The sequence below is a fragment of the Pseudoalteromonas sp. BZK2 genome (assembly GCF_014349195.1).
Lineage (GTDB): Bacteria > Pseudomonadota > Gammaproteobacteria > Enterobacterales > Alteromonadaceae > Pseudoalteromonas > Pseudoalteromonas simplex.
The window spans coordinates 1-51,011 of sequence record NZ_JACSOG010000033.1 but is presented as its reverse complement, the minus strand read 5'-3'; the positions used below and the strand labels follow the sequence as shown (position 1 = coordinate 51,011).

Genomic DNA, 51,011 nt, shown 5'->3' with positions numbered 1-51,011 from the left:
TATGAGCCCGCATATAAGCACGCAGTCTGACAAAATTAACGAAGGGTATTGTGCAATAGGAGGAGTCCATATAAGGCACTTCAGTGCCGAATCTAGACCATAACAAACACATTCATGGCTAAAGCCATTCCTACATGTACACTTTGCCTAGAACCTAGAACCTAGAACCTAGAACCTAGAACCTAGAACCTAGAACCTAGAACCTAGAGCCACAGGAAGACACAGCACCAAACACCCACACCGGTTTCGCTCAGCTCTACCCAACCTACGCCAGGCCTTTAAACTTTTCCCCTTGCTAACTAGCAATTCACGACCCAATTTACCCTTTGTTGCAATTTTAATCTTGGTTTAGTACCTGAGCTATGTAAAACTATTTGCGTTTTTAAACCACAATCAGGTGACATGAATGTCTCAAATAAAAGCTTGGAAACTTATTAGCCTGTTTTGTTTGGTAAGCTTGCTTATGGGCTGTGAGTCGAAAGAAGAGCAGCTGAAACAAACAATACAACAATCCATAGAAAAAGCTGAAGTTGAATTAAATCAACTTGGTACAGCACTTGATAATGGCTCTTTGCGTAAGGCGACGATACTTAAACAATACGGCAAGGTGCTTGCTGAGCAGCAGCCGCAACTTTCTGAGATCGCGCGAGTAATTAGTCTTGATGCGACTCGTGAAGGGGCTATTTATTCAGGTCTTACACAACGCTTAGCTGAGGTTAAGTCTACTTATCTAATACCCCCTTATGAAGATACCCTTCATCAACTTGATCTTATTCGTGATGCTGCCAAACCATCTTTATTTCAGGATGCGCTTACCGATCCTATCAATATGCTTGCCGATATGTCGCAAGGCTCACTAGCGCGGGTTGGTGCAATTAGTGAAGCTGCTGAAGGTGAAAGTGTTGGTAACCAGTTAGTTGGTAACCCTAACTATGGGCAATGGCAAACAAATAGCAGCGGTTCCAGTTTTTGGGTTTGGTACGGTATGTATCGCATGTTGGGTGATGTATTCGACCGAGTTGAATATGGTCGCTGGAGCCGTCACAGAAAGTACAGCTATTACAATGACTATGGCCGTTATCGTTATTCGAGCCCAAAACAGATTAAAGCACAACAAACGGTAGAGACACGTACACGTCAGTCTTATCAACGCCAAGGTAAACAATTCACTAGTCCGTATGCCACTAAACGCAATGGTGCATCTGGATTAAGCCGTAGCAGCTATACGCCGCCACGCACACGTAGTAGCTATGCTTCTAGCAGTAGTTACAGTAAAAGCTCTGGGTCATTACGTAACAGCTCGAGCAGAACATCACGTGGCATTAGCCGCGGTAAGTAGTGAAAAGAATAACCACCGGAGTTACAACACATGTATGAATTTAATGGAATAACAACTTGGTCGTTGCAAGCTTTAGCAATCGACTTTGCAATCATTATCGCTTTATTTGTCAGCCTAAAATTTATTAAGGGTTGGGTATCTAACTTACACGCTAATGATGAAATAACTGAGCGTGACAATTTTGCTTTTGGTATTAGCTTTGCGGCAGGACTTGTGGCACTGGCTATTGTTCTAAGTGGCGTGAGCAGCGGCTCATTTGCACCAACCTTGCAACAAGAAGCATTACAAATGCTTGGATATGGTGTGATGGCGATTGTACTTATTAAGCTAGGTCATTTCTTCCAAGACAAGGTAGCGCTTCGTAAAGTGAGTCTGCACGACGAAATCGTAAAAGGTAATGCTACTGCTGCACTCATTGATTTTGGTCATGTAGTAAGTGTGGCTATTGTTATTCGCTCAGCTTTATTTTGGGTTGCGACCGAAGGCTGGCATGGTATTCCAATTGTGATCGCAGCTTTTGCCATTGGCAGCATTGCGATGCTACTGATCAGTCAATATCGCGTGCAGTTATTCAAACGTACTAATCGCAGTGGCGATTGCTTACAACAAGCGGTTATTGACGGCAACTTAGCTGTGGGTATTCGTTACGCTGGCTTTTTAGTGGGCAGTGCATTGGCATTAACTGCTGCATCAGGTATTGCTCCTTATGCGGCTGACAACATTGTAGCTAGTTTAGGTTACTGGGCATTAAGTGCAGCTGTGAGTTTAGTGGCTTTCATTTTACTACACCTAGTGACTATCAAAATCATCCTATCTGGTTGTGATATTTCAGACGAAGTGAACCGCCAGAAGAACGTGGGTGTAGCTGCTATCTCTGCAGCAATCTCATTTGCGATTGGGTCGACTATGGCAACCTTGTTAGGTGCCTAATTAAGTGTCTACTACAACAAGCGCCCCAAGTAGAGCTCATCTACTTGGGCATGATTTCCTATTAATAACTGTTATGGCCGTACTCGCTGGGTGCGGCCTTATTTATGAATACCTGCTATCTCATTATGCTGGTCGTGTCTTAGGTTCGGTCGAGAGTGCCATTTATGCCATGATCGGCACTATGATTGTCGCTATGGGTATCGGTGCATTTTTAGCGCGATGGTTTAAAGATGCGTTTACTGCCTTTGCTTGGCTTGAGAGCATAATTGCTTTGGTTGGCATGGGCTGTATTTTAGCGATAGCAAGTGTTATCGCTGTCAGTTATTCATTGCCGCATATCTTCTCCGAAATATTTAACCTGCCTGCAGATACCGTACTTAATGGTTATGTATTTGAAAAGCTACAAGAGTGGTCACGTTTCTTACCTTATGTGTTTGGTCTATTACTTGGGCTATTAATTGGTATGGAGATCCCGCTAATTGCGCGTATTCGCCAGCAAGTCTATGGGCGCTTTTTAGAGAACAATGCGGGTACCATTTACGGGGCTGATTATATCGGTGCCGGTGTCGGTGCTGCTATTTGGGTGAGCATTATGCTTGCGATGCCAATTATGCAAGCAGCAGCTTGGACGGCGTTGTTTAATATTATTGCTGGTCTCGTGTTTTTATGGCGCTATCATCAACATGTTCGCTTCGCTAAGCTACTGTTAGTTTGTCATGTACTGTTGTTGGTGTTTTTTGCGTTTGTGCTCGTGCTTGGCACTAACTGGATGAAAAATCTAAGCAATGTTTTATACAAAGATAAAGTCATCTACTCGCAAGCAACTAAGTATCAGCATTTGGTGTTAACTGAGCGTTTGAGTCGCAATCAGCCTAATGCAATTACCGATCTTTACCTCAATGGTCGTTTACAGTTCTCAAGTGTGGATGAGCAAATTTATCATTCCATGCTTGTCTATCCTGCTATGTTGGCCTCAAATCGCCATGACCGCGTGTTGATCATCGGTGGCGGTGACGGGCTTGCATTGCGTGATGTTTTGAAGTGGCCAGTAGAGCATGTCACCTTGGTTGACTTAGATGGTCAGTTGTTAAACTTATTTGGTAATGATGTCGGCGACTATGATGCGCCAGAGAAAATCAGAACACGTTTAACAGCGCTAAATAAACACTCTATGAGCGATCCTCGTGCTGATATTCGCATTGCAGATGCCTTTTTAGAGGTCGAAGCAATGCTTGCTAAAGGCGAGCGCTTTGACACTATTTTAATTGACCTACCAGACCCTAATCACCCAGATCTTAATAAGATGTACAGTGACTATTTTTACAATCATGTGCGTCAGTTATTGGCGCCTGACGGGGCTGTGGCCGTGCAATCAACATCGCCTTATCATGCGAAGAAAGCATTTTTGAGTATTGCTAAAACAATGAAAGCTGCGGGTTTTGGTTATGTTGAGCAATACCAACAAAATATTCCTTCGTTTGGTCAATGGGGTTGGACAATCGCGACTACCGCTGGCAAATCAGCAAGTCAGCGAATTCGTGAAACTAACGAATTACCGGTGCCATCGCGTTGGGTAAGCAAAGAATATTTATTGGCTTCTTTTGTGTTTCCGAATCATTTTTTTGAACAAGTAAACACGATTGAAGTCAATAGATTAGGTTCAGGAACCTTATATGATTATTACCGCCAAGCGTGGCAAGTTGAAACCGAATTGTACAAAAATTGATATTTTATAGTTGACATAATATGTCGGCTATGCAAATCTTAACTCAGACATAATATGTCAAAACGTAAAAAGGTGAGACATGGAATTAAATGAACTATCAATCAAACTGGCTTCTTTTGAAACAGAGGGTGTGAGCTTTGAGTCTTTCTTGATTGCCAACGAAGGTGAGCAAGATGTGTTACAAGTTATCGTCGATGGGAATGATGAGTTACCTATCTTTGTTACTCAAACAGAAGAGCAATTACTGTGTATTAGCTACCTGTTTGCTGAAGACGAAGTACAAGCAGATATGCGTAATGAGTTAAACGAAACGTTACTACGTTTAAATGTACCAATCCCATTAAGCGCATTTGCAAAAATTGATGATAAATACGCTATTTTTGGCGCGTTATCGGTTAATTCATCGTTTGATGATATTACCCATGAGTTGGTAACACTGGCAGACAATGCGATTGATGCACTTGAAGCCGTGACCATTTATTTAAACGATTAATTAGCAATTTCTGGAGTTAAGATTATGAGTATTTTAAAGAAACTATTTACAGCTGTACGTGGTGGCGCTCGTGAAGCAGGACAAGCAATTGTTGATGCAAACGGTATCCGTATCTTTGAACAAGAAATTGCTGATGCACAAAATGCCTTACAACGCGCTAAGAAAAGCCTGACCGAAGTAATGGCAAAAGAGATGCAAACGAAGCGTAAAATTAGCGCACTAGATGCATCAATTGCTGAACATGAAGCGTATGCAGGCCAAGCACTTGAAAAAGGTAACGAAGCTCTTGCATTAGAAATCGCTGAAAAAATCGGTGATTTTGAAGCTGAAAAAGCAGAGCACGAAGAAGTGTTAGCTGGTTTTAGTAACCACATTGTGCAACTAAAGCAGCAAGTTAAAGAAGCTGAAAAGTCGATTAAAGAAAACCAACGTCAATTAACAATGGTTAAAACGACTGAAAGTGTGCAGCAAGCAACAATGGCTGTAAACAGCACGCTAAATACGAACAGCTCATCAATGACATCAGCACGTGAGTCTCTAGAGCGTATTAAACAACGCCAGCAAGACCGCCAAGATCAGTTAGGTGCGGCTAAGCAATTAGAAGCAGATACTAATGGCGATGATTTAAAAGCGAAAATGGCTGAAGCGGGTATTGGTGATACCAACCCGAAAAGCGCAGATATTTTGGCGCGTATTAAAGCAAAACAAAATAGCTAATCAGTTAACGGAAAGACAAAAGGTAACCCACGCACTGGGTTACCTTTTTTGCTTCAACAAGGAGTCAGCCAATGTTTAACTTTTTCAAATCTAAAAAAGCCCCAGAGCGTCAGCTTACTGATCCAAGCCAATTACTCGTTGGTGATATGCTGACGGTGATTGATTCGTTCGCTTACCCAAGCTGGTTAAAAGGACAGACACTGCGTGTTATTGATGTGCAAACGTATCAGTACCAACGTAGTGCAGAGTATGAGTTGGTACTCGAGAGTGAATCTGGCCAAGTGGTGTTTTTGCAAATTGAATCAGATGACGGTGAGCAATGGGCAAACTTTGCGATCAAAATTCAACGCGACGATGTTGATGAGATTTTTACCCTTGATGAGTTCGCTCGTATTTTTGATGAAGACGAATTAACGGCAATTAATGTACAAAATAGCCCGGAGCGTTTTAGTCACTTTTTAGCATCGAGCTACAAACAATCAGAAGCACCTTATGTGTGTTATTTCCATAATAAGGACTACCGTAATAAGCCTTTACCTCGTTATGAAGACGAAGGTGGTGAGCCGTGTGAAATGATCTGTTTAAGCTCAGATGATGAATCGCATAGTTTAAATATTGAGATTTGGGAAGGCGGTGAAACAGAGGTATCACTGACGTTAACCAGACCAATTAGCGATATTGTTGACTTATTTCCTGGGGATGCCAAGTGAGTGATGCAAAAGCCAAATGGCAGCGTCAGGAGCAAGCCGTTAGAGCCACGCAAATGGCGTTTGATTTAAGCTCTGAAGTGCAAAAATCAATTAAGAAGCAAGCCATTGACCAAGAGCTTACGCCATCAGATATGATCCGTAAGATTTTGGAGCTCGACGTTAAGTCGAAAAAAACCAGACAACGCTTATCGTTTAACTTAAATGATGAAGAGATTGCTTTATTGGCTGAGCGTTTTGGCGTTGCAGCCGATGATAAGCGTGCTGTGAAGCAGCGCGTGGCTGAATTACTCATTGAACACAGTAAAAAAAGCTAAGGTTTTGCCTTTACTTCTTTAAGCCCTTACACTGAGACTAGATGTTTTAAAGAAGTGGCATGACTGTGGATATTATTTTACTTGCGTATTTAGTTATTTTTGCATTATTTGGCACTGCAGCAAGTTACTTTGTTCGCTACATTTATGCTTACTGGGTGCATAATACAATGCAGGTTAAATACATATATAAGGCCGGGATTTGTATCATCAGCGTGGTGATAGTATCCGGCCTTATTGCATTATTTACTTAATCTCGATTGCTTGGCACTGCTGTGAAATACACAGCGATTGTACAGGCAGAACTGGTGAGCAATCGTTAACAGTTAATGCTTGATCAGATGACTTCTCAGCCGCTGTAATTCGCTCTGCAAGTTGCTCTGCTTGCTCTTGTGTGTTGTTTAACGTTGAATAAACCACATAGCGACTTGGGCCACCACATGCCCGCTCACCAACTTCTAACACTTTACATTGAAAGCTCGCAGTACAGCTATTATTACTAACGATATCGTTCAGCTGATCATTTAAATCACCTAGATCAACGCGTGCAGAGCTACCCGACGTTGTTGTTTCGCAACCGCTTAAAGCAATGCTTGCTAACACAGTTGTGGTGATGAAAAGTTTCTTGAAAGTCGATGAACGAACCATTATTGCTTATTCCTTAGTATACACTTGCCGCTGAGCCTTCGATTCTAACACAAGTATTCTCAGAACACTGCGCACCTGGTGCGGTTAGATGCTGACAAATACTCATCATGTCGTTTGCTGCGTTAAATTGCTTTTCAAGGGCGGTGATATCTTTTGCAAGTTTTTCAACCTCAGCAGTGTCAGCTGTTTTGGTTGAATAAACAATGAAACTACTTGGGCCGCCACAAGCACGACTACCAACTGGTAATACTTTACATTGGCTGCTGCTATCACAGCTTGGATCATCGATTAATTGTTTAAGTTGCTCATGGGCTGAGCTAATAGTGGCTTTATCTGGGGCTGCTTTGGTCACTTTTTCAGTGTTTTTTATTTCAACGGCTTTTGGTGCCTCGACAAGTTTATTGCTTGTAGCCGTCGATTCGGCTTGCTCATTAGTTGCAGCGTCCGAGCACGCAGTTAATAACACAGGAAATAAAATTGCCAATAGTGGATAGCGCATAACATACCTAAAAATCGTTGAATAAGTACTCACTATCATACACATTGCTCAAAGCGGAGCAATAAAAACGTTTGCTTTCAGTAAGTAGCTCTGTATTCACAGAGCTACAGAAAGATAAAAGTTTATACCACTTTACAATAAGCGGGTATTACAAACCACCTTGGGTTAGTTTGGCGGGGTTCAGTAACTCGCTCAGTTCTTCGCGCGAAATATCCGTATGCTCTGCAGCAACATCAATAATAGGACGACCTTCTTGATAAGCTAATTTGGCAATTTTTGCTGCTTTGCTATAGCCGATCACCGGATTAAGCGCGGTAACTAGAATTGGGTTTTTAGCGAGCGCTTTATCAACATTGCTTTGGTTTACTTTAAAGCTGGCAATCGCTTTATCTGCCAGTGCTTCACTGCTATTCGCCAGCAGTTCGATACTTTGCAAAATGTTTAAGGCAATCACAGGCAGCATTACATTGAGCTCAAAGTTACCCGCTTGACCAGCTACTGTAATGGTAGCGTCATTGCCAATGACTTGTGCGCTGACCATAGCGGCAGCTTCAGGGATCACGGGGTTTACTTTACCCGGCATAATTGATGAGCCCGGTTGTAAAGCCTCAAGCTCAATTTCACCAAGACCTGCAAGAGGGCCAGAGTTCATCCAGCGTAAGTCATTGGCTATTTTCATTTGTGCTACAGCAAGTACCTTTAGCTGGCCTGAAAGCGCAACAATGGCGTCTTGTGAGCCGATGTTATAAAAGAAGTTTTTACTTGGGCTAAAGCGAATACCTACATTCTCACTCAAGTGTTGGCAAAACTCACCAGCAAACGCTGGATCGGCATTAATACCAGTACCAACCGCTGTGCCACCTTGTGCAAGTTCACAAACTCGCTCGAGTGCTTGGCGAATACCAGTCATTGCATGATCCACTTGTAACTGCCATGCAGCCAGTGTTTGTGCAAAACTCACAGGCATTGCATCCATTAAATGAGTGCGACCGGTTTTAACAATATGGCCTACTTCGGCTTGTTTGCTTTGTAGGCTTTGACTGAGTTTATCGAGTTTAGGAAACAGCTCATAAATGATGTTAATAGCGCTACTTACAGCAATCGCAGTGGGGATCACATCATTTGAGCTTTGTCCCATGTTCACATCATCGTTGGGGTGAATGGTTTCGCCTGCAAATTGGCTCGCCAGCGTTGCAATGACTTCATTGGCATTCATATTTGAGCTAGTGCCAGAGCCTGTCTGAAATACATCAACAGGAAACTCTGAAAAATGTTTACCGTCAATGACCTCTTGGCATGCTTGCTCAATGGCTTTGGCTTTACCTTGGCTCAAATGGCCTAAAGCAGCATTACTTTGAGCGGCAGCTTGCTTAATGTAGGCGAGGGCGGTGATAAATTGCTTAGGCATGGCTAAGCCACTAATTTGAAAATTGTTGATAGCGCGTTGCGTTTGAGCTTGATACAACGCATTGGCAGGGACTTGTAGCTCACCCATGCTATCTGATTCGGTTCTAAATTGGCTCATAAACACTCCTAAATCGGGTTAAATTCTTGGCTGAGAAGGCACGCTTCTCGCTCCAAACTGAAATACTTTTCAATACAGTTATGAGTTTTGTAGTAACGCTTTAGCGCAAGTTGCGGTTTATAAAGCTGAGCCAAACATTGTTTACGAATTGCATTATGCACTAATGAATCACACATCTTTTCAAGTAGTTCATGAAAGGTGCGTCTTAGATACAGCTCTTGCAAAATAAAGTTGTGATGCTTTTCGTAATAGCGTGCAATGTTTAAACCCGCTTCAACATAGTTAGCAACAAGCGCAGGGGCATGTAACCCAGGTCTTTGGCAAACACATTTCATTTGCCGCTGATAATGGAGCATAGCATTGTGAGAGTGCATAGAAAAACCGATTAACTGTAATGATAATTGTTATCATTACAGTTAATCGGTTTTAGTGCAAGTCTTATATAATGAAGCTAAGACTGAATGGATTAACTGTGTGTGATTAATTGTAGCCGAGAATAAAAATCTGGTCTGTTTCATGTTTTTTCGGCGCCTGTACATTTTCTTTGTTACATTGAGAAAGAAGATCGATCACGGTTGCTCTGTCGTCACAACTTGTTAAGGCGGCTTTTTCGCTTTCAGCTCGTTCGCTGGCTGCAAGTGCTGCATCTACAGCGGTGTAGGGTGAGATATACATAATATTGCTCCTATTGATTAATTCACTTAAGAAATAGCATAAGCTGTACCAATATTGATCAATAAATTTAACTAGTTGAAAATAATGGTTTTATATTTTTAACTAATAAATTCACCGCGACTTTATTATTTATTTTTGCTTTACTGTTGTGCACTAATTACCAAACATGGTGCACTAATTTGTATGGATAAACCCTTCTCTCAAGCCTGTGAAAACAACAAATTACCTATTTTAAACGTATTAGAAGCGTTCTTTTCTGATGTGACGGACGTATTAGAAGTCGGCTCAGGTACTGGGCAACATAGTGTGCATTTTGCAACGCATTTAGCACATTTGCAGTGGCATTGTAGCGATCGCGAGGTTAATCACCCGGGGATTTTACAATGGCATCAAGAAGCTGATTTAACTAACTTGCATGCGCCACTCATACTCGACCTTAATGATCCTTGGCCGATTGAAACAGTGAATGCCATTTTCACTGCGAATACAATGCACATTATTAGCTGGTCACTGGTGGAGCGCTTTTTCCAAGGTGTAGCAAAACACTTAGCGCCTAAAGGTAAATTGTGTATTTATGGACCATTCAAGTACCAAGGTAAGTATACCAGTGCCAGTAATGCTGAATTCGATGCGTTTTTAAAACAGCAAGATGCACATAGTGCAATCCGTGATTTTGAAGCGATTTGCCAACTTGCAGAGCAAGCTGGCTTAACCTTTGTTGAAGATGTGCAAATGCCAGCGAATAACCAATTATTGCTGTTTAAAAGGCAGTAAGCTTTCGCATTGGTCTTTATAGAGCGCCATATGTTGGCGTTCTCTAGTAATAAAATCACTAATGGCAGCTGCAAACTCAGTGTGTTGAATATGATGCAGTGAATAGGTATTTACGGGCTTAAAACCGCGACTTATTTTATGCTCACCTTGCGCGCCAGAATGGAACTGCTTAAGTTTGTTGGTAATACAATACTCAATACCTTGGTAATAGCAAAGCTCAAAGTGCAAACTATCAAGCTCATAGTTCGTTCCCCAGTATCGACCATATAAACAATTCTGATCTTTAAAACTGAGTGTGGCGGCAATCACCTCTCCTTGATACTTAGCGAACATTAACACCAGTTTGTCGGCCATGCTTTGCTGTAATAGCTCAAAAAAGGCGGTATTCAAATAACCATTGTGGCCTGAGCGCTTCAAATAGGTTTGGCGGTAAAAATGACTAAATTGCTGCATGTGCTGTTTGCTGATGTCAGCACCTTCGAGCCATTCTACGGTTATCTGTTGTTCAGTTATTTTTGCGCGTTCTTTTTTGAGCGATTTACGCTTTCTTGCGGTGAGTGAAGCTAAAAAGTCCTCAAAGTCATTATAGCCTTCATTAAACCACTGAAACTGCACGCCATGACGTTGCATTACGGTGTTGCTAGTTAATGCAGTCGCTTGTTGCTGGTGGCAAAAATTTATATGCCAACCTGACCAGTCTAATTGCGCTGCTGTTGCTGTGAGTATGTGCTGAATGTACGCATAGACTTCAGCGGGCTTATTGTGATTTATACTAATTCGTTGCCCTGCAATAGGTGTGAATGGTACGCCACACAGCCATTTGGGGTAATACTCTAAGCCATGTTGTTGATAGGCTTCAGCCCAAGCCCAGTCAAATACATATTCACCATAAGAGTGGTGTTTTAGATACCCGGGTAGTAAGGCTATAACCTGTTCTTGCTGGTAAATTGCTAGGTGCATGGGTTGCCAGCCCGACGCTTCACTCACACAGCCTGTTTGCTCTAAAGCCGTTAAAAAAGCGTGATCAGTAAAGGGTGTATCATCGAAAAATGACTGCCATAGAGTGGCATCAATCTCGCTTATTTGATTAAACCAGCGGTGGCTAAACTTACTCATTGTGCAGCCGATTCAATATCTTTGATAAAATCGTTGATATGCATAGCAAGCTTATCGAAATAAGGGTTAAACGTGAGTCGTGCAAAGGGCTTGTGCGCTTGTAAATTTTCGGCTGTGCGTTCACCCATCACAACGTCTTTTTGGTATTTGCAGGCTGTATAAAGCGTGTCGTCATCTAAGTAGCTGCCGCAATTGCGATACAATGCTGTGCGACCGTAGTAAGGGTTGCTGGGTTTATTAACAATACCAATATGTGACATTCCTTTGATTTTTTTACAGTCATCGGTGTTGCAGTCATCACGAATTATTTGGTAATCAACTGGAAAGCTAGCTGGGATGTTATTGTCATCACCATAGTATACAAGCCGATCAAGCTGGTTATTCTTGCGCGTTTTTGGGTCGTGCAGCTTAGTTAAAATTTTAAAGGTCGCTTGGTTATCTATTGTGGTGTCAACATCACTAAAGGTGCTAAATATCGCTACATTAGGCAGTTGGCGATGACGTAGTTCATCAAGGCTAATACGGCTCATTGCTTCGTGACTAGCTGAGGCTGCACTAAATGGAAACGACTCATACTTGGCAAAATCAAGGTCCGCGTCTTTATCAATCCAATTCACAAATGGAATCGCATCGACCCATTTCGCTAGCCAACCGTTTTTATTGTGTGGCTCGCTTGCGGGTGAAAACAACATAGCAGCCGTAATTTTATTATCGACTGGGCCTTGAGTTAAGTAATCAATAACCAGTGCAGCACCGGTTGAGTAGCCCCCTAATATCACCTGATCAAAGTCTTTTAATGTGCGCTCAATGGCATACACGCTAGCCTTTTGCCAATCATCGGCATCGATGTCTCTAAGTGCTGCAGGAGCGGTACCATGCCCAGGGAGTAAAATTGTGCGTACCGTATACCCTTGTTGATAATACACTTGTGCAAGGTCGTGATAGGTAAAGGGTGAGTCGGTTAAACCGTGGATCAAGAGCACCGCTTTACGGCTATCGGCCTGTTTGAGTTCAAATGGGCTTATTAAATCAGCAACAGTTGCGTTAGCTGGTCGAGCGCCTTGTGCAACAAGTTGCTGATAGGTGTCTGTGTAAACAGGGCATGGCAAATTAGCACGCGGGTTTTCGCTACTAATTTGCAGGTAAGCAGCGGTTAAATAGTCATTAAATGCTTGCTCGATATTATAGCTAAAGGTGCTATGAGTGCGTGGCAATGGCTCTCTAAACAGCCCTTCTCGCTTACTTTTCATCATCAGTTCTTGGTCTTCAAGTTGAGTAAGGCAGGTTTGTTGCTGCGCCATTAATGAGCTGCTAAATAGCCCACTGATGGCCCAAGAGATAGCAACTAAGTTGATGAATTTCATATTTTAAGCATCCTTTTAAAGCCTGTTTTTAGCTTATCGAGTTATGTTTTATTTGCAAGCAAGGTGCGTCAAGCGAGTGGTAAATGACGCTTAGTGAACGCTTGTTTTAAGACCACAGTCGATTCGATGTTAGCAATACAATCAATACTACCTAATTTATGTTTCACAAAGCTTTCATAGCTTTCTAAATCAGCGGCAACGATCTTCAGCAGGTAATCATAACTGCCTGAAATAACAGAACACTCAAGTACATGGTCAAGCTTCTCAACCTGCTGTTCAAATTGCTCAGCAGCGGCAACAGAGTTTTGGTTTAAGCGAACAAAGGCATACACAGACACATTTAAATCAACGGCTTTAGGATTGATGGCAGCATGGTAACCACTGATCACATTTGCTGATTCGAGCTTTTTAATGCGGCGAAGGCAAGGGGTATCTGACAGGCTAACAGACTGGGCCAGCTCCGAGACAGAAGTTCTTGCATTGTCTTGTAGAGCATTAAGTAGTTGTTGGTCTTTTTTGTCTAATTTCATTTTAATTTGAGTGATTTTCACTAATCTAGGTGGATTCTAGTCTATATTTTGGCGATTAGCACTCATTGAACTCTGTTAACATTATCGCAATATAATTATTTTGGAGTGAGCCTGTGACTGAGAACACTAAGGCATTTGATAGCTGGCTTCGCACCCGTTTTGTTGAGATCAACAGCGAATTAGAAAAACTATATTGGCAACAAGACGATAAAGCGAATGTAGAGGGTGTCGGTGAGCACCTTAAACGTCAATTAGAGCAAGAAGGTAATGAGCATATTCGTGCTTTACTGGCAGAAGGCAATACCGATGAAGGCTTTGATAATGCCTTTGACTTATTAGGTAATGTTGGCTTGTATATGGCGGCATGCCGTCGCCATGAGATAACAGAGCCTTCTCGTGAAACAAGTTCACCTCTTGTTGAAGCTTCTGCGTTGGCAATGCACATTGGTGCATCTATTGGTGTTACCCCGCGTTTTGCAACGGCGCATTTAACAACCCACAATAAAGCGGTTGATGGTTTGTATAAGCGCTTTACTGACCTTGAAGATGAGAAAATCTTTATTGATTACAATACCAAGGGCATTTTAGCGTATAAGCGCGCGGCAGATGCTTTATTAAAAATTCAGCCGTTAGGGATATCGCACCCTATCGCGGCAGATTTACTCGCAGTGGCAAAACAAGCATTGCTTGATGTGATTGAGTCGAATAATACGTTATACAACAAGCTCGATACAGACCGCTTTTTCTATTGTGTACGCCCTTATTACAAGCCGTATCGAGTAGGTAAAGAGGTATATCGTGGCGCGAATGCTGGTGATTTTGCGGGCATTAATGTCATCGATTTATTGCTTGGTCTTTGTTTTGCTAATGAACCTAGTTACTCGCAAATGTTGGTGGATAAATTCTTGTATATGATGCCTGAAGATCAGCAGATCTTGCGTGAAAGCATGCGTATGACAAGCATTATGGATGACTTTTTAGCGGCAGAAGCTGAGCGCGATAGCGAATGGTTACAAACTAACTTAAAGCTGTTCATTCAAGTGTGTAAACTGCATGGTGATACTGCCATTGGCCACCATAATCAGTTGGTCAGTAAATACATAGCGCAGCCTTCACAGCAAATGCAGCAACAACATATGGATAAAGTCACAGCCAGTGGGCCGCCTTTGCATGTGTTACTAAACTCACTAGAGCAGTTGCGTGATCGCCGTGCGGCAGCAAAGCGGGATGATATTCGCACCCGTTTCGATGACTTAACTAAGTTAAAACAGTGGATTAAGTAATGAACAAAAACGATTTTGTAATTCCACAAGGCAGCTATTTGCTTAACCACTCTGTTGGGCGACCATTAAAATCTGCTGAGCAGCATTTTCATCAGCAGTTTTTTGCCGCTTGGCAAAATGAAAATAAAGAGCCATGGCAACAGTGGTTGCAAGGTGTTGAGGCATTTACGAGTAGTCTCGCTAAATTATTTAACTCGCACAGTGAGTTGTTTTGTCCACAAGTTAACTTATCGAGTGGTTTAACCAAGCTTTTGATGTCGCACCCGCGACTTCAACAAGAAAATTGCAAAGTGTTGATGGCAGAAAGTGACTTTCCAAGCATGGGTTTTGCAATGCAAAAAGCCCTACCTGAAAGTGCTGAAATCGTGTTTATTGGTAAGCATGAAGACCTAACCGATGTTCAGGTTTGGCAGTCATATTTAGCAAATAATAATATTGATTTAGTCTTTATTAGCCATGTTTATTCAAACACGGGTCAGCAAGCGCCTATTCATGAAATTATAAATATCGCGAAACAACACAACACATTGAGCTTACTAGATGTTGCGCAGTCTGCGGGTATTTTAGAGGTCGACTTAACTAAGCTAGATGCCGATTTTATGTTGGGCTCCAGTGTCAAATGGCTATGTGGTGGGCCTGGTGCTGCTTATTTATGGGTTAGCAGCAAACAGCTTTCACTTTGTCGGCCACAAGATGTTGGTTGGTTTTCTCATCAAAATCCGTTTGAATTTGATATTAAGCACTTTGCTTATCATCAAACCGCATTGCGCTTTTGGGGTGGTACCCCTTCAGTTGCACCTTATATTCTGGCTTCGCATAGTATTAATTACTTTGCTGATCTTGGTATTGAGAAAGTACGTGCTCATAACTTAGCAATGCTCGCTCAGTTTCATGATCAATTAGCTGATTATATGCGCTCACCCATACAGGCTGACAAATGCTCTGGTACGGCTATTATGCATTTTGGCGAGCAACAAGCGGCTGTTAAAGCTGCGCTTATTGCAGCGAATATTGCGGTTGATGAACGTCACTTAGGCTTAAGAGTCTCTGCTCATATTTATAATGATCAGCAGGATATTGATACTTTTATCACAACTGTGAAAAGGGCCTTATACCAACGCGCTTAATTAAGTGAGCTCTTTTGAGGCAATAAAACCTTGTTGATAACAAGGCAAAAATTTCGTAGTTAAGTTGTTCTTAATGAAAAATTTTTAACGCAGGTAGCGACAGGTTTTATCCCTCAAAATGATTAAGTATTATTGCGAGTTGGTATTACGTTAAGAGCTTGTCGAGCCTTTGCTTTGACGGAACGCCAGTGCGTCATTGGTTTTTCGGGGACCAGCGCTAAAATTTGCTCAAAGTCGATGTCATCAATACTAACTTCGTTACTGTGGGCAAACATAATTCGTTTTGGTTGCAGCGCTTTTAGCATCAACAAAGAGTTTAAATACAGCTTTGGGTAAAAAACAGGAAAGGGTGGCACAAGCTGCCCTTTTACTTTTACTAATAAATCAGCAATGTAAATTCGCTCGCTAGGAATATGATACAGACTAATATCTCGGTCGGTATGACCTGGGCTATGCAGTGCTTGCCAATCGTCAAAGCCGGGTAGGGTTGCATCAGTGGCAAGGTAATAGTCAGCATCTAAATGGCGGCTGTACCAAAGATTGTGGCGTTTTTTATTTAACCTACCGGCGACCCACCAAGCCAAAGCAATATCGGTTAAATGCATTAAGAAACCATCAATGCCTCTATACCATTGCCCTGGGGCGTTCGACGTCGCTATTTTTCCACCGCTTAACTTTCTTAATGCATGCGCTCCACCGGCATGATCTGGGTGCATATGGGTGACTACTATTAGTTTTAAGTCTGTGATGGGGCGCTTGAGTTGTTCGGTAATATAGTCAAATACAGTATCAACATCAGCACGGCAACAACCATCAAGTAGCATCAATTTATCTGGGTATTCAACCAAATAGATATTTTGGATATAACCTTCGAGCGTATGAATTTGCAAAACGATTGATCCCTAAACTTAATCAGCAAATCTTGTTATATCATGTCTGACCAGTTTTGGTAAGCTAGACTAATTGGATTGCGTGCCTCGTTCTTTGAGCTGTTTTTTGGTTTCTTCTAGCTGTGATACTTGCTTTTCGAGGAGGGCGATTTGGCTTTTATAATAAGCATTAATACGTTCGCTTTGTTTGCTAATAGCATCATCAATAGACGCTGCGCCTAACCTGTTTGCGGCATCTTGTGTCATATTGCTGAGTTTACCAATGCGCTCACTCTGCTGTTTTTGTAGTTCTTTGATCTCTAACTGAAGGCGGTCTATTTCGCGATCGGCTTTCTGGATTTTTAAATAATCTTCAACACTTAAGTCTGCAGGCTTTTGCGGATTTGGCAGCTGCTCTGTGGCTGGGGGTTGGTTACTTGCGGGTGGTGGTGCAATTTTTACTATTGCTGCATCTTTACCACAAGGCTGCTCTGTAAAGGTGGCAACCCCGTCAATCATGCACTTATAAATAGTGGCTTGACTGTTGGCGCTGGCAAATAGAGCAAGCGTAAAAAATGCAAAACGAAACATAGCATCACTTTGTGTAGCAAATAGATACTTAGCATGCATGAAATATAATGAGGAGTGCAAGTTTTCGGACATAAAAAAACCGCTAAAAAGCGGTTTTTAATAATAAAATGGTGGAGAAGGAGGGATTCGAACCCTCGATAGAGCTACAAACCCTATACTCCCTTAGCAGGGGAGCGCCTTCGGCCACTCGGCCACCTCTCCAGCGCATAATTCTGATTGTAATTTGCTGAAATAAATCAACAAATAAAAATAAGTGGTGGAGAGATAGGGATTTGAACCCTAGAGGGGCTACAAACCCCTGCCGGTTTTCAAGACCGGTGCATTCGACCACTCTGCCATCTCTCCACATCGTGATGCGAGAATAATACTTAGCTGAATCGGCTGTGTAAATAGGAAAAAGTTTGTTTGCTTGTTTTTTGAGCGTAAAGAGGGTGTTTTTTGTAAAAAGGTTTAATTATTTGCTGTTTTTAACTTAAAAGAAGGGGGTTGGGGCAGTAAACGGAGGAGCTAAAGAAGGATCTTCGTTAGTGGTTGGGTGTTTACTGCACCGATAAAGTAACCATGGTTGGGGATTACTTGTGTTGTACTGCGCCGCCAAGAGCTAACTTTTTGCCGTAGCGATTTAGTTTTGCCAACATTTTTGCTTTGCGGTTTGTTGGTTTTACGGCAACATGAGTTGCAGCGTTTTGGTTTAATGTATTAATTGGGTTCATTACTTTGCTCCGGGTTGTGTTTGGTTGAAAACGTGAGTATTTTGCAATCAAACTGAACAAAAATAAAACGATAAAAATTGAGTCTGCCGGATAACTTTTTCTAATCCGAAAGTCTTTTATTAACATGGGTTAAGTTTTTAAATACACATTGCGCTGCATGCTTATGCAATTGTGTTTGCGTTGAAGTATAAGTAAATAAAGGTTTTTAGCTTTTGGTGTTTTTATTTATGCGTTTTTAGAGTGAGAAAGTGACTAATTATTCAGATTAATATAATTTGAACGAGCGTGGTGTTTTTGCCATGTAAGAAAAGAAGTAACCGTTGATGTTGATAATAATAAAGCCAAGTGACAAAAAAAATCATAAAAACAGTGTTGATTGGCTACTAAAAGAATGTAAAAAAAGACAGATTGAGCCTGAATTGTATTTAACCACAGGCAAGTTTGAGAATGATTGCGCTGATATTACGCATTTGGCTAAAAACCAGAGTCAAGTTGTGGTGATTGGTGGTGATGGGACGCTGCATTTAGCTGTTAATGCATTAATTACGAGTCGCTGTTCTATCGCGTTAATTCCAGCAGGCACAGGAAATGATTTTGCGCGTGGCTTTACGTGTAAAAAACAGGCTTGGTATGAGGCTGTTTTTAATAGCCGTACAGAATTAATCGATGTTGGACAAATCAATCAGCGCTATTTTATTAATGTGGCGGGAATAGGGTTTGACGCTGAAGTCGTGAAGCAACTAAATAAAGCCGGAAGTTTCAGCTCGTTTGGCTACACTTGGCAGGGCATCAAACAGCTATTTTCATTTCGGGCACGCTCACTTAAGGGGGAGTTTAATGGTAAAGCACTCAACTACAGTAATTTAGCGACGATTTTTGCTAATCATCATTACTTTGGTGGTGGCTTAAAAATTGCCCCTCGGGCAAAGTTAAATGATGGTCAGCTTGATTGCTACTGCATGCCAGCTGGCGGTTTATTGAAAAACCTGATCAGCTTTTTGTATTTACTGCTCGTAAAGCATCATAGTTTGCACGCGCTGGAATATACCCAGTTAACGACTGCCGAGATCACCACGAAAGGACTGGCTATAGAAGCCGATGGTGAGCTCGTTGGTTTTACTCCGGCTAAAGTTAAGATTCACAAACAAGCACTTCGTTTTCATGTGCCATAAAAAAGCGCCGGCAAAATTTGCCAGCGCTTGGTGTTAGAGGCGACATAGTCACTTCTAACTGGGGACGGAGCTTTTTTGCTGCAGATTACGTGCAGCAAAAAATGCTTTAATTTGTCGAGTTGGAGTCAGCACGATAGCATTACCGAATAACACTAGGCTAAAACCCATAAAGGTATTTGCTTGCCATTCAAATCCTTCAAATAAAGTACTTAAGACCACTGCAACCAGTGGGAATAATACGATTACATAGCTTGCTCGCTCAGGGCCGATATTTTTAAGTAGCGCGAAGTAACAAGCAAATGCGATTACGGTACCAAATACTGCTAAATAGAAGAGCGATACCCAATAGCTGGTTGGGGCATTCAATGTCAGCTCAACGTTGCTTACTAAAACATAAGCTGCTAGCCCTAAAGCGCTGTATAACATACCCCAGGCATTGCCTTGAAGTACGCCAATATTACGCTGAGAGTTTCGAACACTGACCATATTCCCCAATGAAGCCACAAAGGTCCCAGACAGCGCAAGTAGTAACCCGACCAGCGCACCATTACTCAAGTCGAATTGCTGAATTTGTGGCCAAAACAAGCTGGCAATACCCATTACACCGAGTAAAGCACCAAAGTAAATTCGTTTCGCAATTGGTTTTGCGAAGAACAAGCGGGTGTTAATAATGTTCATTAATAGCAACATCGAAAAGGCAATTGAGGCCATTGCTGAGGTGAGATAGTTCTGCGCCCAATACAGCACTAAATAATTTAAACCAAAGTTAAATAAAGCCAATAATGCAAAAAATCCGTGATCGCGCAGTGAATATTGCATAGGGAGTTTTTTTACCAGCACAAAGGCCCACATTAAAATGGCTGCAATGGCAAAGCGATAAAATAAAGAGACCTCAACAGCAACATCACCCAGTTGAAACTCAATAGCTAGCCAAGTCGATCCCCAGATCAGTACTGTAGCAAGGTAGAGAGCGGCGCTTTTCATAGTTAGTACCCAAAAATTGAAAGTATGTTCATTTTAATCCTCTTCTGTATACTTAACATATACAGAAAACTAGAAATGCAACCTATACAGTTTGGTGGGCTATGTCACAAGTTATCAGTCGTAGTAACAGTGAGTTCTTATATCAACAAGTTATTCAGCTAGTTAGAGATCTTTGCTTGCAAGGTTCATTATTACCGGGTGAAAAGTTACCTTCGCTCAGAAAAATGGCAGACAAGCTCAACATCAGTATTCCTACTGTAAAGCAAGCGTATCAATTACTTGAAGGGCAAGGGCTGATCGAAGCCAGAGAAAAGTCAGGGTACTTTTTAAAGTCATCACAGTTAAATCAGTCTCGACCAAAGCGAGTTAGGCTCAGTCGAGAGCCTACCACAGTCAATAAGCAAGGCTTGATTGAACAAGTCTACAGCGCTATCCACAAAGCTAATGTGGTGCCATTTGGTATCGCCAACCCTGTAGCCGCTGCACCTACAGATAAAGCACTGGCACGAACAATGCGCCGAGTAATGACATTAGCGGGCGCATCGGCAATTAATTACGGCCCGATGGATGGCTTTGCACCACTTAAAAAACAACTCATTCATCGCTATTTGGATTTTGGCATTGGGGTTGATAGCGATGAATTAGTGATCACCAATGGTGCTCAAGAGGCACTGGCGATTGCCCTTAAGTGTATCGCTAAACCCGGTGATGTTATTGCTATCGAGTCGCCTTGTTATTTTGGCATTATCGAATTAATTGAAAGCTTAGGCTTAAAGGCTCTGGAAATACCGCTGTGCCCCGATGAAGGAATATGGCTAGATGATTTGGCTCAAGCACTCGATGAGCATGATATAAAAGCCTGTGTGTTTTCAACCTCATTAAATAACCCAGTTGGCAGTTTTATGCCTGATGCCAAGCGTGAGCAATTAGTGGCACTTTTAGAGCAGCGTGACGTGGTGCTTATTGAGGATGATGTCTATGGCGACTTACATTTTACAGCTAAGCGCGCCACGCCTGCACAAGCTTATTCAAAAAAGGGCTTAGTGATCACCTGCGCGTCGTTTTCAAAAACAGCCGCACCTAGTTACCGCATTGGTTGGATCATTGCCGGTAAGTTTGCAGAACAAGCAAGGCGACACAAACGCGCGCTTAGTTGCTCTGCGCCACTTATAAACCAGTGGACCTTGTATGAGTTTATAGCTAGCGGTGAGTACGACCGTAACATTCGTTTGCTTAGACAGCGCTTAAGTACCAATAAAGAACGTATGATTTGGTGCCTGCAGCAATATATGCCAAGTTGTGCGCGTATAAGTAACCCGCAAGGGGGCTGTGTTATCTGGGTTGACCTTGGTAGCCAATATGATGCGGTAAAGTTATTTCATCTGGCACTAGAGGCGGGGATCAGTATTACTCCGGGGTTGATATTCTCAGCGGGTAAAAAGTACCGTAGCTGTTTTCGTTTAAGTTATGGCTTGCCTTGGTCTGAGAGTTTAGAGCAGGCGATTAAAACGTTATCGCAGCTGACTGTGCTGGCCAAAAAATAAAAAAGCGCAGAGCAAGCTCTGCGCGAAAGGACCAAGTGTTTTGGTTCAGGGATGTTAATTAGTCAATTACTCTGCATTCTGTTTGAAAGTAAATAGTTGATACTCTTTTAGCTCTGGTACTAGCACCACTAACTCTTGCTCTTTATGAGCGATATCAGCAAAGCTGCCGCATAATGCATCTGCACGTTCTTCAAGTTGAGCTGCCTGTGTTTCTACGCGTGCTTCTATTTGTGCGCCCATGTTTTCCATACGTTGCTCAAACTCATCCATGTCGCCACCTGAACCTAAAAGCTCAGAACCTAGCGCAATTAAAATACTGCCCATCGATTGCATCATGGCTGACTCTACAGCCGATTCAATTTGCTCATCGAATTGGTCTTCAAAGTTTTGGCCAAATTTTTCGAAATTTTGCTGACCCATGGTAAACGCACCTTGCTGATAGAAGGCGTTTTGCACTTCTACACTGATATCGTCCATTAATTCTGAAATGTCGTTTAGGCCATCAATATTGAAAGCATTTGATACTTCTTCAATTGCTACGCCTGCTATTTTTACGCCATCAAGTGCGATATTGGCGACTTCAGGAAGTTGGCTGCGTAAGCTGTCTGAGTAATCTACAATTGCTTGCTGTTGTGAAGCATCAAGCGACACGCTTTGACCATCGATATATAAAGTGTGTTGATCGATGATTTTCATAGTGCGATTATCGGCTGTGTATACTTCTAACTCGCTTGGTGTAATGCGTACATCATTTATAAATTCAACATCACACTGCTCACCGCTGAATGAAATATTTGTATCATTATCGTTATGAGCCATTGCGCCGGTAGCGATAAATAAAGAACTTACTAACAATAACTTTTTCATTTTTTTCTTTCCTGTTTGAAATGACACAAATACATAATCAAATTGAATGCCAAAATTTATAAATTCAATTAATTCAAAAGTTTGTAGTGTTTTAAGGCTTTTTCAAAAATAGCGGGGAATAATTTTTTAACCATTTTTTAGTCAAATTAACTAAAAAATACACATGCATAAATGACTCTTATCGAAACGATAAAAAACTCTCACTTTTCAGAAATCAAATTTAGCGCTATTTATTCACAATATTGACATATGACCTATTTAGCATGGGTGTATGGCTTTATTTTGGTGGTTTTTTAGATACTAAATTACTACTGAGCTTTTTAATCTTTGCCAATTCATCGAGCAAATTTTAATCTCAAGAATTGGTCTCAAACACTTTATGGAGTGGGTTGTGGGTAAGACATTTAGTTATGACGCGCTAGATGACGATTTTGTTGAAGACGAGTACGAAATGGTCGGGCGTAATCAACACGACAAGAAAAAGCAACGCGTTAAGAAGAAGTTGGAAGACTATCTTGAACAAAAACGCTTGCGCAGAAACTTAGGCGATGACGACTTTGACGAGTACTTGAACGACTAAGCATAAATTTAGATAAAGAGGCAATTTGCCTCTTTATTGCTTTTAGACTTTGTTATTTGCCCAGTGCAGCTGCGATGTCTGATTCGAGCTGTTCAGGCTTTGTGAGTGGCGCATATCGCTTAATTGCTTTGCCATCTTTACCAATTAAAAATTTGGTGAAGTTCCATTTTATTTTGCGGGTGATAAACCCCGGTAACTCTGATTTTAGGTATCTAAAAACAGGGTGAGCATGTTCGCCATTCACATCGACTTTGCTCATCATTAAAAAGCTAACGCCGTAGTTAATGAGGCAGCCTTCTTTAATTTCCTTCGCGTCCCCAGGCTCTTGTTTACCAAATTGGTTACAAGGAAAACCAATTATTACTAAGCCTTGCTCATGATACTTTTCATGCAGTGCTTGTAAGCCTTCATATTGTGGAGTGAAGCCACATTTACTTGCAGTGTTTACAACAAGTACGACCTTGTTTTCAAAATCAGAAAAGTCAACGGATTGGCCTTGTAGGCTGGTAGCTGAGAGTTGGTGAAATTCGCTCATAGTGATAACTTTTTATTATTGTTGCATTGATTCTAACTTGCTTGGCATTTTTCTAAAAGGGTAAATTTTAATCAGCGGCTTTTCTTACTTGGGGATAAGCATCGCAGCTAACTTAAAATTATAAATAATCCCATTCCTGCCAGTGTTGTGTAGTATATGTTATGTGTTTTATAGGCCACGATAACAGACACAACAGCAGCACTTAGGTAAGGATTTTGCCAATCTAGATTTATCCCTTCGTCATTAATAAACACAATGGGCACCCAAATTGCGGTGAGTACGGCAGGGGCGCTAAAACTTAAAAATTGCTGCATTTTCGGGCCAACTTTAAATGGTAATGCGCGGTGTAAAAATAAGTAACGTGTGAAGAAGGTGATACACGCCATTAATAAAATGGTGATCATCATTGTGTATGCTCCTCTTTTGCTTGCCAGCGACTAATTAGATAACCCACTGTCATAGCGATAAGAGCCGCGGTGACAAGCCAAAGTTGAAAGCCCTGACTTTTTAATAGCGTTGCAACAACGCCTGCGGTGATCACAGTAGCCAGTGTTGCAAAGTTCTTTACACCCGGAATAACTAAAGCAATAAACGTGGCAGCGATGGCAAAATCAAGACCTAGGTGTGTTAAATCGGGAAGGAGGCTTCCTGCGACAATACCTAGCAAGGTCCAGATATTCCATGCAATATAAAAACTAAAACCGGCACTGAGTGCATAAATAAGGCGTACTTTCGTTCGGTACGCTTTGCGATGGTGCGAAAAAGCAAATAATTCATCGGTTAGTACAAAACTCACTGGCAGTCGCCAACGAAAGGGTTGATCTATGACTTTGTGGCGAATAGCTAAACCATATAAAAAGTGCCGTGAGCTAATAATGAGTGTGGTAAATAAAATAGTTAAAAGCGGCGTATTGCCTGCCATTAATTCAATCGCAACGAGCTGTGCTGAACCTGCAAATACCAACAACGACATAGCTTGTGTTTCTAGGGCACTGAAGCCATTTTGAACAGCTAACGAGCCACATAAAATTCCCCAAGGTAACACCGCAAGGCATAAGGGGAGCATGTCGAAAAATCCTTTTAGCAAGGCTCTTATTGTTGATTTATGCATCTTATCGCTCATGTTTGTTGTTATGGCTCAGATCAAAACAGCTGAAATAGAGGTGTGTCAAAATAACTGAAGTTTGCAATAATGTATAGCCGAGCCTGTTGCTGAAATCATTAGCATCTTTTAAAGGGAAAGTTACAATGTCAAAAGTTAAAGTATGGGATGGCTTTATAAGAAGCTTCCATTGGTTATTAGTTGCCGCCATCGCAACACTCTATTTTAGTGCTGAAGAAGGTATGTTGGAGCTGCATTTTACTGCAGGCTACTTCACTCTAGCGCTTATTATTACACGTCTTGTTTGGGGCATTATTGGTAGTAAAACGGCAAAGCTCTCTGCACTTATTCACTCTCCTGTTGCTGCAATTAAGTCATTTACAAGCAATGAACATAAAGCGGGTCATGGCGCAGCGGGTAGTTATATGGTGATAGCCTTTTTTGCGCTACTCATCGTACAGTTAACCTCTGGCTTAATGACCAGTGACGATATTTTAACGGATGGCCCGCTGGTGGCGCATGTATCCTCAGATACCGTAGAGTTTGCCGGTTGGCTCCATCATTTAAACTTTGACATCTTGTTGTATGCCATTGTGTTGCATGTATTAGCGATTGTGATTTACCGCATTAAGGGAAAAAACTTAGTGAAACCTATGCTAACGGGTAATAGTGAGCAAGTTGCGGTTACTGAGCCTGTTACTAAATCACCGTTGATAGCTTTTGTTATTTTTGCAGTGTGCTTAGTGGTGCTATTTACGACTTGGGGTGCAGAGCCGCTCAGCTATTTGCTTGGCTAGGTAATCTAATACCAATCCGCAATAATACTTAATCATTTTGAGGGATAAAACCTGTCGCTACCTGCGTTAAAAATTTCTGATTTAGAACAAACTAAATAACGAAATTTTTGCCTTGCTATCAACGAGGTTCTATTGCCTCAAAATAGACCACTTAATTAAGCGAATTGGTATAAGACATTAAAAAAGGCGCTAATAAGCGCCTTTTTAGTTTAAGTTTTTAACTAGTCTTTGAAAGACTTATGGCAATCTTTACAACCTTTAGCCCAAGCGCCAAATGCTTTGCCGATTACTTTCTTATCGCCACTTTGCGCTGCAACTGCTAGCTCATCAGCATATTGTTGGAAAGCAACGGCTTTTTTCATAAAGGTTTCGTTGTCGCTCCATACAGCTGCAAGTGCAGATGTATCACCCTTGTCAGAACCCGCTACGAAAGCTTCCCAAGGCATTTTAGATAATGCCGCTGCATTGTCGGCACGCTTTTGAAAACGTTCTGCATCAAAAGGTACTTTTCCTTTTAGCATATCGCCCATGTCACCAATTTGTACGCGGATCATTGAAAATGCTGCTTGACGATACTCGATTGCATCGCTTGGCTCTTCAAATACAGAATTTGCTGAAGCGCCTAGTGCCATTGTTGAAAGCATTGCACCCACTACTAATTGTTTTAATTTCATTCCTTTTGCCCCTTAAGATGTCATAAAAGTAAACTAACTGAGTTTTATCTTAGCTCAATATAATATTCAAGTGTATCGCGGTTAATCTTAACTTAAGTTTAATTTAATCATTTATATCAATATCAGCGAAGATCATGCCGCGGCGCATGCTTCTTGTTGCTAAGAAAACCTCGCATAGTAAAGATAAAAATCCACATATCAAAAGCGCCATAGCAGCCACAAAGCAGCTAGCAATTGTCACGCTCAAGTTGATAGATTGAATATGCGATAAAAATAGACACATAACCACAGCACATACTAATAAGGCACTGAGTACACTTAGACTAAATGCAATATGGATGCAGCGAGAGCGTTTCAACAGTGCCCTTAGCTCCGTTGTTAATGACTTATTGAAGTCTTCATCGGTACTGACTTTAAGCTTGCGTTCTAACTGCCGAGCTCGATCGGTAATACGCGCCAAGCGGTTGGAAAGCACGCCTAATGTTGCTGCAATACCGGTAATTAAAAAGACGGGTGCAACAGCCGTTTGAATTACTTTTGCCATGGTAAGAATGTTGATAACTTCTGAATTCATTGAAAGTACTCTATTTAATAAAACTCAACATAATGTTCATTTACAAATGTTTACAACTCTAGCTTGCATCTTTAAAGCATTTTAAAACAATGTATTACGCAAGAACGGTGTTCTTTGTTTTGGCTGAATGTAATTCTTATGTAACAGAAATGTTGTTCTTGCTAGGGTTTCCGTTTTATATTGGTTCTGAAACTTTGTTTCAATCACTATTTAGACGATAACATAACATATCCCAGGGGAACCCATGTCTAAAAATCTAATAAAAAGAACTGCAGTTGCTTTGGCTGTAACCAGTGCAATGTGCGCTAGTGCACAAGCCAATGACTTTTCTAAATATAATCTTGCAGGCAAAAAATTAATTCAATCGAGCGCGGTAACTAAAAAAGAACAAAAAGCTCATCGCGAAGCTACAAGCTGGTTAATTAAGTTAAATGCTCCAGCATCAGTTAATGCTAAAACAATGGGCGCGGATGTAGCGTCAATTCAAGCGCAAGCAAAAGTAGCGCAAGCAAGCGTAGAGCAAGCAATCAACAGTATGGACTTGCCTGTACAAGTTGTCGCTAAAACATCAACACTAGTAAGCTCAATCGTAGTCAATGGTAATAAGCAAGATGTTGCTAAGTTACTATCGAACTCTCAAGTAGAAGGTATTTACCCAGTATACGATTATGAATTGCATGTTGCTGACAGCGCTGACTATATTGAAGCAACTCCTTTAGTATCTAATGGTTTAGCAACAGGTGAAGGTGTTCGCGTTGCTGTGCTTGATACAGGTATTGACTACACTCATACCGCTTTTGGTGGTGCGGGGACTGATGAAGCCTATGCGGCAGCTATTGCTGATCCTGCGTCAGTTGATTGGCCACAAGGTAAAGTATTAGGTGGTTATGATTACATTAATGATGATGCCGATCCTATTGATGTAGATACAAACCACGGTACACACGTTTCTCACTCTGTTAACGGTATTGCACCAAACGTAGATTTATTTGTTTACTCTGTATGTAATAGTGGCTGTCCAGGCCTTGCACAACTTTTAGCTCTTGAAAGTGCAATGGATCCGAATGGTGACGGTGATATGAGCGACCGTGTTGATGTTGTAAATATGTCTCTTGGTGGCGATTACGGTGATATTGCAAACGATGCAGTTGGCCTATTCATCAACCAAGCAGTTAAACTTGGTACAAACGTTGTTATCTCTGCTGGTAATGATGGTGCTTATCCATTCATCGTTGGTGGCCCAAGTACAACTGAAAACGCTCTTTCAGTGGGGGCGATGACTCACCCTACCGGTGAAGAATCAGTTGGTAGTGGTACAGTTAATGGTGAAGAAGCTGTTGTGCAGCCAGCCAGCTTTGGTCCACAGATGGCATTTAGCTACACTAATGAAAACTTGGAACTTGTGTACCCAGATGCAAATCAAACGGCTTGTGAAGCGTTTGCTGACGACGTAGATTTTACAGGTAAAGGCGTTATCATCGACCGTGGTGCATGTGCATTTACAGTTAAAGTATTAGCAGCACAAGCTAAAGGCGCAGAGTTTGTTATTATTGCAAACAATAATGACGATGGCACGCCAGCACCTATGGGCGGTTCAGATCCAACTGTTACTATCCCTTCTGTAGGCGTAACGTTTGCAGCTGGTACAGCTCTAAAAGCGGGCGGTACGTTTAACCTAACAGTTGAGCGTCTTGTTATGTCTGGCGCGATTGCTGATTTCACATCGCGTGGTCCTTCAATGGGCGGGCTGTTAAAACCAGAGATTACAGCACCAGGTGTAAACATCATGACTGCTCATCCTGGTCTTGGTGATGGTCTTACTGGCGCAACAGGTACTTCATTCTCGGGCCCAATTACTGCTGGTGCGGTGAGCTTATTAAAAGAAGCGCTGCCAGAGCGTAACGCGTTTGAAATTAAAGCGACGTTAATGAACACGGCAAACCTAAATGTAACTATGGAGCCGTTAGCGATTAACCCAGACGCTGAGCTTGCACCAATTAGTTATATCGGTGCGGGTCTTGTTGATGTAAACAAAGCGGCTAACTTACCAGTTGCTGCATGGGCTGCAGATACTAAACAAGCTGCTCTTTCGTTTGGTTTAGTAAACGCATCAGAAACCGTTGAGCTTACTAAAACAGTTCAAGTTAAGAACTTCTCTAACGAAGATCAAGTGTATACACTTTCTCTTGAGCAGCGTTATGCAGATGATGTTGAGCGTGGTTCATTCTCACTTGACTACCCAGAGTCAATTACAGTGCCAGCAGGTCAAACAATGTCATTTGACGTGACAGCGACGATTGATCCTGCAACTTTACCTGAGTGGACTTTAACTGAGGAAAATATTGGTTCTCAAGATGCTACGGCTGACTTAACTAACCTAGAGCTTGATGGTGCGCTAATTTTCTCTGATGGCAGCGATGAAGCATTCCACCTTGTTTATCACGTATTACCAAAAGCAAATGCGGCAATGAGCTTCATGCCAGTTGTGACTGATAACGGCGTTGCACATGAAGTAACAAACACAGGTGCGGTAGCACTTGATCCTGTATTTGCTCCTACAGTAATGACTGATGATATTGATGAAGACCAACGTTTTGACTTAGTAGGCGCATCAATCGAAACATTTGCTGTATCAGCTGAAATTTGTGAAAGCGGTTATGTAACACTTACTACATTAGTGCTAAACGAGGGAATTACTCACTCTTACGTGGGTGGTTTCATGGCTGACTTCGATATGGACCAAGATGGTGTTTACGATGTTACAGTACAAAATGGTAAGTTAGAGTGGTTCTACGATGTTGAGCCGGGCACTGCAATTACCTTTACTCACGGCTATGGTAGTGCTTCTGGTTTCTTAGATAATTATTACCAAATTATCGGTAACAACCACCTCACAATGCAAAGCTGTATTGAAGCATTTGGCCTAACAGCCGATGACATTGGTCGAGCAACTGTAGATGTTCGTTTCCGTACAGAAGAAGAAACATGGACACCAATTGCAACTGAAGAAGGTGATGTTGCAATGGGTACTTACACATTCACAGATGCATCAAGTGATGTATATGCAATGTTTGTAGATGAAGCTGGTGAAGCTGTTAGCTCAATTGAACCAGGTGCTTCAGCTACTTTATACAATGCAGGTGAAGACTTCATGATTCTTTCAGACTCGGGTTCTAAAGCGTATGCTGCAACACCTGAATCAGACTCGAATACTCCACCAGTTGTTGTTGATACTGAGTTCTCTGTTGATGAAAACACTGAAAACGGTACGGTAATTGGTACGCTAGAAGCAACTTATGGTGCTGATTTAGCAAGTCCTGTTACAGAGTTCATTGTAATTAGCTCAAGTTCAACAGCTATTTCAGTAACATCTTCAGGTGATGTTGTAGTTATGAATCAAGACGTACTTGATTATGACGCTGGTTTAACATCAATTGAACTAGAAGTTGTTGCAACTGACAGATCAGGTAATGTTTCAGAGTCTGCGATGGTAACTGTTACAGTTAACAACCTAGCAGATGAAGCGTCTGAGCAACCAGTTGTAGTTGAAGAACCGAAGAAAAAATCTTCTTCAGGTTCACTAGCGTGGTTAACATTACTTGCTGCACCGTTCGCATTCATGCGTCGTCGTAAGCAAAAGTAATTATTTGAAAAATAAGTGATAAAAGGGAGCTTCGGCTCCCTTTTTACATTGCTTCACAAAGGCTACTTATAAATTCACGGTTAATTACTTATATTAGGGACTTAATAATAAAAATTAATTTAGGATCCCTATGAAAGTTGGCCACTCACTTTGTCTCGCGGCACTCTCTTTAGCTATTTTAACTGCCTGTAATAAAGCTCCTGATGACTCAAATGAAAAAGATACAATAAAACAATCGGGTGCAACTGAGTCGATTCAAATAGCAGCTCCCGTTGCTAAAAAAATACCTCATGAAATGACCATTCATGGTGACACACGTATCGATAACTACTACTGGATGCGTGATGATGAGCGCAAAGATGCCGCTGTTATTGCTCATTTAAATGCTGAAAATGCGTATGTTGAAAGCAAATTGGCACATACTCAAACGCTACAAAACACCCTTTTCGAAGAGCTTAAAGGACGTATTGAAAAGGATGACGATACCGTACCGACAAAAAAAGGGGATTATTATTATTTCTCACAAACGCGTGGTGATGATGAATATCCGGTTTATGTGCGTAGCCAAGATAGTCAAGGAGAGGGTAAGCAAGTTATTTTAAATGTAAATGAGCTTGCTAAAAATCATGATTACTTTGCTGTCACCGGTTTAGCTGTGAGTCCAAATGGCAATTTACTTGCTTACGGTGAAGATACAGTTAGCCGTCGCATTTACACAATTAAAGTTAAAGATTTAACCACAGGTAAAATGCTCACAGAGAGCCTTGAAGGCACGGAAGGTGATGTCGTGTGGGCTAATGACAACAAAACCTTTTACTACATCAAAAAAGACCTACAAACGCTGTTAGGCTACCAAGTATATCGCCATACGCTAGGCACCCCGCAAGCCGACGACGAACTCGTTTACGAAGAGAAAAACACCAGTTACTACACCGGTATTTACAAGAGTAAAGATCAACAAGAAATCTATATTAGTCATGGCAGCACTAGTGCGTCGGGTGTCTCGGTTATTGATGCTAATGATGTCAAAGCAATGCCAAAACGTTTTATTGAACGTGAAGCTGGGCTTGAATATGATATTCAAAAATTAGGTGATTGGTATTACATCGTTACCAATTTAAATGCGGTTAACTTCCAACTGATGAAAGTGCACCGCGATAAGGCTCATGATAAAACCAATTGGCAAACGGTTATTGCTGGTCGCGATAAGGTTAAATTTGAGGGTATTGAGTTATTTAACAATCACTTGGTTTATGAAGAACGTGAAATGGGGCAAACCCGTATCACTATTCGTGACCTTCGCAACCAACAAGAGCAAATAGTTGCGTTTAATGATCCAACGTATATGGTTTTTAGCTATGGTAATAGTGAGTTAGATAACCCTAATTTACGTGTTTACTATTCAAGTATGACAACCCCAGGCAGTAGCTACGATATCAACCTCGAAAGTGGCGAAAAAACACTGCTTAAACAGCGTACAGTATTGGGTGATTTCAACCCGAGCAATTACACATCTGAACGCATATATGTAACTGCGCGAGATGGTGTTGATGTTCCAGTGAGCCTTGTTTATCGAAAAGATAAGTTTAAAAAAGATGGCTCTAATCCGCTTATGCAATATGGCTATGGTTCGTATGGTGCGACCATGGATCCAAGCTTTTCTAGTTCACGATTAAGCTTACTCGATCGTGGTTTTGTATTTGCAATTGCACATATCCGTGGCTCGCAGATGTTGGGTCGCCCTTGGTACGAAGACGGCAAGTTACTTCATAAACAAAACACCTTTAATGACTTTGTTGATGTGACTAAATCATTGGCAGCTCAAAAATATGCAGATAAAGATAATATTTTTGCCATGGGTGGCAGTGCGGGTGGCTTACTAATGGGGGCTGTTGTAAATCAAGCGCCTGAACTTTATAAAGGAGTGATTGCGGCAGTGCCTTTTGTTGATGTGGTCACGACTATGCTAGATGCCAGCTTACCACTAACAACGAATGAGTATGACGAATGGGGTAACCCGAACGATAAAGTCTATTACGATTATATGCTGTCGTATTCGCCGTACGACAAAGTTAAGAAGCAGGCTTACCCAAATATGTTAGTCACCACCGGCTTGCATGACTCTCAAGTTCAGTATTTTGAGCCAGCAAAATGGGTTGCTAAGCTGCGTGAATATAAAACCGATGATAACCTATTGCTTTTTAAAACTGACATGGAAGCAGGTCATGGCGGTGCTTCTGGGCGCTTTAAGAGCTTACAAGACACCGCTTTATATTATGCATTTATGCTAGATTTAGCGGGTATCGAAAAATAATAACAACGCAGGCATCCGTGATTAAGCGGGTGCCTGCATTGCTAAATTAAAACGAAACTCACTGCCTTTTCCCAAGGTACTGCTGACGTTTATTTCACTATCCATTAGGGTGAGCAATTGCTTGCAAATAGCCAGTCCTAAGCCTGTTGAGCCTCGTTTTATGCTATTACGGGCCTGATAATGAGGTTCAAAAATAGCATTGAGTTCATCCTCATGAATACCAACCCCAGTATCAGATACTGCCACGTATAACTGATCACTTTGTTGGCTAACCTTGACGGCAATTTCACCGCCACTTGGGGTGTGTCGAATAGCATTCTCAATTAAGTTTGTTAGTACCCGCTCTAATTTTGCAATGTCTGTCGTCACGGTAAAGTCGCAAATTTCTGGGATAACCCTGAGTGAAATTCCTGCGGATTGTGCTGTGAGTGCAAGCTTTGCCACGCAATCATAAATCAACTCGCCTAAATTAAAGGTCTCTGATTGAATTTTTACTTGGCCGCACTCTAAATTAGCAAGTTCAAAAATTTGTTCGATCAGATGTTTTAATTGCTGGCAGTTATCCATTGCAAGGTTGAGGTAATGACGTTGCTCAGGTTCGTTTAAGTGGCTATCCGGTTTATTGATCACCTCAAGAAAGCCGTGCAGTGAAGATAGCGGCGTACGTAAATCATGTGATAAATGCGTAAGTAACTCACGGCGTTGTTTATCGGCTTGCTGTAATGACTGAAACTGCTCATCAATACGTGCGAGCATGGCATTGACGCCTTTGCTTAAATTGCCAATTTCATCATCAGCAGTGTAGCTAGAGTCCAATGACATTTTGGTTAGGCTGTAGTTAGCCGCTTCTATTTTATTAAGCTCTTTATTGAGTTTTTTGAGCGGTAAGGTGAAAAAACGAAATAACAGCAACATCGCAATAAATAGCGCAACTAAGGCGGCTATAAACCACATTGCGGCAAGCCAAAGGTTATCATTGGCTTTAATGTTTTTAAGGGTTGTATCGTAAGCTTGCCCGCCAATTATCACGTACAAATAGCCTTGCAGTTGTTGCTGATTATAAACTGGCGCGGTCGAAAATATTTTTACGCCATCGTTGCTACGCGGGTCGTCACCATAAATTGGCGTGGCAGTGGGGTTGTCGAGTAGCTGCTGTATTGGGCTTAAGTTTATTTGTTGCCTTACGACTTGCCCCGGTTTGGCTGAATATGTCAGTAAATGACCTTCTGGGTCTACAAAATAAAACTCAAAAGCCGGACCAAGTATCATCAGCGTGTGAAATAAGTTTTCTAGTGCCTTATAGTCATACACACCTTGCTGGATCAGTGGGTTATCATGCACTAAATGTTCGGCTAATTGAAGGTGCAAGTTTTGCTGAGCATGGTGTACAGAGCTTTGCTCTAGCTGCTTACTCCAATTTAAAACCAGTGCACACAACAGGCTAAAAATAAGCACCAATGACCAAGCCAATTTTTGATAAAGCGTCATTGATTTCATTAGTTTACACTCAATTGGCTAGGGTTTAATTTATAGCCTACGCCCCAGACTGTTTCGATAAAGGTTGTAGGGTGATGCTGCTCAAATTTACTGCGTAAACGGTTTATATGGGAATTAACCGTATGCTCGTAGCCGCTGTGTTGGTAACCCCACACTTGGTCTAGTAACTGTTGGCGGCTAAAAACATGGTTTGGGTGTTTAGCAAAATAGACTAGTAAATCGAATTCGGTGGCGGTTAAGTTAATTGCTTGGTCAGCTAAAAATGCTTGGTGGCTGGCAAATTCAATATGGAGTTCACCGAGTTGAATGACTGCTTGAGCGCTATCTTCATGATGTGATTGGGCTGCCATAAGTTGCGACCTATGCCGTAATTGTGTTTTTATTCGTGCTTGTAACTCTCTGGCGAAGAACGGCTTGCAAATGTAATCATCAGCGCCCATTTCCAGACCGATCACTCTGTCCATATCGCTACTGAGTGCAGTTAGTAAAATAACGGCAATGCTTGGGTAGTGCTCTTTAATTTTGCGGCATAAGCTCAAGCCATCCATTTGTGGTAGATTGATATCGAGTAGCACCAAGCCGTAACTTGAGCTGGCAAGCTTCTTTATTGCAGCTTCAGCGCTCGAAGCTTCATCAATATGTAGGTTTAGGCAGTGTAATTGTGTGCTGATAAGTTGGCGTATTGCTCTATCATCTTCGACGATTAATAACTTTTCTTGGCGCATTGCTCACTCCAAATCACAGAGGCACATCCTTATAACCTCGGTGTAAGGAGTGCGATTATTATTGCGTCCGCGTTATGGTGAACCGAGCAACTGGGTTATCAAACTTATGCTGACTGGTGAGCACTGAGTTTGTCAGGCCATCATTTTGGCTGACCACACCTGGGTGCATTGCAACACGGTTAATATCGTCACGCATTTCGTTGTAACCTTCGCCAGAATCAGCAGGGCCGGGGATTGTCCCAGCTGCTTCAGAGTTAGCTTCGGTGCCTGCATCATAGGCAAAACTAGTACGTGACAGTGACTCATTTACCGCTAACGAAGACACGTCTATAGCATTAAGACCGGTAAACGCGTCATTTGTATTCACCAACATGGTCGCTAAGCTGATTTTTAATTCATCAAGCTGCTCAGTACTCAGCATTAAAGTGACTTGCTCACCAGGAAGAAGTGGGCTTTCAGCTGAGCTTGAATTCATATTAAAATCAGCCGCTAATAATTCACTGTTATCTCCTCCTTCAGCCATTAATTCGAGGGCAGCTGAGGCTGGTTCGCCTATTTGCCAAAGCATACCCTCAGTGTGAGCAATGGCTGCAATCGGTGATAAAGGTTGGGCATTGGTTAAGTTTGTAACATGTACGGTAAATTCATAGCTCATAGCGGGCGTTACAGGATCTGTTACTTCCACCTCGTTATTATCTGAATCCCCACAGGCCGCAAGGCCGGCACTTAATGCGAGGATAATTAAGCTTTTTGAAAAGCGCATGATAACCTCCTATTTAACCGTAACTGTTAGCAACGCAACTGGGTTTAGCCATCTGTGCACGGTGTTATCAAGGTCACTCATACCTGCCTCTAAATCGTCGTCACCTAAATTACCCGGATGAATATGCACCATCATATTTGTTTCGCTGCTGGTGACGCCGCTGCCATTCATTCCTGCATTGCCACCCGGTGCGGCTGGAATACCTGGCGTGCCCGGCATGCCTGAACCCTCAACAACAAGCTCATCATTAGCTTCGGTGCCTGCATCATAGGCATTGAGATAAACAGTGTAGGTGCCAGCTTCTGTTGGGATCATCCAACTATCTAAACCCACAAAGCCATCATTGGTAGGCAGCAGCATGGCTGTGAGCGATAAGTAATTATTGCCATCGCTGGTAGATAAGCTCGCCATCGTTGAGCTTGCTGGCGCCAATAGGCCTTCAGCTGGGTTGGCAACCATGTCACTGTTTGTAGCTGTGGCTTCACTCATTAATGGCTCGAGATTACCACCCTCAGCCATTGTCTGTAGTGCTGTAGAAGCAGGCATAGCAACGCTAAAGAGTTTACTGTCACTGTTGTGAGCCGTAATGAGAATAGGGGTAAAGTGTAAACCTTGCGTGAGGTTAGTCAGTTTTATATCAAGCTCAGCTGCTTGGCTTGCAAGGCTAGTTACTGCGCATGCAGCGAACAAAGTTAATGGTAAAGCTTTCATGTGAGATTCCTGTTTTTGATGATTCAAAATCAGTATCGAATAGCAATATCCAAAAACCTTCACGAAGTTATCACATTTTTATCACAGCATTGATTATAGCCTTTTTTGCTGGTTGAGAGTTTTAATTTTAATCAATTTAGCTAGGGTAAAATGCTATTAAGGTTTATAGTAAAGAGACAAATAGACCCATAACAAGGAATTTAAAATGGATGATAATCAAAAAGTTGAAATAATTGTGGCAGATAAAGACCAGCGCACTTGGGCAATGTTTTGTCACTTAAGTGCCTTAGCTGGTTTACTTTTTCCGTTTGGATCAGTGATTGGGCCTTTGATTGTTTGGCTTGTAAAAAAAGAAGAAATGCCGCTCGTTGCTGAGCATGGTCGCAAGTCATTAAACTTTCAATTAACCATGATGATTGCTTACATTGTCTGCTTTATGCTGATGTTTGTTGTCGTTGGTGTCATTTTGCTGCCATTGGTTGCGCTATTCTCATTGATTATGGTGGTAGTATCGGCGATTAAAGCCAACGATGGTAAAGAAGTTAAATATCCAATGGCAATAGAATTTATAAAGTAAACTAATTGCCATATACTAAAAGCTCAGCCATTTGCTGAGCTTTTTTATGTGATGTTTATGGCCTACTTATCGTTATTTTTCAGCGCATTTATTGCAGCTACCCTATTACCTAGCTCTTCAGAATTAGTTATGACCGCTATGATAGCCAGTGGTGACTATTTAATTTGGCTATTATGGTTAAGTGCAACCGTGGGCAATGTGCTTGGGAGCTGTGTTAATTATTGGCTGGGCACGCAAGTCATGCGATTTAATGACCGTAAATGGTTTCCCGTTTCACAAAAGTCGATAGACAAAGCCGAACAGCAATTTAATAAGTACGGTATTTACAGTTTGCTGTTTGCTTGGCTGCCTATTGTCGGCGACCCGTTAACGGTTGTTGGCGGAATTTTTAGGGTTAAGTTTTCAATCTTTTTGTTACTCGTGACCCTAGGCAAAGGCGCACGTTATTTAGCTGTGCTTGCCTTTGCAGTAGGGCTAGAAAAGTTATTTTAACTTTTTTGCCAATCAAGGGTCAGTGATACTGAGTCGGCAAAACGCAGCGCGTGCGGTTTATCAACGCGCACTTTGGCATAGTGAACACTTTGATGCTGGTGGCAAATTGCTAAAATTTCAGCAACCAATTTTTCTAACAGCAAAAAGTGGCCTTCTTCGACAAGGCTGATCACTTCTTTAGTAATAGTCTTGTAGTTTAGCGCTTTATCGACTGCGTCAGTTTCACAAGCTTGATCAGCGGGGTAGTGAATTTCTAAATTAATCACTACATCTTGCTTTTTCTCACGTTCCTCAGGGTTAAAACCTATAAAGGTTCGTAGCCTGAGGTTAGTAACATTAATAATTGCGTTGGCCATCATTACCCTCTAACTAGTTGTAAAAACTCGTTACGGGTTTTTGGATCGGCTCTGAAGTTACCTAACATAACCGATGTACGCATGCTTGAGTTTTGCTTTTCAACGCCGCGCATCATCATACACATGTGTTTTGCTTCAACGATTACGCCAACACCTTTCGCACCAGTTACTTCTTCAACCGCTTTAGCAATTTGATGAGTTAATTGTTCTTGAATTTGAAAACGACGCGCATACATATCAACAATTCGCGCAAACTTCGATAAACCAAGTACTTTGCCGTTAGGAATATAAGCAATATGACAGCGGCCAACAAACGGTAATAAGTGATGTTCACACATAGAGTAAAGCTCAATGTCTTGGATTAAAACCATATCATCGGCGTCTGAGGTGAATACCGCATTGTTGGTGATCTCGTCTAATGTTTGACGATAACCTTTAGTCAGGTACTCCATTGCTTTTGCAGCGCGCTTTGGTGTGTCGAGTAATCCTTCACGAGCAGGATCTTCACCTACCGCAGTAATTATTTGTTGGTAACTGTTTTTTAAATCATCGTGCATAGCTTTCTCAGTAATTCGTTATTTTAAATGTCTGCCACCATCAACAGGCATAGAACGACCTGTGATGTATTGGCTGCTTAGTATTAGTTCTACGCTGTTAATAATCTCGGCGCAGCCGGGCTCAATGCCCATTAGCGATTTCTTTAATGTTTTGGCTTTGTACTCGTCACTATCGTGCTCGTTAAAAATGATCAGCGAGGGAGCGATAGCATTCACTTTAATGGCCGGTGCAAATTTAGCGGCAAACGACTTTGTTAAATTATCAAGCGCCGCTTTACTTGCTGCATAAGCAAGGTGCTTAGGACTGCCTTTTTCAACAACATAGTCAGTTAAATGAATAATATCTGCGGCTGTACCACTGTTTTGCTGATAATGCAGTAACAAATCAGAAGCTGCTAAATTAATTAAATAGGGCGCTTTGGCATGAATACGCATCATGTTATCAAATAGGTCAGCGTAATCGTGATTATTTGCTTCGCAATCCCAGCTAGACGCATTATGGATAATTGCCTTGAGCTGGTTGGTATGGGTTTTTAATTCTTCGATAAAATGCCCGATAGCTTGGTCACTATTAAAATCAGCATGGATGCAAATAGCGCCTTTGCCTGCAAGCACATCAATTGCTTCATGGCGGGTACGGTAAGTGACTATGATTTCTTGCCCTTGCGCTAAAAAGTGCTCGGCCAGAGCGAGTCCAATACGTTGGCCTGCGCCAGTAATTAAAATGGGCGATGACATAAACTAATATAAAACCTTAGATTTTTGATTTGAAATATAATGTATTTACTGTAACAACTATAAACCAAATTACAGAACTATTTCATCTTTACTGCAATCATGTTGCTAACTTTTACGTCAGGCATGATGCTCCAGATCATTTTGTGAAGCTGATAATCAGTGATTGAAGGTTCTGAATATTGCTAAGGGGTGCGGGAGGAGTAGAAAAGGGCAATTATTATTGCCCTCGCAATGTTTAAACTACCCTTAAAGCTCGTCGTAAACGGTTGGGATTGCTTGGCGTTTATGTTGAGTACGTAAGTAAATTGCTGTTAGCTTTTCTTCGACTTCATTGCTGACGTCTTTACCTTCTAAGAAATCATCAATTTGATCGTAAGTGAGGCCTAGCGCTTCTTCGTCAGTCAGACCAGGGCGATCACACTCTAAATCGGCCGTCGGGGCTTTATTTACCAGTACTGCTGGCGCTCCCAAGTGCTCAGCAAGTGCACGAACTTGACGCTTTGATAAACCAAATAACGGCGCTAAATCACATGCACCGTCACCAAACTTGGTGTAAAAACCCGTGATGTTTTCAGCACTGTGATCGGTACCAACCACTAAGCCTTGGCAGAAACCAGCAATTTCATACTGCGCAACCATGCGCTGGCGTGCCTTCACATTGCCTTTGATAAAGTCAATTTTAGCTTGCTCTGGTAATTCAGCACCACCACCAACAACCGCGGCCATTGCTTGTTCATGCATGCCATCGACAGCCGCTTTAATGTTAACCGTCATACGCTTGCTTGGCTTAATAAAATCAACAGCCATTTGTGCTTCATCTTCATCTGCTTGAACACCATAAGGTAAGCGAACTGCAATAAATTGATATTTGTTGGTGTTGAGTTCTTGGTTTAATTCATCAACCGCTAATTGGCATAAGCGGCCACAGGTTGATGAGTCAACACCGCCACTGATCCCTAATACAAGTGAGCGAGAGTGCGCAGCAGTAAGTCGGCTTTTAAGAAAGTTAACGCGACGGGTAATTTCCGCTTTTACATCAATAGTTGGTTGGACTTTCATTTCCGCCAGAATGTCGGCACGCATGGTAGAGCTCCTATTTTTCGTTGTGGTTGTCAGCGTTTTTTACATTATGTTATGGGCGCGGTTTTTATTAAAGACCTAAATGCGCTTTTATTTCGTTGACTTGCTGCTTAAGGTCTTCGATTTCGCTCAGTAATTGTTGCACTTCACTGTTGTTATCCTGCATCGGCTCACTAGCAGCCATATCCTCAGTGATGCTGTCTGGGCCAACAAATAAGTGCATATAGCGGCTCTCTCGTTTGCCTGGCTCTCGTGCTAAGCGTGCAACATGTTCTTGCTCAATGAGTGTATTTAATGCGGCTTCAACTTCATTGACATTGCTAAACTCAGCTAGTCGGTTGCTGCGCGTTCTTAGCTCTCCCGGTGTTTGTGGGCCGCGTAGCAGCAGTAAACAAATAATGGCGCGTTGCTGCTCAGTAAATTGCAAACTGCCAAATTCGGTATTACAAAAGCGGTGAGCATATTTATTAACCCGCCCTGACAACCCTTCATCAAGAGTTACTAAGCGTGATGCAATAAGCTCATCGAGTGTATCTTGTACTTGCGCCTCAGTGAGAGACAGTACCGGTTCACGGTTAGATTTTTGATTACATGCATTAGTGAGGGAGTTTAAAGATAACGGATAATGTTCGGGTGTTGTACTTTGCTTTTCGAGTAAACAGCCAATAACGCGTTGTTGTATCGATGATAATTGCATGATTTTATTTCTCTTTAATGTGCTGCACTTAGCCAAATTGCTAATTTTTTATTTAATGAGTCAAAGTTAAGGGGTTTTGTTAAATAATCATCCATGCCAGCATCTAAACAGCGTTCTTTGTCACCCTGCATTGCATTGGCAGTTAGTGCAACAATATTGACTTTCTGATGTGCTTCGCCAGCTTTTCCTAATCTTATTGCCTTTGTTGCTTGATAGCCGTCCATTTCTGGCATTTGGCAGTCCATTAGCACTAGTTCGTAAGGGGCATCCTCATTATTTGCTAGTTTTGTTATTGCCTCAAGACCATTTTCAGCAATGTCAAAACTAATACCTGCTTGTTTGAGTAAGGCGCCAGCAACCACTTGGTTAACTTTATTGTCTTCGACTAATAAGACGCGAGATGATGTACTCGAAGCTGGTATGGAAATTTTAGCGATGCTTTGTTCTTTATTTACTTGTTGTTGTTCAATGTACTTTTCGTTAGCCAAAGAGTTAAATAAGTCTGAAGGGGTTAAAGGTTTAAATATAATACTTTGCGCTTCTAAAGTTTGTTTAGATTGCTCTTCAGTTAGGCTCATAGGTGCCATTAAAATACATTTACATGCATTGTTATTATAATATTTTTGGTACGCTCGTTGCTCTGATTGTTCTGCTTGCATATAAAGTTGGTAATCTATAAAAACTGCATCGCAAGGTGGCTCTTGAGAGTGGGCTGCACGGTTAATTAAGCTTGGCATATTGCCAATAACTTCAACTTTTGCTCCCCATAATTGCAATTGTTTTTTAGTAATGCTGCTACTGAGCTTGCAGTTGTCAGCAATTAAAATGCGTTTTTTATCAATTAAGTGACTTGGCTCATGCAGCTGCTTTTGGTAGTCAAATTTTACTTTAATTGAGAAATTGAACGTGCTGCCTTCTCCATAAGAACTGACAACATTTACATCGCCGCCCATTAGAGTACAAAGCTGTTTAACAATGGCAAGACCAAGGCCTGTGCCGCCATATTGCCGGGTAGTTGAAGCATCAGCTTGAGTAAAAGAATCAAAAAGAGTTGCTTGTTTTTCTGGTTTTATGCCTAAGCCATTATCAACAACAGAGCAATTCAGATATAACTCGTTATCAGCAGTTTCAAGTTTGGCTATCACGACTATCTCACCGTCTTTTGTGAATTTAACTGCATTACCTATTAGGTTATTGATGATTTGCCTAATACGATTTGGGTCGCTTATGATAAATTCACGTTTGATATGAGTTGCATCTAGTAATAGTTTGGTATTGTTTTGCTCTGCTTTTATAGCAAATGATTCAATGGTATCGCCTAGAAGTTTAGATATATTAAAACTCACGTTTTCGATATCGAGCTTACCAGCTTCAATTTTTGAAAAGTCTAAAATATCATTGATAATATGCAGTAATGACTCTGCTGATGACTGTGCCAATTCAAGGTGATGGCTTTGTTGTTTATCTAATTTTGTTTGTTTAATGATATTAAGCATGCCAATAACCCCATTCATCGGGGTGCGGATTTCATGGCTCATACTTGCTAAAAATTCACCTTTTATTTTTACTGCTTGTTCTGCTGCATTTTTCGCTTGAACTAGCTGATGTTCAGTTTCTATACGCTGTTGGCTTGCATGTAAGCTACCAATAAGTGCCGCAACTGCAATTAAAAAGCTTTCCTCGTTTTTACTCCAATGTCGTCTTGATGCGCTGTTCTCTGCGCACACCACCCCCATACTTTTACTTCCAGTCGGAATGATTGCAGTAAGCATGGAGCGAATATCAGCGCGATCAAAATAATTGCTAGCTAACTCCTTGGTAAACGGGTGGTGATATGCATCACTCGCATTTATAACGGCGTTATTGTTAATGGCATCAAAATAGTTAGGGTGTTCTATTTGCTGTAACGACACTGCCCGACTAAAACGCGATTGATTTTGATCATGACTAGCAAACGAGTTAAGCGTTTGTCGGTCTTCGCTAAATAACCAAATGCTTGCTCGATCAACCTCTAGTGCTTGGCATATCGCTTTTACAATTACATGCTTAGATAAGTTTAAATTACCCGTTAAGACGGCTTCGTGAACAGTTAATGAGGCAAGTATTTCGTTGTGCAAGGCAATTTTATTGTTTTCAAGCTCAACGCGTTTGCGAGCATCTATGTTTTGTAATGACCCAAATAGTTTGATACAGCGGCCATTCTTATATTCAGATTCGCCATGCGCTAAAACCCAGATAGCTTCGCCTGATACAGTAATTATTTGCACTTGAGTTTCAAAGCTTTCACCTTCTTTTATCGCTTTTTCGATTAAGTGGCGAATTTTGTCACGGCTGTAACCGGGTTTAAAATAGTCGAGATTGGTTGGCCATTGTGGTTGTTTATTGAGTGGCAACTTAAAGATTTGTTTAGTCATATCTGACCAATAAACAGCTTTGGTCTCGAGATTAAATGACCACGCACCTACTTTTGCTAGGCTACTCATTGTTTCGAGCATTCGCTCGCTTTTGTATTGGCGCTCGAGCATTTTTAAAAAGAACACACAAGCACCCGCAAATAATATACATACGATAATTATGGCGATACGTAACGGCCAAATGGCTGATTTTGGTGGATGCCAACCTGCTTTCGGAACAGCATACATACGCCAATTCCCGCCAGGGAAATTAATGCCAAAATTAAGTGGTGTGTCATTTAAAATAGCGCTATTTCCGTAGAAAAATTCCCCCTCAGCACCTAACCCGTTGCGACCCTGTAACGCTATGTCGTAGTGCTTATTTAAAGCTAGAAGCCCCGAATTGTTATAAACTTTATCAATATCGAGTACGACAGAAAGTAATCCCCAAAAGTGCTGTTCTGGTGGTGTAAAAATAGGCATGCGAGCTATTAAGGCTTGACCGCCTTGTACTAGTTCTAAGGGACCTGCCATGACAATTTTGTTTTCATCGCGCGCCTTAATTGCATCGTCTCGCTGCGCGGCGTTTTCTAGAAAATTGAGACCAATTGATTTCTCATTTCCTTTTAGTGGGTAAGTCATCTGAATGATCATGTTTGGTGCAGCGCCGATATTTCTTAATTCTGAAGAGGTTTCGAATAATGGCGTGGCAATTTGAGAAAAGCGGCTTTGATTTAAATTTGGCTCAGCAGCAACTGCGACGGCAAGGCCGCGAACAAGTTGAATATTAGAGATTAGAGTCGCCTCTAACTTTGCACGGTAAGCGCTAACTCGCGCAATCTCCTGAGCACGGAATGCATCTTTTTCTCGGCTATAGTTTAATTGATCGATGATTAAGCCAATTACAATAACTAGCGCAAGTGAAAACCAAAAGGCTAACTTTAGTTTTTGCAGTTTTTTATTATCGGTTTCAGTTGCTAATGGCATGAGAAAGATTGATTTCTAAACTATTTCCCTACTATAGACAATTTCTGAGGCAATTAACAATCATCAGCTAATCAAGAAAACTAAATTTAAATATTTGGATAGCAACACTATTTTTTCACAAAACTCAGGTTAATATAGCAGGTTAATACAGTGTTACTTTAGCGCAAGGGTAAATGGCATGTTCAAGATAATCAAATGGTTATTAATAGGTTTGTTCGTTGTGGTGTTACTCGCAACAGGGCTTGTTTATGGTGTATTAAATCTAAGTTTACCGGCTCTTGATGGCCGGGGTAAAAGCGACGCTATTTCGCAATCAGTGAAGATTGAACGAGACACTTTAGGGCAGGCTGTTATTCATGCCGAAAACCGTTTAGATGTAGCCTATGCTCTTGGTTTTGCGCATGGTCAGGACCGATTCTTTCAAATGGATTTACTGCGCCGTAATGCCGCAGGTGAGCTTAGTGAATTATTTGGTAAAGCTGCTGTTGGGCTTGATAAAAAAATGCGTTTTCATCAGTTACGCAAACGTAGTCAGATTGCTGTTGCGCAGTTACCAGCAAAAGATAAAGCGCTATTAAAAGCTTACGCGAATGGGGTTAATGAGGGTCATGCGCAAGTAGGTTTCGATAGTTTTGAATATTTACTGACTGGCGCTGAAGCAAAACCTTGGCAAAGTGAAGACAGCTTACTAATCATTTTTAGTATGTATTTAGATTTGCAAACGGCTACCTTTGAACGCGACAAAACACTGATCGAAATCGAAGATCTATACGGTAAGGCGATGGTCGACTTTATTACTCAGCCTAGCCTTTATCAAGCGGCGCTCGATAACAGCCTATTAGCACCTTATAACGGCGGTATTCCAAATCTCAAAGACGCTCAATGGGCTATGACTGAGATTGCAGAGCGCAAGGAGCTTGGTAGTAATAACTGGGCAGTTACTGGGCAGTTAACTGAAACTGGTGCTGCAATGTTGTCAGACGATATGCACTTATCATTTGCAGTACCAATCATTTGGTACCGTGCCCAGCTTAATTACCCACTTAATGGTGAAATGCAGCAAATCACCGGTGTGTCACTACCTGGCGCTCCAGCAATTGTAGTTGGTACCAATAATAAAATAGCGTGGGGGTTCACCAATGGTTATTTAGATACAGCCGATTGGATAGCCCTTGAGAGTAAAGAGAAAACGTGGCAGATAGATGAACCCATCTTACTCAATGACGGCAGCATTGAAAATTATGCTTTAACCATGAGTGAATATGGCCCAGTAAAAGAAATTAATGGCAAACCATACGCACTAAGTTGGGTTGCTCACCATGAGTATGCGGTTGATATGGAATTACTTAAGCTTGAGCAAGCAAGTACGGTTGATGATGCACTAGCGCTTGCGGCTGAGGTGGGTATTCCTGTCCAAAATTTAATGGTTGTTGATGATCAAGGGAACGCCGCTTGGAAGAATATGGGAGCCGTTCCAGCCCGTAAAGAGCCCCATCAATTAGCGGTGGCTGAGCAAGCGTATCCTGCAGCGTGGCATGAAAACGAAACGCTGCGTCCATTTGTTAAAAACCCAGACAGTGGCCGATTATGGACGGGCAACTCACGCGTTGTTTCCGCAGAGGATGACCAGCGCTTTGGTAATGGTGCTTATGCCATGGGGGCTCGCTCGGCACAAATTCGCGATCGATTATTTGAAAAGCAACAGTTCAACGAACAAGATTTTTATGACTTACAACATGATAATGAAGCTCGATTCTTAACAGCTTGGCATAAACTGCTGGTCAAACAGCTCAGCAACGCAGGCGATAAATATGCGCTGTATTTAAAAGAGCTAAATAATTGGCAGGCGTGTGCTTGTAGCGATTCAATTGGTTATACCTTAGTAAAGCGTTACCGCAGTGAAGTAATTAATGGTTTATTTAGTCCATTAGAGAATAAGCTAAAAGCCCTCGACAGCAGCTTAAAACCAGTAAAACGAGACTTAGAGCCTGCTGTTTGGCAACTTATCGAAGCGCAGCCTGAAGCATGGTTAAACCCAGAGTATGCAAACTGGAATCAGCAAATGCTAGCTGCATTTGATCGCGTTATCACTAAACTAACCGAGCAGTACGGTAACAACCCGCACAGCTGGGAGTGGGGTAAGGTCAACGAGTTAGTGATTGAGCACCCATTTGCCAAGCAAATACCGGTACTTAAAAGCTTATTGAATATGCCTACGGCGCCTGGGTTTGGTGATACCTTTATGCCTTCAGTACAAGGGCGTAGTTTTGGTGCTTCGCAGCGCTTTATTGTTCAACCAGGGCATTTAGATAAAGCGATTATGGCTATTCCGGGTGGGCAATCTGGGCATCCATTGTCAGAATTTTATCGTGCCGGGTTTAACGATTATGTCAGTAATGGTTTAACGCCATTATTGCCGCAAGAGATTGCACATAGCATTACTATTGAGGCAATTAATTAATCTTCATTTTCAAAAAATGTACTTTGAGCATGCACTATCGTGGTCTTATTACGGCCAGAGTGCTTGCTCTCATACAGCGCTGAATCTGCATACTGCAGCATTTTTTCTATGGGAGTAAGGGGTTGCCATTCAATTAAACCAAAGCTCATAGTTACTTTTAAATCCGGACAGTCAGGGTGAGCTTCCAATGCTGCTATTTTTGTACGCAAAGCTTCAATTTTTGCAAAGGCTTGGCGTTCATTAGATTGAGTAAGTATTAGTAAAAACTCTTCTCCGCCCCAACGAACTGCAATATCATCCTCGCTCATGAATTCACTGATGAGTCGTGAAATATTCACTAAAATAGTATCACCTTTATCATGCCCGTAATTATCATTGATTCTTTTAAACTGATCGATGTCTGCCATGGCCATGCAAAGAGGGCTGTTATTATTTATGCAATTTTTGCGTGCATTCATAATTAGCCTTTTAGCAAAGCGGCGATTGAAAAGTTTTGTAAGAGGATCCCGGGCTGCCATTTCCGTTAACTCTAGTCGTTGTGAAAGAGTAATCTCTCTAATTAAACCCATGCCATAAATCATAGGTAAGCCAGCAATAATTATATTAATTATTTTAATATGGGGGAGCAGTTCAGAGTAAGCAAAAGGGTAGTTTGTATTTGAAAAAAACACATACAACAATGCAAAAGCAATGATCATTAACACGCTATACAAAGAAGCTCGCTTTAGAGTTAGTTGATAGTCGATCATTAACAGGCAAGACACAGTCCATAGATAAAATTGAAATCCTGCATCTAAGCCAAGCATTGCACAAACAATGGTTGAGTGAATAACAACTTCAAGACAAAACACACGAAGAGCTAAGGAGGTTAAACCTTGTTTGATTAGAAAAATTCCCCCAGCCCATGCACACACACTTAGAACATTTACTATTGCCAAAGTAACTGCACCAATGTGAGCGAAAACGGGAATTAGCACAACGTGGACTGCGAGTGCAAAGTAAGCAATCTTCAAAATAATAAGAAACTTAACATGCTCTATTTCTTGTAACTCTGATTGCTTAGGTTGTTTTAAGAGATGTTTTAGCAACCGGACCTCTTAGACAGCTAGGTGTAAAAACTAGTATAGATTAAAATTTAGGCTGTGAAGAATTAAAGAGATTTCTGTTTCTTTAATTCATTTAATTTAATCGGGGTTAAACACCAGTTCACTTCGTTTTTGCTAAGCTTTAAGCTTGGCAGGACTGTGAATTAATGCCACTCTAATCAAACCATCATTGATATCGGCTTGCCGTTTGCCTTGATAATATTTTCGTGCCTAAAAAGGAGTAGTTATGCCGGCGGAAAAAACGCATTTAGAGATTTGTAATCTAACTAAAGAACAGTACCCACAAATAAAGACCCTCATGGATCAAGCTTACCCAGGGCTTGGAGGTGCTTGGCCAAGCCATACTATTTTTAGGCTAATAGACCAGTTTCCGGAAGGGCAAATAGGCATTGTTGACGATGGTGTTTTAGTAGGCATCGCCTTGAGTGTACAGGTTGATTACGCGCGCTTTTCTAACCCACATACCTACGAAGATATTGTTGATGGTCACGACCGTGTATTTAGTGATCCTGAAGGTGATGCACTTTATGGTTTAGATGTGGTGATTTCATCAACTCACCGAGGGATGCGACTGGGTCGTCGCTTATACGATGCGCGTAAAGAGCTGTGCCGTCAGTATAACTTGCGCGCTATTTTAGCGGGTGGACGTATTCCGCGCTATTACAATCACAGTGCAGAGATGTCTCCGATGGAGTACATCGAAAAAGTTGACCACAAAGAGCTGTATGATCCGATTTTAAGCTTTCAGCTATCTAATGATTTCCAAGTTAAACGTTTACTTAAAAAATACCTTCCTGAAGATCAGGAGTCAGTTGGTTATGCCACTTTACTAGAGTGGAATAACATTATGTTTGAGCCGACAGATACGGTACTTGAGTCGACTAAATCAATTGTCCGTGTCGGTGCTGTACAATGGCAAATGCGCTGTGTTGAGTCTGTTGAAGAGCTGCTCAAGCAGGTGGAGTATTTTGTTGATACAGTATCAGATTATAAAAGTGACTTTATTCTGTTTCCGGAGTTTTTCAATGCCCCGTTAATGGGTCTTACCGAGCAAAGTAATCAAACGGAAGCGATTCGCTATTTGGCCGAATACACAGAAACCTTCCGTGATGCGATGTCACGCATGGCGGTTGAATATAATGCCAATATTATCACCGGTTCTATGCCACTAGCTGAAGACGACAAGATTTATAATGTTAGCTATTTATGCCACCGTAGCGGTAAAATTGATGAGCAGCGTAAAATTCATATTACCCCTCACGAGCAAAATGACTGGGTGATCCAAGGCGGTGATAAAATTGCTGTATTTGAAACCGATGCGGGTCGTGTCGGTATTCAAATTTGTTACGATGTAGAGTTTCCTGAATTGTCGCGTATTCTCGCTAAACAAGGGTTAGATATTTTGTTTGTGCCATTTTGGACAGATACAAAAAATAGTTACTTACGTGTACGCCATTGTGCGCAAGCACGTGCAATCGAAAATGAATGTTATGTTGTGATTGCAGGCTCGGTTGGGAACTTACCTGAAGTAGAAAGCTTAGACGTACAGTATTCGCAATCAGCAGTGCTTACCCCTTCTGACTTTTCGTTCCCGCATGATGCAACCTTGAATGAAGCAACACCGAATACCGAAATGTTGTTATTCAGTGATTTAGATATGGATAAACTGAAAATCCTTCACAGTGAAGGTACGGTAAGAAACTTAAAAGACCGCCGTGAAGATTTATATGATGTAATTTTGAAAAAGCGAGATCAATAATGGCGTGGTTGTATTTAATTGTCGCAGGTCTGTTAGAAATTGGCTGGCCTGTAGGCCTTAAGATGTCTCAACAGGCAGACAGTCGCTGGTTAGGCATTGCAATAGCCGTCGCCTTTATGGTCGCTAGTGGCTTTATGTTGTGGTTGGCGCAAAAGGATATACCGATGGGGACATCCTATGCAGTATGGACAGGTATTGGTGCTGCTGGCACTTTCTTGGTTGGTATTTTATTTTATGGGGATGCCGCCACTTTTGGCCGCATTGCCGGAGTACTGTTGATAATTAGTGGTGTAATAACCCTAAAGATTAGTCATTAAAAAAGCGGCATAGCCGCTTTTTTAATGACTAGGAATAAGCCTAATTGGGTAGCATTACAAGAATGGCAGCCAGTGCAATTAACACAAGCCCCGCCGTGTCTTGGCGTTTTAACGGCTGTTTTAACCAAAGAATCGATACCATAATGGTAAAAAATACTTCTATCTGCCCCAGTGTTTTTACATAAGCAACATGCTGCAAGCTCATGGCGCTAAACCAACCAATAGAACCTAAACAGCTACAAATACTAACAGCGGTCGTGGTGCCTTTGTGTTGCCACATTTTCTTAAAAGTATCGCGCTCTTTGAATGCAATATACACGCATAGCATCAGTGTTTGTAAACTGATTATCAGCACTAACACCCAAGCTGCAGAGTGCGGAAAAGTCAGCCCTGAACTTAAACTTGCTTCACGGATCCATGATGAAGAGAGAGCAAAAGAAGTGCCGCAAGCAAGCCCAAGCAGTGCGGTGCCCAAATTAAAGTGTTTAACATTCGCGATGCCACTTAATAGCAGTACCGCAATTGCACCAATAAATACGCCAACCCAGCCCAGTAACGACAGTGCTGAGCCAAAGAACATGACACCTAAAATGGCCGCCATTAGCGCTTCACTTTTAGCAAGCCCTGCACCGACTGCAAAGTTATTCATTTTAAACAGCTTTACCATTAAACCTGTGGCAACAATTTGGACGATACTGGCGCCAACAATGTAGCCAATAAAAGCCAGATTAAAGTCAGGAAGTGCGGCGTCTTGATATTGATAAAGTGCAAATAAATACAGGGCAGCAATTGGGCTGGCAACGATAAAGCGAGCAAGCGTAACCCCGGCAACACTCACTGTTGCACTGAGTTTGCTTTGCAAAGCGTTGCGCCACGACTGCATAAATGCCGCAAAAATAGTTAAGAAAATCCAAGTCATATTGAAAATAAATTAATGAGGAGTATTTATACCCAAGCCACCTCAAGATGTGAGTTTCAGTTGGAATTAAAAGCGATTTAGGCAAGGCATTGATTGCAAATAATAGTGGTTCTATTGTTAAAATCAATAACGCAGTATAAATCGCTTTTA

General features: G+C 41.6%; 52 protein-coding genes and 2 tRNA genes. 22 read left to right on the top strand and 32 right to left on the bottom strand.

The annotated features are described in order from the left end of the window. Positions 1-406 precede the first annotated feature (406 nt). The 8 genes from BIZ38_RS17440 to BIZ38_RS21875 all read left to right on the top strand — a co-directional run bounded on the left by BIZ38_RS17440 (position 407) and on the right by BIZ38_RS21875 (position 6,480). Positions 407-1,339 (top strand): CHAD domain-containing protein, encoded by a 933-nt coding sequence (locus tag BIZ38_RS17440; protein ID WP_187490861.1) that lies wholly within the window; start codon positions 407-409, stop codon positions 1,337-1,339. Positions 1,340-1,369: 30 nt separating this feature from the next. Then, positions 1,370-2,269, top strand: a complete 900-nt coding sequence (locus tag BIZ38_RS17435; protein ID WP_062566277.1) for a DUF350 domain-containing protein — start codon at positions 1,370-1,372, stop codon at positions 2,267-2,269. Positions 2,270-2,342: 73 nt separating this feature from the next. Further along, positions 2,343-3,995 carry a polyamine aminopropyltransferase gene (locus BIZ38_RS17430; protein WP_410445980.1) on the top strand — a complete coding sequence of 551 codons (1,653 nt, stop codon included), beginning with the start codon at positions 2,343-2,345 and terminating at the stop codon, positions 3,993-3,995. A gap of 79 nt (positions 3,996-4,074) precedes the next feature. Continuing rightward, positions 4,075-4,488 carry a YjfI family protein gene (locus BIZ38_RS17425; RefSeq protein WP_063700564.1) on the top strand — a complete coding sequence of 138 codons (414 nt, stop codon included), beginning with the start codon at positions 4,075-4,077 and terminating at the stop codon, positions 4,486-4,488. A 24-nt stretch (positions 4,489-4,512) separates the two neighbouring features. Then, the gene (locus tag BIZ38_RS17420) at positions 4,513-5,205 is read left to right on the top strand and encodes a PspA/IM30 family protein (protein WP_054554603.1); all 693 of its coding nucleotides are present in this window, start codon (positions 4,513-4,515) and stop codon (positions 5,203-5,205) included. Between the two features lie 71 nt (positions 5,206-5,276). Continuing rightward, the gene (locus BIZ38_RS17415) at positions 5,277-5,915 is read left to right on the top strand and encodes a hypothetical protein (protein ID WP_055199258.1); all 639 of its coding nucleotides are present in this window, start codon (positions 5,277-5,279) and stop codon (positions 5,913-5,915) included. After that, on the top strand, positions 5,912-6,229 hold the full coding sequence (locus BIZ38_RS17410; RefSeq protein ID WP_054554605.1) for a hypothetical protein: 318 nt from the start codon (positions 5,912-5,914) through the stop codon (positions 6,227-6,229). Before BIZ38_RS17415 ends, BIZ38_RS17410 begins: the two co-directional genes overlap by 4 nt. A gap of 65 nt (positions 6,230-6,294) precedes the next feature. Continuing rightward, entirely contained in the window at positions 6,295-6,480 is a 186-nt protein-coding gene (locus tag BIZ38_RS21875; protein WP_054554683.1) for a hypothetical protein, read from the top strand. Here the strand turns inward: BIZ38_RS21875 and BIZ38_RS17405 are convergent. The 5 genes from BIZ38_RS17405 to BIZ38_RS17385 form a co-directional block, all read right to left on the bottom strand. Beyond that, on the bottom strand, positions 6,473-6,874 hold the full coding sequence (locus BIZ38_RS17405; RefSeq protein WP_058585357.1) for a hypothetical protein: 402 nt from the start codon (positions 6,872-6,874) through the stop codon (positions 6,473-6,475). The two genes, BIZ38_RS21875 and BIZ38_RS17405, sit on opposite strands and share 8 nt — an antisense overlap. 13 nt (positions 6,875-6,887) lie before the next feature. Then, entirely contained in the window at positions 6,888-7,373 is a 486-nt protein-coding gene (locus tag BIZ38_RS17400) for a hypothetical protein (protein WP_138618820.1), read from the bottom strand. 148 nt (positions 7,374-7,521) lie between these two features. Continuing rightward, a complete protein-coding gene (locus BIZ38_RS17395) occupies positions 7,522-8,898 on the bottom strand; it encodes a class II fumarate hydratase (RefSeq protein WP_138618818.1) in 1,377 nt (458 codons plus the stop codon). 8 nt (positions 8,899-8,906) lie between these two features. Then, the gene (locus BIZ38_RS17390; RefSeq protein ID WP_054554609.1) at positions 8,907-9,272 is read right to left on the bottom strand and encodes a hypothetical protein; all 366 of its coding nucleotides are present in this window, start codon (positions 9,270-9,272) and stop codon (positions 8,907-8,909) included. 106 nt (positions 9,273-9,378) lie between these two features. Beyond that, positions 9,379-9,573, bottom strand: a complete 195-nt coding sequence (locus tag BIZ38_RS17385) for a hypothetical protein (protein WP_054554610.1) — start codon at positions 9,571-9,573, stop codon at positions 9,379-9,381. Positions 9,574-9,756: 183 nt separating this feature from the next. On the opposite strand from BIZ38_RS17385, the gene BIZ38_RS17380 reads away from it, so the two are divergent. Continuing rightward, positions 9,757-10,347: a DUF938 domain-containing protein gene (locus BIZ38_RS17380; protein ID WP_187490859.1), complete on the top strand. Its 591-nt coding sequence runs from the start codon at positions 9,757-9,759 to the stop codon at positions 10,345-10,347. Here the strand turns inward: BIZ38_RS17380 and BIZ38_RS17375 are convergent. From BIZ38_RS17375 to BIZ38_RS17365, 3 genes are all read right to left on the bottom strand, one after another. Further along, complete coding sequence (locus BIZ38_RS17375; protein ID WP_187490858.1) at positions 10,324-11,463, bottom strand: GNAT family N-acetyltransferase; 1,140 nt, start codon at positions 11,461-11,463, stop codon at positions 10,324-10,326. The genes BIZ38_RS17380 and BIZ38_RS17375 overlap by 24 nt on opposite strands. After that, a complete protein-coding gene (locus BIZ38_RS17370; protein WP_187490857.1) occupies positions 11,460-12,827 on the bottom strand; it encodes an alpha/beta hydrolase in 1,368 nt (455 codons plus the stop codon). Before BIZ38_RS17370 ends, BIZ38_RS17375 begins: the two co-directional genes overlap by 4 nt. Positions 12,828-12,895: 68 nt before the next feature. Next, entirely contained in the window at positions 12,896-13,357 is a 462-nt protein-coding gene (locus BIZ38_RS17365) for an Lrp/AsnC family transcriptional regulator (RefSeq protein WP_187490856.1), read from the bottom strand. A gap of 113 nt (positions 13,358-13,470) precedes the next feature. Between BIZ38_RS17365 and BIZ38_RS17360 the strand changes: the two genes are divergently transcribed. Next, complete coding sequence (locus BIZ38_RS17360; protein ID WP_054563718.1) at positions 13,471-14,640, top strand: PrnB family protein; 1,170 nt, start codon at positions 13,471-13,473, stop codon at positions 14,638-14,640. Then, positions 14,640-15,767 (top strand): aminotransferase class V-fold PLP-dependent enzyme, encoded by a 1,128-nt coding sequence (locus BIZ38_RS17355; protein ID WP_187490855.1) that lies wholly within the window; start codon positions 14,640-14,642, stop codon positions 15,765-15,767. Before BIZ38_RS17360 ends, BIZ38_RS17355 begins: the two co-directional genes overlap by 1 nt. 122 nt (positions 15,768-15,889) lie before the next feature. Here the strand turns inward: BIZ38_RS17355 and BIZ38_RS17350 are convergent, their stop codons facing one another. The 5 genes from BIZ38_RS17350 to BIZ38_RS17330 form a co-directional block, all read right to left on the bottom strand. After that, positions 15,890-16,657, bottom strand: coding sequence for an MBL fold metallo-hydrolase (locus BIZ38_RS17350; RefSeq protein WP_054554617.1), 768 nt, complete (start codon positions 16,655-16,657; stop codon positions 15,890-15,892). 69 nt (positions 16,658-16,726) lie between these two features. Next, positions 16,727-17,227 (bottom strand): DUF4124 domain-containing protein, encoded by a 501-nt coding sequence (locus BIZ38_RS17345; RefSeq protein ID WP_187490854.1) that lies wholly within the window; start codon positions 17,225-17,227, stop codon positions 16,727-16,729. Positions 17,228-17,335: 108 nt separating this feature from the next. Then, a tRNA-Ser gene (locus BIZ38_RS17340) sits at positions 17,336-17,428 on the bottom strand. A gap of 53 nt (positions 17,429-17,481) precedes the next feature. Continuing rightward, a tRNA-Ser gene (locus BIZ38_RS17335) sits at positions 17,482-17,572 on the bottom strand. Positions 17,573-17,799: 227 nt separating this feature from the next. Beyond that, positions 17,800-17,940: a hypothetical protein gene (locus tag BIZ38_RS17330; protein ID WP_166341396.1), complete on the bottom strand. Its 141-nt coding sequence runs from the start codon at positions 17,938-17,940 to the stop codon at positions 17,800-17,802. Between the two features lie 323 nt (positions 17,941-18,263). On the opposite strand from BIZ38_RS17330, the gene BIZ38_RS17325 reads away from it, so the two are divergent. Next, positions 18,264-19,112, top strand: a complete 849-nt coding sequence (locus BIZ38_RS17325; RefSeq protein ID WP_187490853.1) for a diacylglycerol/lipid kinase family protein — start codon at positions 18,264-18,266, stop codon at positions 19,110-19,112. A gap of 54 nt (positions 19,113-19,166) precedes the next feature. On the opposite strand, the gene BIZ38_RS17320 is transcribed toward BIZ38_RS17325, so the two are convergent. Then, a complete protein-coding gene (locus BIZ38_RS17320) occupies positions 19,167-20,096 on the bottom strand; it encodes a DMT family transporter (RefSeq protein WP_166341400.1) in 930 nt (309 codons plus the stop codon). 101 nt (positions 20,097-20,197) lie between these two features. Here BIZ38_RS17320 and BIZ38_RS17315 point away from each other — a divergent pair, with 101 nt between their 5' ends. After that, positions 20,198-21,640, top strand: coding sequence for a PLP-dependent aminotransferase family protein (locus BIZ38_RS17315; protein WP_187490852.1), 1,443 nt, complete (start codon positions 20,198-20,200; stop codon positions 21,638-21,640). A gap of 66 nt (positions 21,641-21,706) precedes the next feature. Here the strand turns inward: BIZ38_RS17315 and BIZ38_RS17310 are convergent, their stop codons facing one another. Beyond that, a complete protein-coding gene (locus BIZ38_RS17310; RefSeq protein WP_187490851.1) occupies positions 21,707-22,507 on the bottom strand; it encodes a YggN family protein in 801 nt (266 codons plus the stop codon). Positions 22,508-22,898: 391 nt separating this feature from the next. On the opposite strand from BIZ38_RS17310, the gene BIZ38_RS17305 reads away from it, so the two are divergent. Then, positions 22,899-23,087 carry a PA3496 family putative envelope integrity protein gene (locus BIZ38_RS17305; RefSeq protein WP_082389337.1) on the top strand — a complete coding sequence of 63 codons (189 nt, stop codon included), beginning with the start codon at positions 22,899-22,901 and terminating at the stop codon, positions 23,085-23,087. A gap of 52 nt (positions 23,088-23,139) precedes the next feature. Here the strand turns inward: BIZ38_RS17305 and BIZ38_RS17300 are convergent, their stop codons facing one another. The 3 genes from BIZ38_RS17300 to BIZ38_RS17290 form a co-directional block, all read right to left on the bottom strand. Next, positions 23,140-23,622, bottom strand: a complete 483-nt coding sequence (locus BIZ38_RS17300) for a glutathione peroxidase (protein ID WP_054554624.1) — start codon at positions 23,620-23,622, stop codon at positions 23,140-23,142. Between the two features lie 107 nt (positions 23,623-23,729). Next, complete coding sequence (locus BIZ38_RS17295; RefSeq protein WP_063529256.1) at positions 23,730-24,029, bottom strand: AzlD domain-containing protein; 300 nt, start codon at positions 24,027-24,029, stop codon at positions 23,730-23,732. After that, a complete protein-coding gene (locus tag BIZ38_RS17290) occupies positions 24,026-24,733 on the bottom strand; it encodes an AzlC family ABC transporter permease (protein WP_054554684.1) in 708 nt (235 codons plus the stop codon). Before BIZ38_RS17290 ends, BIZ38_RS17295 begins: the two co-directional genes overlap by 4 nt. Before the next feature lie 137 nt (positions 24,734-24,870). Here BIZ38_RS17290 and BIZ38_RS17285 point away from each other — a divergent pair, with 137 nt between their 5' ends. Beyond that, positions 24,871-25,521, top strand: a complete 651-nt coding sequence (locus BIZ38_RS17285) for a cytochrome b/b6 domain-containing protein (RefSeq protein WP_054554626.1) — start codon at positions 24,871-24,873, stop codon at positions 25,519-25,521. Positions 25,522-25,742: 221 nt separating this feature from the next. On the opposite strand, the gene BIZ38_RS17280 is transcribed toward BIZ38_RS17285, so the two are convergent. Together BIZ38_RS17280 and BIZ38_RS17275 are read right to left on the bottom strand one after the other, a co-directional pair. Then, positions 25,743-26,195, bottom strand: a complete 453-nt coding sequence (locus BIZ38_RS17280) for a c-type cytochrome (protein WP_058585373.1) — start codon at positions 26,193-26,195, stop codon at positions 25,743-25,745. A gap of 103 nt (positions 26,196-26,298) precedes the next feature. Beyond that, positions 26,299-26,769: a DUF2721 domain-containing protein gene (locus tag BIZ38_RS17275; RefSeq protein WP_054554628.1), complete on the bottom strand. Its 471-nt coding sequence runs from the start codon at positions 26,767-26,769 to the stop codon at positions 26,299-26,301. A gap of 244 nt (positions 26,770-27,013) precedes the next feature. Between BIZ38_RS17275 and BIZ38_RS17270 the strand changes: the two genes are divergently transcribed. Together BIZ38_RS17270 and BIZ38_RS17265 are read left to right on the top strand one after the other, a co-directional pair. After that, positions 27,014-30,412 carry a S8 family serine peptidase gene (locus BIZ38_RS17270; protein WP_187490850.1) on the top strand — a complete coding sequence of 1,133 codons (3,399 nt, stop codon included), beginning with the start codon at positions 27,014-27,016 and terminating at the stop codon, positions 30,410-30,412. Positions 30,413-30,542: 130 nt separating this feature from the next. Continuing rightward, complete coding sequence (locus BIZ38_RS17265; RefSeq protein WP_187490849.1) at positions 30,543-32,726, top strand: S9 family peptidase; 2,184 nt, start codon at positions 30,543-30,545, stop codon at positions 32,724-32,726. Between the two features lie 21 nt (positions 32,727-32,747). On the opposite strand, the gene BIZ38_RS17260 is transcribed toward BIZ38_RS17265, so the two are convergent. Genes BIZ38_RS17260 through BIZ38_RS17245 form a run of 4 tightly spaced genes read right to left on the bottom strand, consistent with a single transcriptional unit; the run spans position 32,748 to position 36,422 of the window. Continuing rightward, positions 32,748-34,223, bottom strand: a complete 1,476-nt coding sequence (locus BIZ38_RS17260; RefSeq protein WP_187490848.1) for a sensor histidine kinase — start codon at positions 34,221-34,223, stop codon at positions 32,748-32,750. Next, a complete protein-coding gene (locus tag BIZ38_RS17255; RefSeq protein WP_138618792.1) occupies positions 34,223-34,948 on the bottom strand; it encodes a response regulator transcription factor in 726 nt (241 codons plus the stop codon). The genes BIZ38_RS17260 and BIZ38_RS17255 overlap by 1 nt, the downstream gene beginning before the upstream one ends. A 58-nt stretch (positions 34,949-35,006) precedes the next feature. Continuing rightward, positions 35,007-35,711, bottom strand: a complete 705-nt coding sequence (locus tag BIZ38_RS17250; RefSeq protein WP_187490847.1) for a spondin domain-containing protein — start codon at positions 35,709-35,711, stop codon at positions 35,007-35,009. A gap of 9 nt (positions 35,712-35,720) precedes the next feature. Further along, the gene (locus BIZ38_RS17245; RefSeq protein ID WP_187490846.1) at positions 35,721-36,422 is read right to left on the bottom strand and encodes a spondin domain-containing protein; all 702 of its coding nucleotides are present in this window, start codon (positions 36,420-36,422) and stop codon (positions 35,721-35,723) included. Between the two features lie 205 nt (positions 36,423-36,627). On the opposite strand from BIZ38_RS17245, the gene BIZ38_RS17240 reads away from it, so the two are divergent. Continuing rightward, entirely contained in the window at positions 36,628-36,999 is a 372-nt protein-coding gene (locus tag BIZ38_RS17240; RefSeq protein WP_054554635.1) for a DUF4870 domain-containing protein, read from the top strand. 57 nt (positions 37,000-37,056) lie between these two features. After that, positions 37,057-37,491 (top strand): YqaA family protein, encoded by a 435-nt coding sequence (locus BIZ38_RS17235; protein WP_187490845.1) that lies wholly within the window; start codon positions 37,057-37,059, stop codon positions 37,489-37,491. Here the strand turns inward: BIZ38_RS17235 and folX are convergent. The 6 genes from folX to BIZ38_RS17205 all read right to left on the bottom strand — a co-directional run bounded on the left by folX (position 37,488) and on the right by BIZ38_RS17205 (position 44,299). Further along, positions 37,488-37,847 (bottom strand): dihydroneopterin triphosphate 2'-epimerase, encoded by a 360-nt coding sequence (gene folX, locus BIZ38_RS17230; RefSeq protein ID WP_054554637.1) that lies wholly within the window; start codon positions 37,845-37,847, stop codon positions 37,488-37,490. The genes BIZ38_RS17235 and folX overlap by 4 nt on opposite strands. Before the next feature lie 2 nt (positions 37,848-37,849). Continuing rightward, positions 37,850-38,404, bottom strand: coding sequence for a GTP cyclohydrolase I FolE (gene folE, locus BIZ38_RS17225; protein ID WP_054554638.1), 555 nt, complete (start codon positions 38,402-38,404; stop codon positions 37,850-37,852). Positions 38,405-38,422: 18 nt separating this feature from the next. Further along, positions 38,423-39,142: a dihydromonapterin reductase gene (folM, locus tag BIZ38_RS17220; protein ID WP_187490844.1), complete on the bottom strand. Its 720-nt coding sequence runs from the start codon at positions 39,140-39,142 to the stop codon at positions 38,423-38,425. Between the two features lie 246 nt (positions 39,143-39,388). Next, positions 39,389-40,225: an ammonia-dependent NAD(+) synthetase gene (gene nadE, locus BIZ38_RS17215; protein WP_054554640.1), complete on the bottom strand. Its 837-nt coding sequence runs from the start codon at positions 40,223-40,225 to the stop codon at positions 39,389-39,391. A gap of 67 nt (positions 40,226-40,292) precedes the next feature. Next, positions 40,293-40,919: a YceH family protein gene (locus BIZ38_RS17210; RefSeq protein WP_187490843.1), complete on the bottom strand. Its 627-nt coding sequence runs from the start codon at positions 40,917-40,919 to the stop codon at positions 40,293-40,295. A gap of 14 nt (positions 40,920-40,933) precedes the next feature. Beyond that, positions 40,934-44,299 carry an ATP-binding protein gene (locus BIZ38_RS17205; RefSeq protein WP_187490842.1) on the bottom strand — a complete coding sequence of 1,122 codons (3,366 nt, stop codon included), beginning with the start codon at positions 44,297-44,299 and terminating at the stop codon, positions 40,934-40,936. Positions 44,300-44,477: 178 nt separating this feature from the next. Between BIZ38_RS17205 and BIZ38_RS17200 the strand changes: the two genes are divergently transcribed. Further along, entirely contained in the window at positions 44,478-46,760 is a 2,283-nt protein-coding gene (locus BIZ38_RS17200) for a penicillin acylase family protein (protein ID WP_138598951.1), read from the top strand. Here the strand turns inward: BIZ38_RS17200 and BIZ38_RS17195 are convergent. Next, positions 46,757-47,848, bottom strand: a complete 1,092-nt coding sequence (locus tag BIZ38_RS17195; protein ID WP_187490841.1) for a GGDEF domain-containing protein — start codon at positions 47,846-47,848, stop codon at positions 46,757-46,759. The two genes, BIZ38_RS17200 and BIZ38_RS17195, sit on opposite strands and share 4 nt — an antisense overlap. A 244-nt stretch (positions 47,849-48,092) precedes the next feature. Here BIZ38_RS17195 and BIZ38_RS17190 point away from each other — a divergent pair, with 244 nt between their 5' ends. Next, the gene (locus BIZ38_RS17190) at positions 48,093-49,625 is read left to right on the top strand and encodes a carbon-nitrogen hydrolase family protein (RefSeq protein WP_166341431.1); all 1,533 of its coding nucleotides are present in this window, start codon (positions 48,093-48,095) and stop codon (positions 49,623-49,625) included. Then, positions 49,625-49,942 (top strand): DMT family transporter, encoded by a 318-nt coding sequence (locus BIZ38_RS17185; protein WP_054554646.1) that lies wholly within the window; start codon positions 49,625-49,627, stop codon positions 49,940-49,942. Before BIZ38_RS17190 ends, BIZ38_RS17185 begins: the two co-directional genes overlap by 1 nt. Before the next feature lie 40 nt (positions 49,943-49,982). Here BIZ38_RS17185 and BIZ38_RS17180 read toward each other — a convergent pair whose 3' ends face one another. Further along, on the bottom strand, positions 49,983-50,861 hold the full coding sequence (locus BIZ38_RS17180) for a DMT family transporter (protein WP_138598955.1): 879 nt from the start codon (positions 50,859-50,861) through the stop codon (positions 49,983-49,985). Between the last annotated feature and the right edge of the window lie 150 nt (positions 50,862-51,011).

Bases quoted from the DNA above. Each gene is read 5' to 3' on its own strand.
- BIZ38_RS17345 (WP_187490854.1), bottom strand. From the start codon at position 17,227: ATGTTTCGTTTTGCATTTTTTACGCTTGCTCTATTTGCCAGCGCCAAC.
- BIZ38_RS17415 (WP_055199258.1), top strand. From the start codon at position 5,277: ATGTTTAACTTTTTCAAATCTAAAAAAGCCCCAGAGCGTCAGCTTACT.
- BIZ38_RS17255 (WP_138618792.1), bottom strand. From the start codon at position 34,948: ATGCGCCAAGAAAAGTTATTAATCGTCGAAGATGATAGAGCAATACGC.
- BIZ38_RS17235 (WP_187490845.1), top strand. From the start codon at position 37,057: ATGGCCTACTTATCGTTATTTTTCAGCGCATTTATTGCAGCTACCCTA.
- BIZ38_RS17270 (WP_187490850.1), top strand. From the start codon at position 27,014: ATGTCTAAAAATCTAATAAAAAGAACTGCAGTTGCTTTGGCTGTAACC.
- BIZ38_RS17400 (WP_138618820.1), bottom strand. From the start codon at position 7,373: ATGCGCTATCCACTATTGGCAATTTTATTTCCTGTGTTATTAACTGCG.
- BIZ38_RS17380 (WP_187490859.1), top strand. From the start codon at position 9,757: ATGGATAAACCCTTCTCTCAAGCCTGTGAAAACAACAAATTACCTATT.
- BIZ38_RS17200 (WP_138598951.1), top strand. From the start codon at position 44,478: ATGTTCAAGATAATCAAATGGTTATTAATAGGTTTGTTCGTTGTGGTG.
- BIZ38_RS17275 (WP_054554628.1), bottom strand. From the start codon at position 26,769: ATGAATTCAGAAGTTATCAACATTCTTACCATGGCAAAAGTAATTCAA.
- folX (WP_054554637.1), bottom strand. From the start codon at position 37,847: ATGGCCAACGCAATTATTAATGTTACTAACCTCAGGCTACGAACCTTT.
- BIZ38_RS17210 (WP_187490843.1), bottom strand. From the start codon at position 40,919: ATGCAATTATCATCGATACAACAACGCGTTATTGGCTGTTTACTCGAA.
- BIZ38_RS17290 (WP_054554684.1), bottom strand. From the start codon at position 24,733: ATGCATAAATCAACAATAAGAGCCTTGCTAAAAGGATTTTTCGACATG.
- BIZ38_RS17430 (WP_410445980.1), top strand. From the start codon at position 2,343: ATGGCCGTACTCGCTGGGTGCGGCCTTATTTATGAATACCTGCTATCT.
- BIZ38_RS17355 (WP_187490855.1), top strand. From the start codon at position 14,640: ATGAACAAAAACGATTTTGTAATTCCACAAGGCAGCTATTTGCTTAAC.
- BIZ38_RS17180 (WP_138598955.1), bottom strand. From the start codon at position 50,861: ATGACTTGGATTTTCTTAACTATTTTTGCGGCATTTATGCAGTCGTGG.
- folM (WP_187490844.1), bottom strand. From the start codon at position 39,142: ATGTCATCGCCCATTTTAATTACTGGCGCAGGCCAACGTATTGGACTC.
- BIZ38_RS17330 (WP_166341396.1), bottom strand. From the start codon at position 17,940: ATGAACCCAATTAATACATTAAACCAAAACGCTGCAACTCATGTTGCC.
- BIZ38_RS17185 (WP_054554646.1), top strand. From the start codon at position 49,625: ATGGCGTGGTTGTATTTAATTGTCGCAGGTCTGTTAGAAATTGGCTGG.
- BIZ38_RS17300 (WP_054554624.1), bottom strand. From the start codon at position 23,622: ATGAGCGAATTTCACCAACTCTCAGCTACCAGCCTACAAGGCCAATCC.
- BIZ38_RS17405 (WP_058585357.1), bottom strand. From the start codon at position 6,874: ATGGTTCGTTCATCGACTTTCAAGAAACTTTTCATCACCACAACTGTG.
- BIZ38_RS17315 (WP_187490852.1), top strand. From the start codon at position 20,198: ATGTCACAAGTTATCAGTCGTAGTAACAGTGAGTTCTTATATCAACAA.
- BIZ38_RS17295 (WP_063529256.1), bottom strand. From the start codon at position 24,029: ATGATGATCACCATTTTATTAATGGCGTGTATCACCTTCTTCACACGT.
- BIZ38_RS17425 (WP_063700564.1), top strand. From the start codon at position 4,075: ATGGAATTAAATGAACTATCAATCAAACTGGCTTCTTTTGAAACAGAG.
- BIZ38_RS17395 (WP_138618818.1), bottom strand. From the start codon at position 8,898: ATGAGCCAATTTAGAACCGAATCAGATAGCATGGGTGAGCTACAAGTC.
- BIZ38_RS17325 (WP_187490853.1), top strand. From the start codon at position 18,264: ATGTTGATAATAATAAAGCCAAGTGACAAAAAAAATCATAAAAACAGT.
- BIZ38_RS17240 (WP_054554635.1), top strand. From the start codon at position 36,628: ATGGATGATAATCAAAAAGTTGAAATAATTGTGGCAGATAAAGACCAG.
- BIZ38_RS17250 (WP_187490847.1), bottom strand. From the start codon at position 35,711: ATGCGCTTTTCAAAAAGCTTAATTATCCTCGCATTAAGTGCCGGCCTT.
- BIZ38_RS17245 (WP_187490846.1), bottom strand. From the start codon at position 36,422: ATGAAAGCTTTACCATTAACTTTGTTCGCTGCATGCGCAGTAACTAGC.
- BIZ38_RS17320 (WP_166341400.1), bottom strand. From the start codon at position 20,096: ATGAAAAGCGCCGCTCTCTACCTTGCTACAGTACTGATCTGGGGATCG.
- BIZ38_RS17420 (WP_054554603.1), top strand. From the start codon at position 4,513: ATGAGTATTTTAAAGAAACTATTTACAGCTGTACGTGGTGGCGCTCGT.
- BIZ38_RS17390 (WP_054554609.1), bottom strand. From the start codon at position 9,272: ATGCACTCTCACAATGCTATGCTCCATTATCAGCGGCAAATGAAATGT.
- BIZ38_RS17365 (WP_187490856.1), bottom strand. From the start codon at position 13,357: ATGAAATTAGACAAAAAAGACCAACAACTACTTAATGCTCTACAAGAC.
- BIZ38_RS17310 (WP_187490851.1), bottom strand. From the start codon at position 22,507: ATGAAAAAGTTATTGTTAGTAAGTTCTTTATTTATCGCTACCGGCGCA.
- BIZ38_RS17370 (WP_187490857.1), bottom strand. From the start codon at position 12,827: ATGAAATTCATCAACTTAGTTGCTATCTCTTGGGCCATCAGTGGGCTA.
- BIZ38_RS17285 (WP_054554626.1), top strand. From the start codon at position 24,871: ATGTCAAAAGTTAAAGTATGGGATGGCTTTATAAGAAGCTTCCATTGG.
- BIZ38_RS17265 (WP_187490849.1), top strand. From the start codon at position 30,543: ATGAAAGTTGGCCACTCACTTTGTCTCGCGGCACTCTCTTTAGCTATT.
- BIZ38_RS17375 (WP_187490858.1), bottom strand. From the start codon at position 11,463: ATGAGTAAGTTTAGCCACCGCTGGTTTAATCAAATAAGCGAGATTGAT.
- BIZ38_RS17385 (WP_054554610.1), bottom strand. From the start codon at position 9,573: ATGTATATCTCACCCTACACCGCTGTAGATGCAGCACTTGCAGCCAGC.
- BIZ38_RS17435 (WP_062566277.1), top strand. From the start codon at position 1,370: ATGTATGAATTTAATGGAATAACAACTTGGTCGTTGCAAGCTTTAGCA.
- BIZ38_RS17260 (WP_187490848.1), bottom strand. From the start codon at position 34,223: ATGAAATCAATGACGCTTTATCAAAAATTGGCTTGGTCATTGGTGCTT.
- BIZ38_RS17205 (WP_187490842.1), bottom strand. From the start codon at position 44,299: ATGCCATTAGCAACTGAAACCGATAATAAAAAACTGCAAAAACTAAAG.
- BIZ38_RS17190 (WP_166341431.1), top strand. From the start codon at position 48,093: ATGCCGGCGGAAAAAACGCATTTAGAGATTTGTAATCTAACTAAAGAA.
- folE (WP_054554638.1), bottom strand. From the start codon at position 38,404: ATGCACGATGATTTAAAAAACAGTTACCAACAAATAATTACTGCGGTA.
- BIZ38_RS17280 (WP_058585373.1), bottom strand. From the start codon at position 26,195: ATGAAATTAAAACAATTAGTAGTGGGTGCAATGCTTTCAACAATGGCA.
- nadE (WP_054554640.1), bottom strand. From the start codon at position 40,225: ATGCGTGCCGACATTCTGGCGGAAATGAAAGTCCAACCAACTATTGAT.
- BIZ38_RS17440 (WP_187490861.1), top strand. From the start codon at position 407: ATGTCTCAAATAAAAGCTTGGAAACTTATTAGCCTGTTTTGTTTGGTA.